This window comes from Arthrobacter sp. UYEF3, assembly GCF_040546245.1.
In the GTDB taxonomy this organism is placed as follows: domain Bacteria; phylum Actinomycetota; class Actinomycetes; order Actinomycetales; family Micrococcaceae; genus Arthrobacter.
In genome coordinates this window covers 1-56,362 of sequence record NZ_JBEPNK010000015.1, presented here as the reverse complement: position 1 = coordinate 56,362, position 56,362 = coordinate 1, and the positions used below count along the sequence as shown (strand labels likewise).

Sequence of the window (56,362 nt, the reverse complement as noted above, 5' to 3'; positions counted from 1 at the left end):
GATCCGCAGGCCACGCTGACCCGGACCGGGGCGGGCCCGACGGGCGGCATCCCGTTTGCCCAGTGGCACGCGGAGCACAGTGACGTCTCGCTGGCCACCTTCGCCGAGGCCGCCGCCGGGAGCGAATTGATTGTCAACGCCACCAACGGCGACGGGTCCCTGGCCGCGCTAAGGGCCGCCGGCGCCGCCAACCTGGCTGGCAAGGTCATCATGGACCTCGCCAACCCGCTGGACTTCTCCCAGGGTTTCCCGCCGTCGCTGAATCCGGTGAACACGGACAGCCTCGGCGAGCAGATCCAGCGGGCCTTCCCGGGCGCGCGGGTGGTCAAGACGCTCAACACCATGAACGCCCGTCTCATGGTGGACCCCGGCAGTGTGGCCGGCGGTGACCACTCGGTGTTTGTTTCCGGCGACGACGCGGAGGCCAAGACGGTGGTGGCGGGCCTGCTCGCGGATCTGGGCCACCGGGACATCATCGACCTGGGCGGCATCAGCACGGCGCGCGGAACGGAGATGCTGTTGCCGATCTGGCTACGGCTCATGGGCGCCTTCGGCAACGCGGACTTCAACTTCAAGATCGCCCGCTGACGCCCGCAACCGACCGGCGGTCGTTGTTGCTGGGACGCTCAAAACGTCACCAACTGAGAGCCGCCCGGGGCCGCCGCTGTGACGGGAACCGGACACTATCCGGGACGGGTTCCCGCCCACCCCGTGAGCCGGGTAACATCCCTTGGGTACAAGTAACCCGGCTCACAGTATCCAGCGCAGTGTACGAGCCAAGTCGAACCCTCGAAAGATCGTTTCCATGGCTGACACTGCATTGACGTCCGACGCAGATCTCGCGTCCGAACTGCGCGCCGACGTCCGCCGGGTGTCCACCCTCCTCGGCGAATCCCTGGTCCGGCAGCACGGCCCGGAACTCCTGGCCCTCGTGGAGCAGGTGCGCCTGCTGACCAAGGAATCGAAGGAGGCCGCCCGGGGCGGTGCCGACGCCACCGGGCCCTGGAGCTCGTACGACGTCGTCGCCCAGGTCCGCGAACTCCTCGGCTCACTGCCGCTTGAGCAGGCGACCGAGTTGGTCCGGGCGTTTGCGTTCTACTTCCACCTGGCCAACGCCGCCGAGCAGGTCCACCGGGTCCGCGGGCTGCGGAACCGGCAGGAAAAGGACGGCTGGCTGGCCCGGGCCGTCGAGGAGATCGCGGAGCAGGCCGGGCCGGCCGTACTCCAGGAGGTGGTGGACGGGCTCGACGTCCGCCCGGTCTTCACCGCGCACCCCACCGAGGCTTCCCGCCGTTCGGTCCTGGACAAGATCCGCCGGCTCTCCGACGTGTTGGCTGAACCCACCCGGGAGGGCACCGCGGCCCGTCGTCGCCAGGACCGGCAGCTGGCCGAGGTAATCGACCAGATGTGGCAGACGGACGAGCTCCGCCAAGTCCGGCCCACCCCCGTGGATGAGGCCCGGAACGCGATCTATTACCTCACCGGCATCCTCAGTGACGCCATGCCGGAGATGCTCTCGGACCTGTCCGATCTCCTCGGCGAGCACGGCGTTACCCTGCCGGACACAAAGGCGCCGATCCGCTTCGGCTCCTGGATTGGCGGTGACCGGGACGGCAACCCCAATGTCACGGCCGCCGTCACCCGGGAAATCCTCCAGATCCAGAACCAGCACGCCGTCCGGATCAGCATCGGCCTGATCGACGGGCTGATCTCCATCCTGTCCAATTCGACGGCGCTGGCCCCGGCCGACCAGGCGCTGCTGGACTCGATCGACGTCGACCTGGAGAACCTGCCCGGACTGGACTCCCGGGTCCTGGAGCTCAACGCGCAGGAGCCCTACCGGCTTAAGCTCACGTGCATCAAGGCCAAGCTGCTCAATACCGGCCGCCGGGTCGGGGCCGGATCCGCCCACGAGCGTGGCCGCGACTACGCCGCCACCGCGGAGCTCCTCGCCGAGCTGGGCCTGTTGGAGAATTCGCTGCGGCACCACCAGGCCGACCTCGCTGCCGACGGCGCCCTGGCCCGGGCCCGGCGGGCGATCGCCTCCTTCGGGCTGCATCTGGCGACGCTGGACATCCGCGAACATGCCGATCGCCACCACGACGCCGTCGGCCAGTTGATGGACCGCCTGGGCGGACCGGGCGTGCGGTACGTCGAGCTGAGCCGCGCCGAGCGGCTTGAGGTGCTGGGCGCTGAGCTCGCGTCCCGCCGGCCGCTCTCGGGCCACCCGATCAAGCTCGACGGCGTCGCGGACGGTACCTATGACGTGTTCCGTGAGATCCGCCGGGCGCTGCGCAGCTACGGCCCGGACGTGATCGAGACGTACATCGTCTCCATGACCCGCGGCGCTGACGACGTGCTCGCCGCCGCCGTGCTGGCGCGCGAGGCCGGGCTGGTGAGCCTCTATGGCGCGGCGCCCTATGCCAGGATCGGCTTCGCCCCGCTGCTGGAGACGGTGGAGGAGCTGCGCGCCTCGGCCGAGATCGTGGATGCGCTGCTCTCGGATTCGTCCTACCGCGAGCTGGTCCGGCTGCGCGGCGACGTGCAGGAAATCATGCTCGGCTACTCTGACTCCAACAAGGAATCCGGGGTGATGACGAGCCAGTGGGAAATCTACAAGACGCAGCGCAAACTGCGCGACGTCGCCGCCAGGCACGGGGTCCGGCTGCGGCTCTTCCACGGCCGCGGCGGCTCCGTGGGCCGCGGCGGCGGCCCGACCTACGACGCGATCATGGCCCAGCCCAACGGCGTGCTCGAAGGCGAAATCAAGTTCACCGAACAGGGCGAAGTTATTTCGGACAAGTACTCGCTGCCCGAACTGGCCCGCGAGAACCTGGAGCTTTCGCTCGCGGCGGTGCTGCAGGGCTCGGCGCTGCACCGTACCCCGCGCACCTCCGAGGACCAGCGGGTGCGGTACGACCATGTCATGGAGACCCTTTCCGACGCCGCGTTCGACCGGTACCGGACCCTGATTGAAGCTCCGGACCTGCCGGCCTACTTCCTGGCCTCCACCCCGGTGGAGCAGCTCGGTTCCCTGAACATTGGTTCCCGCCCGTCCAAACGCCCGGACTCGGGAGCTGGCCTCGAGGGCCTGCGTGCCATCCCGTGGGTATTCGGCTGGACCCAGTCACGCCAGATCGTTCCGGGCTGGTTCGGCGTCGGCTCCGGACTCAAGGCAGCCCGTGAGGCCGGCCACTCGGCCCAGCTCAAGGAAATGATGGCGGGCTGGCCCTTCTTCCGTTCCGTCCTCTCTAACGTGGAAATGACGCTGGCCAAGACGGATATGGACATCGCCGGCTACTATGTCTCGACCCTGGTCCCGGCCGAGCTGCACCACCTGTTCAACGCCATCCGCGCCGAGTATGAGCTGACGGTTACCGAGGTCCAGAACCTCACGGGCGAGGACCTGCTGCTCGACGCGCAGCCTACACTCAAGCGCTCGCTGGAGATCCGCGACCAGTACCTGGACCCGATCAGCTACCTGCAGGTGGAACTGCTGCGCCGCGTCCGCGCGGAGGCCGCCGCGGGGGAGGGCATGCCCGACGCCGAGATCAACGAACGCCTCCAGCGCGCCATGCTGATCACCGTCAACGGCGTCGCCGCCGGGCTGCGCAACACCGGCTAGATCGCTCCGCGCCCTACCGCGCCGTCCCGGGCGTCCCCGTACGGCACCACGATGGTGCGGCGCGGCGTACCGTCGTCGGAATAGGGGAGTGTACGGACCGGGACGTCGTAAAGTGCGGTGAGTTCCGGGTCCGTGAGCAGCTCCCCGGCCGGCCCGGTGCGTGCGCCGTCCCGGCCCAGCAGGACCGCACGATCGGCGAGGGACAGGGCGTGGTCCGGGTGGTGGGTGCTCAGCAGCAGGGCCATGCCGTCGGCCAGGAGTCCGCGCAGCAGCGACAGGACGCGCACCTGGTTCTTGAGGTCAAGGCCTGTGGCGGGTTCGTCCAGTACCAGCACCGGGCAGCCGGTGGCGATGGCGCGGGCGATCAGGACCAGTTGTTGCTCGCCGCCGCTCAGGGTCGGAAAGCGGCGGTTCCACAACCTGTCGACACCTACCTTCTCCATCGCCGCCCTGGCCGCGGCCCGGTCCGCGGCGCCCGGCGTCCGGAAGATCCCCACCTGCCGGGCCCGCCCCATCAGCACCATGTCCAGGGCGCTGTAGCCGAACACGCTGCCGCGCGCCTGCGGCACGTACCCCACGCCGTCGGCCCGGCGGACCGTCCCCTCCGCCGGCTCCAGCAGGCCGGCCGCGCAACGGACCAGCGTGGTCTTGCCGCTGCCGTTGGGGCCCAGCACCGCGGTGGCCGTGCCCGGGAGCACCTGGAAGGTGACATCCCGGAACACCCACCCCTGCCGGGCGTAGCCGAAGCCCACGCCGTCCAGCTCAAGCACTTTCCCAGATCCTTTCCCGGTTCCGGCGCAGGAGCAGGAAGAAAACCGGGGCGCCGATCAGGGCGGTGAGCACTCCCAGCGGGATTTCGCCCGCGGTCACCGTGCGCGCCACGGTATCCACCAGCACAATGTAGGCGCCGCCCAGGAGGAAAGACACGGGCAGGAGCACGCGGTGGTCCGGGCCAACCCACATCCGGGCCAGGTGCGGCACCACGAGGCCCACCCAGCTGACCGCGCCGCTGACCGCCACGGCGCCGGCCACGATGAGTGCCACCGCGAGCAGCACCACCCAGCGCAACGGCCGCGGTCTGAGGCCCAACGCCGCCGCGTCCTCGTCGCCCAGGGACAGCACGTTGAGCCGCCAGCGCAGCAGCAGGAGCACGACGGCGCCGCCCAGCACGGGGAGAAGCGCGACGGCGACTTTCGCGTACGTCGCCGTCGCCACGCTTCCGAGCAGCCAGAACACGATGGCCGGCAACGTGGTGTTAGGATCCGCGATGTACGTCACCAGGGCCACCAGGGCCGAGAAGAACGAACCCGTGACCACCCCGCCCAGCACGATCATGAGCATCGGGGTTCCGCCGCGGCCCGAGGTGATCAGGAACAGCAGCGCCAGGGCCGCGAGGCCAAAAGTAAACGAACCGGCCACCAGCAGGAAGGTGCCCAGCCCCAGCAGCAGGGCAAGGGCGCCGCCCAGGGACGCCCCGGCGGATACGCCGATGATTTCGGGGCTGACCAGCGGGTTTCGGAAGGTGGCCTGGAGAGCGGCGCCGCCGATCGCCAGGCCGCCGCCCACCAGCAGGGCCAGCAGGATCCGCGGCATCCGCACCAGCAGGATCACATTCTGCTCCGTCTGGCTCGCCTGGACGGGGAAAGGCACAACCTGGCCGGCGAGGATCTGGACGACGTGGCCGAGCGGCACGTAGAACCGGCCCACCGCAAGCGCCGCCAGTGCGACGACGGATAGGAGCACGGCGGCGATAACGACGGGTCCAAGGACCGCCGGTCCGCGCACCCGCCCCGGGTTGCCGCGCTGGCGGGGTTTCCGGGGAGCCTGCGGGCGGCGGTTCAGTTTTGCTGAGCCGGCTTCATCCAGCATTGAATTGTTGGTAGTCGGCGGAGCCGCTGTTCGCAGAGGTCCAGAGGATCTTGCCCAGCTCTTCTGCCGTGGGCTCGTGGTTGTAGAGGAACCGGAAGTAGTCGTTGACTTTGCCGCGCAGCCCGGACCGGGCGGCAGGGAACGCGATGTCCGAAAGCCAGTGCCACATCAGCGGTGACTCCTGGCCCGGGGGATCCCAGCGGTACCCTCCGAGCGGGACCTTGTAGACGCGCCGCGAGCGCACGGCGGAGATGTTCCGCCAGACGGGGTCGGAGTAGATGTCCTGCGGCACCGCCTGGTCGAAGTTGCCGAGCAGGATGATCTCGGGGTCCCACCTGAGCACCTGCTCCACGTCCAGGCCAACCATGCCGACGCCCGGCAGCGGGTCCTTGCCGGTGGCCGGATTCGTGCCGCCCACCAACTTGATGTACGTGTCGTTGTAGGTGTTGGCCGCGGCGGCCTTCAGTCCGCCCGTGAACCTATTGAAGTAGAGAATGCTGGGTCCCGCGGAGCTGCGGCCGGCGGCCAGGGATTTGACCTCCGCGAACTCTTTATCGCTATGTGCCTTGATCTCGGTGGCCCGCTCAGGCTTTCCGAGCATGGCGGCGAACATCGCGACCCAGGCGTCCACGTCCTCCTGCTTGCCGGTGTTTTTCAGGCCGAGCACCGTCAGTCCGGCATTTTCCAGGGGTTCCACCAGTTGGGAGTCCGACCACTGGATCACGACGTCGGGGTTCAGCGCCCGCACGCTCTCCACATTGGGGGTGAAGTCCTGCGTCGCAACGTCGTGAGGTAGTTCCAATGCGCGCGGGAACATGGATCCCATGACGCCGTCCCGCATCGCGACCCACGACGCGTTGTGCATGGCGCGCAAGTGGTCGGCACCGCCGTCGACGGCGACCAGCAGCGAGGCCGCGGGCATGGGGATGGTCACCACGCTGGTGACCGGTTTGGCGAAGGTGACCGTCTTGCCCCGCTGGTCCGTGACGCTGATGTTTGCTGAAGCTGTGCCGGAGCTACCGGGGGGCGAGGCGGGCTGCGGGCCGGACGCTCCGCAGCCTGCGAGGAAGGCGGCGGAGCCACCCGCCACAAAAACCTGGAGCACGGCGCGGCGGTTCAGATCGTCGACTCGCATGGATTGACTCCCTGTGCGTAGGTTCTTCACAGGATCCGCCCGACGGCCACGGCTGTCAACGGCCGGAGGGCCCGGGCCCTTGTCGGGGCACGGGGCCGGTGCTACGTTCAAAGAACCTTTTGCAGAAGGTGGCCAGGTGATGGTTGTCGACGGTGCCCAGCTGTTTGTCCGGTATGCCTACCCGCCCAATTCCCGGGGAAGTTGCGGGCCCCCGGACAGTGATGCGCTGCTGCACTACGGCCAGTCCGGCGTGACCGACCAGGGGCTCCGCGAGCTGGCCAAGGGCTTCGCGGGCGCGTGGCCGTACCTGGAGTTGATTGCAGGGTCCAACGGCATAGTCGATCCGCTCGCCGCCCGCGTGGTGGAGGCGTACTGGGTGGGCAACAGCCTGCTGGACTCGGTGGGGATCACCAACATCGGCAATTCCATGGAGGACCGGTTCCGGGCCCGCACCGGCCGCCAGTTCCCGCATCTGGCCGAGGGTGTCCTGGCCGGCGGGGTTCCGCACCACAGCTTCCATGTCTTGGAGATCTACCCCTGGCTGGGCCTGCTCCGCGACGACCGCCGCCACGCCACGGCCCTGAGCGTCCTGGACCGCTGCAGGATCCGGTGGGGCACGGTGCTGGCGATCACCGGAGACGAGGCGGTGGTGCGTTCCCGGCCGCTGGTGTGGGACGGCGTAGCGCTGGCGGTGGGCGAACCCGTGGTGGAAACAGCCAGGTACGCCGTGAACGGAACGGGTTTTGTGGCCGGGCTGGCGGTCGCCGATGTGGTGTCGCTGCACTGGGACTGGGTGTGCGACCGGCTCTCCCCGGGTCAGCTGCAACGGCTGAAACACTTCACCGCGCGCCATCTGCGCATCGCCAACAACGGCGTCGAACACCGCGGCGCGGCGATCGCGCTCGAACATTAGGGCGCCGGACGCTTCTGCGGCTGGGCCGCGGCTTTGTCCGGGTCCTCCGGAGGTTTCATGCCTGCTTGACCACGTCCCCGCCGAGCCGCGTGGTGCTCTCACCGATCTGTTGGTGGCGGCAGTTGCTGGTGCTAGCCGGCGTCGCCGTCAAGGTCCCTGGGGCGGCCCATCAGTTCGAGTCCGTCCATGGCCCGGCCTGCGCCCTCGGAATCGACCCGTTCGAGGGCAAACCCCATGTGGATGAGGACCCATGTTCCTGGCTCCAGCGGTCCCTCGTCCAGCAGGCCGATGTTGATTTTCCGCTGCACGCCGGCCACATCCACCAGGGCGAGCTGGTTGCCGTAGCCCTCCAGCAGACCGATAACCTGGCCGGGTATTCCTAGGCACATGGTGCGCCCTCCGTCTTCTGGTCCGTAACGAGGTCCACGACGGCGGTCATCGCGCGTGGTACGGCCGCCGCCACGGCTCCGGTCAGGCCGACCCCTTCGCTTAAGTCCGCGGGCACGCAACCCACCACATACGTCCGGGGCAGCTCACCCCCGAGGGTGCGGAGGCGCCCCAGCACGGCCACCGGATCCATGCCGTGCGGGTCCAGGGCCGCTGCGCCGTCCAGGTCCTCCCGGCCCACCCGCAGCACCCTGAGGCTGCCGGGGGCGGCGGACCCATTAGGGCCGGGTGGCACGGTGTCCACCAGCACCAGGAGGTCCACGCCGGCCAGTAGATCGTAGGCCAGGTGCATGCCCCGGATTCCGTAGTCGACGGCCAGCATGCCAGGAACCGCGCGGTCCGCGTCCCCGGCCAGGCGGCGCGCCACTTCCGGGCCGAAGCCGTCGTCGCGCAGGAAAAAGTTGCCCACGCCGGCCACCAAGATGCGGGGGACGTGCTGCGCAGCGCCGTGGTCCGCCGGCCTGTCGGCGGTATTTGGCCGGTTCTCCGGCGTCACATCTGCCGCACTTTCAGGTAGCGCTGGATGTCCGGTACCGACCGGATCCCCAGATAGACGGCGCCGAACGCCAGCGCCAGCAGCACCCCGACCGTGGCCATTCCGATCATCCTCATGGCGGGTTTCCCCTTTCATCATCGAGCGGTTCGAGTTCCTCGGGAGCGTAGTAGAAGGACCGGCCGTAGCCCTCGTGGAGATCCGCGGCGGGGTCGTTTTCGAGCACCAAGCCAACGTGGGTGCTGCCGTCGACGTCGAAATGCACGCTTGTGACGCGTCCGGTCTGCCCGGCAAAGAAGAGGTCCTGGGCGTCAGCGCGGCGGCTCGGGTTCACCCTGACCCGGCTGCCGCGGGCCACCGGAACGCCATTGATGAGGACGGCGTCCAGATGCGGCTGGACCAGGGCTTCCGATTCCGGTGTCCACCAGGCGGCCGGTTCGTTACCGGTGCCGGCGAGATTGGCGCGGGAGTCCGGAAGGTCCCCGGCGTGGGGGTCGCGCAGGATTCCGTGCAGCTGCCGGAGCTCCTCCGGTGACATGGCCTCGCACTGGTCGATGATGGCCGCCGCACGCGGATCCGTTGCCCGGGCCTCGGCCTTTTCCTCGTCCGTCAGCGTCAGCACGCGCAGGGTGAGGATCTCGTCGATTTCCGTCGAGTCGTACAGGGCCACTGAACTTTCCGGGGCCACGGCAGGGTGGTCGTACAGGATGATCGGGGACACCAGCAGCACGTCTGTCTGGCCCTCGGGGCCGGCCAGCACAGGCCAGCAGCGGTGCTGGGCGCAGGACGCGGCCGCGTCACGGGCCCGGTCCGGCGGGTCCAGCAGTGAAAGGAAGTCTGCGCCCTGCAGGTCCAGGAGCAGGTGGGCGCCGATGAAGGATCCGGCGATGGCGTCCTGGCGGGCCGGTGGTTCCGGGGCCGGTGGGGCCGTGTTCGCCACCGAGATTCTGAGCCGCAGCAGGCCGCCGTCGACCGCGGCGGCGCTGAGCGTGACTTCGCCGTGCAACGCGCGACGGCGGCGAACCAGCCGTCCGGCGGCCCGGCCGTCGTCGTCGCTCAGCTCCTCCACTGTCTCGCCGGCGGGGATGTCCACCGGCAGCACGAGCGCACGGTCCGCGGTCTGCAAGTGAGCCAGCGGAAACGGCCCCAGGGCTATTTCCTGCTCCACCGCCTCATCCCAGCTCAGCCAGCGGCCGGCGCCGACCGTCAGCTCCCCCACCGGCCTGAAGGTGCCCGCGGCGTCCGCCTGTTCCGCTGTGCGTGACTGCAGCTGCAGGAAGCGCAGATGCACGTCCAGCCCGGCGGCGGGTCCCGCAGCCACTAGACAGTCGGCGAACATTGCGGCTTCCTCCCCGGCGCCGGCCTCCGCTGCGCCGGGCGGACCCAGAATCCCGAATTGCCAGCGGGCCTGGTTCTTCTGCGAGGACGCACGGTATGGGTAGAGGAGATAGCCCTCGTAGAGGACGGCATCCGCCACCGCCCGGGCAAGGCTCATGCTCATGCTCATGGCAGCCGCTCCCCGCCCACACCGGATGCTGCTGCGGCCAGCAGGGATTTGACGGCAGCCTCCCACGAGGTCAGGCCGCGCGCCGATTTGTAGTGTGACAGGGCCGCCAGGACGTTCCGGTCCAGACGGATCCAGCCCGCGTTGGGGAAGTACACGTCCATCAGCCGTTGCCAGACGGACACCGGAAGCCGGTAGGGGGCCTCGAGATCCCAAGGCACCTGTTGCACACCGAAGCCGGTCTGGCCCTTGGTGAAGACGGTTCCGGAGAACAGGAACTCAAGCGGGATCTCCCCGTCCCGCAGCGCATTCAGGTACTTGGCGGCGGCCACGTCAAAGTCAAAGGTGCACGGCAGCGGCAGGTCCACCTCGGTGCTGCCGGCGAAGCCCTGCACCATGGTGCTGCACTGCATCCAGAGGAACGACTTGAGTGTGGTGGGCCAGCGTCCGCGCTCGCCGAAGAGGTCCAGGAGCCCCGGCTCCTCCCCGGCGGCGTAGCCGCGGCGTTGCGGCAGGATCCGCACCTGGCAGCGCAAGGCGATGGCGTGGATCGCCGTGCCCGTGGCTTCGGTCAGGCGCAGCCGGGCGGTCAGTTGCGGGGCCGCAGCGTACGGCTCCGGCTGGACGTCGACGACGGCGAAGCTCAGCTCGGTCATTGCGGCCCACCCGCCACCGTCTCGTGGTTTTCGTGCCGCGCCGGTTTGCTGCGGCGGCGGACGTTCTCAAAGAAGGCGGTGAGCTGGTCGCGGGCCTCCTGGCCGCCGTCGAATCCCCGCCAGACGCGGCGAAGCTGGCCCACGAGTTCGTAGCAGGCGTCCACCGGTACGAGGTGGCAGTCTGCCTGTGTACGGTCCTTCCCTGGGCCGCGGATCAGCAAGGCCTCCGTGTCCGGGGCCGCCACCGCCAGGGCCGCATTGCGGGCCAGCACGGCGCCCCAGGCGTCCAGCGGAAGCTCGGATTCGGTGGCGCCCGCCGGACCCGGGTAGAACGCGACCGTCCGGTCCAGTGTGGAGCTGCGGAAGAAGAAGGCAAGGCCCACCGGAATTTCCAGTTCGTCCCACTGGCCCGGACCCAGTTCGAAGTCCGGAAAGGAAAAGTACCGCTCCGGCACGGAACGGTAGCGGAGATGGGCGGTGCTGTCCGTGAAGAGGAGGTAGCAGGGCCGGCAGCTGCACATCATGGCGTGGCTCGCGACGTCCACCACGTGCTGGTGGACGCCGGGGATGGACTCGCCGCACATTTCGCAGCGCTCACCGGGGGGCGGGGCGGCCGGCTGCGCTGCGATCCGCCGGAGCAGGGCTACGGGCAGGGCGCCGGAGCCTGGCGTTCGTCCTGCTGCAGGGGCTGGCCCGGGCGTCATCCGAGCCGGCCTGTCAGCTCACGCGCCGCCATCTCAAGCGTCCTGGCTGGACACGGCCGGCACGGCCACAGACATCACGCCGGCCCGTACCAGGAGGGGCAGCGGATCAAGGTGCAGGGTCCTGTCTTCCAGGCATGAACCGGCTTGGCGCACATCGAAATGCGCACGGCACCCGGGGCAGCGCAGCAGGCCGCCGCCCGCCGGTCCCGCGAGCGCACGCTGGAGTGTGGCGCCGGCCAGGGACCCCGTACAGCGCGGGCAGTGATCCCGGTACGCGTACAGGTCCTGCCCGGTCCGGCAGGCAAGCACCGGGTATCCGCCCACCAGGAAACCGGCCACCTCGCCCTGTTCCAGGCCGGCGATCTCCGGCACGGCCTGCCACGAGCCTGGGGCATGCTCCTGCCAGTGTCCCGCCTGGCCGGCGCCCGTGCCGCTTTCACCGCCGCCTGCACCGCCGCTTGCACCGCCGCCTGCACCGCCGCTGTCCGGATGGTTCAGCCGGACGAGCAGGGCGTCCACCGGGATCAAGGCCGGTGTGGCTGGATGCGATTCCTCCTCGGCGACTTCGATGGCGGTCACCTCCGGCGCCGCTGACTGGATGGCCTCCTCGACGGCGAATTTTAGCGTGACGGATGACGACGGGCAGCCCTGGCAGGTGCCGAGCAGTTTCAACCGCACGACGCCCTCGGGGCTGACGTCCAACAGCTCCACGTTGCCGCCGTGCGAGCCGAGGTAGGGCCGCACGCTGTCCAGCGCGGCGGCCACCCGGGTTTCCAGGTCCTGGGGGTGCAGCCCGTGGATCACCAGCAGGCTGGTAACCAGTTCGTCTGCGGTCAGCGCATCCAGCGTTGCCCGGTCGAGCTGACCGCGGTCATCCAGAATTGCCAGGATCCGGGCCAAACCGGAGCCGTACAGGTCCGTCACCTGGCGGACCAGTTCCTCCGCACGCCCGCGGGCCACCGCACCGCCGGCTCCGAGGGCGTCGAGGAGGCTTTCGATCCGGTCGCCGGCCTGCCGCGGCAGGTCCTCGCCAGGCATGGCTCCTACTCGCCGGTCAGGGACTGGGTAGGGGAGTGCAGCTTCTCGAGGGTCTGGCCGTTGCCCAGGTACATATGGACGCCGCACGGCAGGCACGGGTCAAAGCTGCGGACGGTGCGCATGATGTCGATGCCCTTGAAGTTCTCGCGGGTGTTCTCCTCGAAGATGGGCTGTCCCTGCACTGCGTCCTCATACGGGCCTGCGGTCCCGGACGAATCCGTGGGGCTCGCGTTCCAGGGGGTTGGCGGATAGGGATGGTAGTTGGCGATCTTGCCGTCGCGGATCACCATGTGGTGGGACAGGACGCCCCGCACCGCCTCGGTGAAGCCGCAACTGATGGCTTCGTCCGGAACTTCGAAGGATTCCCAGGTCTTGGTGCGGCCGGCCCGGATCTCCTCCAGGGCCTTTTCCGCGAAGTGCAGCGCCGCGGCCGCAGCGTAGGCCTGGAAGTAAGTCCGGGCCCGGTTGCGTTCGAGGGTGTTGCTCCACTGCGGAATGTTCCATTCGAAGGTGACGGGGCCCTTCAGCGCGGTCTTGGGCAGGTTGATCTGGACGCTCCGGCCGGTGGATTTGATGTAGCCGATGTCCACCAGTCCGGCGAGCGCCGTTGCCCAGAGGCGGGCCAGCGGGCCGCCGCCGGTGTCCAGCGCCAGATTGTCCTGGCCGTCAAACCAGCGCGGCGACATGACCCAGCTGTACTTTTCCGCGAGGTCCCGTTTTTGCGGCCGCGGATTGGTGTGCTGGTTCCAGGGATGCCGGCGGTCCACGGGATTGCCCACCGGATCATGGGTAACGAACATCTCCTGGTCTTCCCAGTCCTCGTAGTAGGAGGAGCCGAGCATGATCCGGATGCCCAGGTTGATCCTCACCAGATCGGTGGTGACCAGTTTGCCGTCCACCACCACCCCCGGCGTGACGAACATCTTCCGGCCCCACTCGGTCATATCCTTGTATTCGAAGTTGCAGTAGTCGGGATCCTGGAGCGAGCCCCAGCAGCCCAGCAGCGTGCGCCGCAACCCCACCTGCTCGTAACCGGGAAGCGCCTCGTAGAAGAAGTCGAAAAGGTCGTCATGCATCGGGACGACCTTTTTCATGAACTCCACGTAACGCATGAGGCGGGTGATGTAGTCGGTCATCAGCTGGATGGTGGCGACCGTGCCAACCCCGCCCGGGTAGAGCGTGGACGGGTGCACGTGCCGCCCCTCCATGAGGCAGAACATTTCGCGGGTTGCCCGGCTGACCTGCAGCGCCTCCCGGTAAAATTCGCCGGTGAAAGGATTCAGCGAGCGCATGATGTCGGCGATGGTCCGGTAGCCGTGCTCGCCCTCGTGCGGCGCCCGGGTGTTTTCCGCCTTGGCCAGGACGCCGGGGTTGGTCTCGGAGACCATCCTTTCGCAGTAGTCCACACCTACCAGGTTTTCCTGGAAGATGTTGTGGTCGAACATGTACTCGGCCGCTTCGCCCAGGTTCACTATCCACTCACCCAGGTTCGGCGGCTTCACACCGTAGGCCATGTTCTGCGCATAGCAGGAACAAGTGGCGTGGTTGTCGCCGCAGATCCCGCAGATGCGGCTGGTGATGAAGTGGGCGTCCCGGGGGTCCTTGCCCTTCATAAAGATGGAGTAGCCGCGGAAGATCGAGGACGTGCTCTTGCACTCCACCACCTGCTTGTTGGCGAAATCTATCTTGGTGTAGATGCCCAGGCTGCCGACGATCCGCGTGATCGGGTCCCACGCCATCTCCACCAGGTTGTCGTTGCCCGTTCCGCTTCCGGACGGCATTGGAATCGTTGAGGTCATCTGCTTCACCTGTCTGGAAGTTGGGCTTACCAGGTGCGCCGGGCACCGGTGAGGAGCTCAGTGCCGGGCCGGCGCCACTTGGGCTCCTGGTCCAGGGTGTGGGTGGTAATTCCACGCAATGCCCTGATGGCTGCGCCGTACGGGCGGATGGTGCTAGTTGAAAGCTTGCCGCCCGGCGGTTCATCCATGAAGGGCATGAACTTGTCCGGGAACCCCGGCATGGTGCAGCCGATGCAGATGCCGCCGACGTTCGGGCAACCGCCGATGCCGTTCATCCAGCCGCGCTTGGGCACGTTGCACTTGACCACCGGGCCCCAGCATCCGAGTTTGACGATGCATTTCGGGGACCCGTACTCGGTAGCGAAGTCACCCTGTTCGTAGTATCCGGCGCGGTCACATCCCTCGTGGACGGTCTTGCCGAAAAGCCAGGTGGGCCGAAGGGCATCGTCCAGCGGAATCATTGGAGCCTGGCCGGTGGCCTGATAGAGCAGGTAGGTCATTGTTTCGGAGAGGTTGTCCGGCTGGATGGGGCAGCCCGGGACGCACACGATGGGGATCCCCGCCTTCGATTTCCAGTCGTAGCCGAGGTAATCCGGCACTCCCATCGCCCCCGTGGGGTTTCCAGCCATTGCGTGGATGCCGCCGTAGGTGGCGCAAGTCCCGGCGGCAATGATGGCGGTGGCTTTGGGAGCCAGACGATCCAGCCATTCGCTGGTGGTGATGGGCTGGCCGGTCTCGAGGTCGTTCCCGAACCCGCACCAGTAGCCGCCGGGGTCATGGAGTTTCTCGTTCGGGATGGACCCCTCCACCACCAGGACGAACGGCTCAAGTTCGCCGCGGTCCGCCTTGCGGAACCACTCGAGGAAATCGTCGGCCCCTTCTTGCGGGCCGCACTCAAAGTCGATCAGTGGCCAATGCATGGCAATGCGCGGCAGGCCGGGCAACGCGCCGAGGGCGATTTCCTCGACACTGGGCTGGGTGGCCGCGGTCAGGGCCACGGAATCGCCGTCGCAACTGAGCCCCGCGTTGATCCACAAGACGTGGATGAGGGCTTCTTCGGCCTTCAGAGAAGTTTCAGTAGGCATCATTGCCTCTTTCGGAGGCCCTTACGGGCTCAGTGTGTCCGTCAAAGATTCAGTCAAAGTGGATGACCGGGAACTGGTTCCGTCGAGCCAGTCGTACCAGCCGGTGAGGCCATCGCCGGTGGTGGCCGACAGGACCAGGAAATCGGTGCGCGGATTGATCTGCCGGGCCCTTTGCTGGAACCGGGCGACGTCGAACTCAACGTAGGGGAGCAGGTCCGACTTGTTGATCACCACCAGATCCGCTGCCCTGAACATGTGCGGGTATTTCTGCGGTTTATCATCACCTTCCGTTACGGAAACGACGACTACTTTGGCCGCTTCGCCAAGGTCAAACAGCGCCGGGCAGACCAGGTTGCCCACGTTTTCGATGAACACCGTGGATCCGGTCTCCGGGTCGAGCGCGTCCAGCCCGCGCCTGAGCATGTCCGCATCCAGATGGCACCCCGCTCCGGTGTTGATCTGGATGGCGGGCCGTCCCACTGCGCGGATGCGCTCGGCGTCGAGGGAGGTCTCCTGGTCGCCCTCGATGACGGCGGCCCGTAGCCGTTCGCCCAGGTCCGCGAGGGTGCGGACCAGGAGCGTGGTCTTGCCCGCGCCGGGGGAACTCATGACGTTCAGCGCACGGATTCCCCGGCCTTCCAGCCATCCCCGGTTCCTCGCCGCGAGCAGTTCGTTCTTCTGAAGCAGGCTCTGCTCGAGCGGAATGGTTTCACGATGGTGCTCGTGCTCGTGCTCGTGCGGGTGGTCGTGGGGATGGTCGTGGTCGTGACGATGCGGGTGCTCCGGGGGCAGGGCGCTTGTTGGGTCCTGAAGCATGGAGACCCTGATGTTCGTCTCGTCACCGCATCCGCACGTTGTACACACGGGCTAGGCCACCTCCACCGACATCAGCATGAGTTCGCGGCCACTGAGAACTTCGACGTCGGCGCTCCCGCAGGGGCACAACAGGATCAGATCGGTGAGCTCGAATTCGTCGCGGCAACTTCTGCAGCGGGCCACGCCCCGCGGTTCATCGATCAGCAGCCGCGCACCTGCCAGCGGGGTGCCCGCCGAGGCGACGTCAAAACAGAAGCGCATGGCATCCGGAAGGACACCCGAAAGCGGTCCCACCCGCACGTTGACCGCCGTGACTTTCCGCTCGCCGATTCGGTCGAGGACGGTTTCGATGAGGCTCTGGGTAATGGAGAGTTCGTGCATGGCGGCACCCCTTTCTGCCAAGATAGGCGTGAGCCGGATAAAAAACAACCACCCGATGTGACCCGGGCGTATACTGCGGCTAACGCGGCCAAGCCAACACGGCAGTCGGACCGCAAGTGGAACCCGAGGCTGGATCATGGAGCAACCGGAGGTTACGCGCCCGGGCCGGATCCGCGGCGCGCGCAGTGCCCTTTCGGACCGGGAGTGGGCCTCGGTCGGTGGGATGGCCGTGTGCGTTGCTTCGCTTCACGTCCTTGGCTGGGGCGTCCTGGCGGCGGTGGCGGACCCGCGCAACCTGCCCGTCGGTTCGGTGGGCGTTTTCGGGGTCGGTCTGGGGGTGGCCGCGTACACGCTGGGTCTGCGTCACGCGTTCGATGCCGACCACATTGCCGCGATCGACAACATCACGCGCAAACTTCGCGCCGAGGGCAAACGCAGCATGTCCGTGGGTTTTTGGTTCTCGTTGGGCCACTCCAGCATCGTGTTCGGCCTCTGCGCGCTGCTGGCGGCCGGCGTCCGCAGCCTGGCAGACCGGGCGGTGGACGGGGCATCGGAACTCCATTCTTTCTTAGGTCTTGTGGGCACGATCGTCTCCGGACTTTTCTTGGTGTGCATTGGCGTCCTGAACCTGATTGTCCTGCGGGGCATCGTCACGTCCGTTGTGCGAATGCGGAAAAGTGAAGGCGGCGGCGAGGACTTGGCCGCGCAGGCGCCGCCGCAGGGTCTGATGTACCGGATGTTCGGACGGGTGACCCGCCTGGTGACCCGCCCCTGGCACGTGTACGGCGTGGGATTGCTGTTCGGCCTGGGCTTTGACACCGCCACCGAGGTCAGCCTCCTGATATTGGCAGGGGGTGCAGCGGCATCCGCACTGCCCTGGTACGCAATCATGACGCTGCCGATTATCTTCGCCGCGGGGATGAGCCTGCTCGATTCCCTGGACGGTTGCCTGATGAACTTCGCTTACGGCTGGGCTGTTTCCCGGCCCGTCCGCCGGATTTACTACAACATTGTCATCACCGGGCTGTCGGTGGCCGTCGCGCTCGGGATCGGCTCGGTGGAGCTGATCTCCATCCTCGTGGAACGCGCCGGGATCAGCACAGGCCCGTTGTCCGCCGTCGGCCGTATTGACCTGGGTTCCGTGGGCTACACAATCGTCGGCCTGTTCCTCGGCACCTGGGTGCTGGCTCTGGGGGTGTGGAAGTTCGGTCGCATCGAGGAACGGTGGTCGGTCCGGACCGGCAACCCGGATGCAGGCAGCGGAAGTTGAGCAGGGCGGCCGGCGGCAGCTGATGCATTTAGGCTTGAGCCTATGCCGTCGTTCCAGACCAGACTCAAGATCACCGGGCTGAAGCCGGGCAACCAGCCGGAAGCCGTGATGGCCGCTGCCGTGGAGGCCCTCGAGACGCGTCACCATGTGGAGTCCAACCAGTTGGAGCTCGCCGGCGGCGTGCCGCAACTGAACTTGCGCTTCCTGGTGGACGCCACCGCCTACTCTGCCGAGAACAACCAGGCGCTGACGTCTGCCGCCATGATGCGCGACGCCGTCGAACGCGTCGCGGTGACCGGGAACCTGACCGTGCTGCGCCGCAACGGCGGCCGCTGGGCGCCCATTTAGAAGTCCAGTTCCTCGTCCGGATCGTCCACGGGGGAGGGGCTGCCGCGGCGGCGGGTGACGATGACGCCGACGACGGCGCCGATCGCCAGGCCGAGGACGACGCCGATCAACGAGCTCGCCCAGAACGGCAGCCGGGTGGCCGAGCCCGTGACGTACCCCAGGCCCACGGACCAGGCCGCCCACAGTGCGCCGCCCAGGGCTGCGCAGAAGCTAAACCCGCGGGTGGACACGTTGGCGATCCCTGCCGCGGCCGTGGCGGCCAGCCGGCCGCCGGGGATGAAGCGGATCCCGATGATGGCACCGTAGGTGGAGGACCGGCCGGCCTTGGCGATGGCCAGGTGCACCCCGCTGTGGAATCTCCGGCCCCAGCTCCACCGGTCCAGCACATGGCTGAGGCGTCGCTTGAACAGCTGGAAGACCATGAGGTCGCCGAGCCAGGACGCCAGGGCGGCGAGGACGGCCACCAGGAACACGTTGGCGCGGCCGTCGGCCGACAGCGCGCCGCCGGTGATGACCAGCATTTCGGAGGGGACCGGGGGGAAGATGGCGTCGGCGATGACCGCAGGGACGATCCAGAAGTAGATCGCGGATCCCCAGGTGTCCGCATTGGCCAGGTCCATGGGCACAAGTTACCCCATCTGAGGCGATGCCGGCCGCCGGGCCGGCACGCGCTACGCTAACGGGCTACGGAAAGCTCAAGCCTGCTGCGGTACTCCACCGGCTGGCCTGAGATGGGGTCCACGAAGCGGATGCCGCGGGCCAGGAGCTGGAGCGGCTTGGCATAGTCGTCCGGCGCCTTGTCCAGCAGCTCGGGATAAAACGCGTCGTTCACAATCCCGAGACCCAGCGAGGCCATGTGCACGCGGAGCTGGTGTGTCTTCCCGGAATGCGGCTCCAGCCGGTACAACGCGCGGCGGGGCGCGGCGCCGTCAGCCGCGCAGCCCAAGGTGCGCAGCCGCTCGATCCGGGTCTCGGCGTTCGGTTCGCCCTCAATGACCTCGGCGAGCAGGTAGCTGCGGGACTTGGTCATCCGGTTCCGCACCACCACGGGGAAGTCGACGGCGGGGTACCCCGGGGCGGGCTCCGCCGCGGACACGCACTCGTACTCCTTCCGGACCTGGCGTTTCTCGAAAAGCACCTGGTACTTGCCGCGCGTCGCGGGGTTCGTGGAAAGGAGCAAGATGCCGGCCGTCATGCGGTCCAGCCGGTGCATCGGGATCAGGTCCGGCAACCGGAGCTGATTCCGGAGCCGCACCAGGGCCGATTCCTGGATATAGGTGCCGCCGGGGGTGGTGGGCAGGAAGTGCGGTTTGTCGACCACCAGGAGGTGCTCGTCCTGGTGCAGGATATTCAGTTCCACCGGGAGCCGAATCTCCGGCGGCAGCGAGCGGTAGTACCAGATGAAGGTGTGGCGCTGCAGCGGGGTGGTGCGGTCCAGCGGGATGCCGGCCTCGCCCACGATCTCGCCGGCGTCGAAGCGGTCCTCGATGCCCTGCGGGTCGATGTGGCCCCAGCGGTGCATCATGTAGTCCATCGCGGTGTCCCATGGCCCCTCGTCCGGAAGCCGGAGGCGGGTGGCGTTCACGCCGTCGCGCACGGGCAGGGGGGATTGCATCACCGCCCCATTCTACTTGGCGGCCCCGATGCCCGCCCGCGAGGCCGCCCCGAGCAAGGCCGCCCCGAGCGAGGCTGCCCCGCGTCCACGTCCCGCCCGCCGTTTCGACGGTTCCGTGCCCGGTCGAGGATTCCAAGCGTCGAATCGGCAGGGAACCGTCGAAACGGCCCGAAACGAAACGAAACGGCACGGCCCGGGTGCGGAGCGGCCGATCAGGCGATGGCAGCGGCAGGCTGGGCCGGAAGGCTCCGGCGCAGCTGCGGAGCGCCGTCCAGCCGCGCTTGTGCCGCGCGCAGGGCGAGGACCGCGGTCTCGAGCTGCTCCGGCGGCAGGGTGAACGGCAGTCGCAGGTACTGCTCGAAGGCGCCGCCGACGCCGAACCGGGGCCCCGCGGCGAGCCGGATGCCGAAATCGGGGGCGAGCACCGCAAGGGCGGTGCTGACCGGGGCCGGAAGCCGGCACCAGACGGACAGGCCGCCGGCGGGCCGTTCCGGCTCCCAGCCCGGGAGGTGACCGTGGACCAAATCCAGCAGGGTGCTCCGGTTCTCGCGGAGCGTTGCGAGCCGCGCGGGGAGCGGCTCTGCCAGGTCGTTGACGAGGTGCACCGCGGCGAGCTGCTCCACCACCGGACCGCCGAGGTCCAGGGTGCTGCGGGCCGCAGCGAATCGCTGGATCAGAGGCTCGCTGGCCCGGATCCAGCCGGTCCGCAGCCCCGCCCAGTGCGACTTGCTGAGCGACCCGATCGACACGACGGCGCCGCTGAACGCGGCCAGCGGAGTGGAACAGGCGCCGTCGAGGTCCAGCTCCCGCAACGTCTCGTCCACCACCAACACGGTGCCCGCCGCCGCGGCCGCCGCTACCAGGCGGCGCCGCTGTGAATCCGGCATCAACCGGCCGGTCGGGTTATGGAAGTCCGGCACCACGTACGCCATCGCGGGCCGCTGCTGTAACAGCACCGACTCCATGGCCGCGAGATCCCAACCGCCAGGACCGCCGACGTCAAGATCCCAGCCCGCCGCACCGCCGCGGGGTGCCGCGGGCATGGCCACCGTCACCGGCCGGCAGCCTGCGGCCCGGATGGCGTCGAGCGCGTTCGGGTAGCTCGGATGCTCCACGAGCACCTTGCCTGGCCGGCCGGCGAGGGTCCGCAATACGATGGTCAGGGCGTGCTGCGCGCCGGAGGTGACCAGGATCTGCCCCGCGTTGGTCGGCACCCCGGCTGCGGTGTAGCGGGCCGCGATCGCCGCCCGAAGCGCCCCCACGCCGAGGGCGTCGTAGCCGAAACCGGGCAGCAGCGCCGGCAACTCCGTCAGCGCGGCGGCAAACGCCCGGTGTACCACTTCGCCGCTCGCGGGCAGCGAGGCATAAGCCAGGTCGAGGATCCCGTCCGGAACCGCCAGCCCGGGAGCCCCGCTGAGCCGCGGGCCGTCGTCGGTCCCGCCGGCATGGGCTAGGCCGCGGCTGGGGATGCGGCTGCGGCTCCTGCTGCCCTGGCCCCCGCTCAGGAAGTCCTGTTCGCGGAGCAGGGCGTAGGCGGCGGTTACGGTGGTGCGGCTGATGTTAAGGGCCACGGCCAGCGACCGCTCGCTGGGCAGCGCGACATCGAGGGCGAGGCGGCCGTCGAGGATAAGCAGGCGCACGACGTCGGCCAATTCGCGGTAGGCGGGCGCCGTGCCGACGTTCCAGGCGCCAAGCAGGCGGGTTAGCGAGCTGGGATTCAGGGACCCGGGCATAAAGCCAGTATTTCAAACTGGCTATGGATTGCAAGGCCAGTTTTCGGGGAAGATGAGGTCATGATGACGCGCAGACTCCTCCAGCTGCTAATCGGCCTTGCCCTGTACGGGCTGTCGCTGGCCATGTTCATCCGCGCCAGTCTCGGGACCGCGCCGTGGGATGTCCTTCATCAGGGTCTGGCGGGCAGGACCGGGCTAAGCCTTGGCACAGTGCTGATCGGGGTCAGCTTCCTGGTGCTCCTGCTCTGGATTCCGCTGCGGCAGTGGCCCGGGATCGGCACCCTCTGCAACGCCGTGCTCGTGGGAGTGTTTGCCGACGTCGGACTGGCGCTGATCCCGCAGTTCTCGCACCTGGGCAGCCAGATCGCACTCCTGGTCGCAGCTGTCCTACTCAACGCGGTGGCCTCGGCCTTATACATCGGCGCCCGCCTCGGACCCGGGGCGCGGGACGGGCTGATGACCGGGCTGGCACTGCGCACCGGGTGGACGGTACGGCGGGCGCGGACCGGGATCGAGGTGGTGGTGCTGGCGGCCGGCTGGCTGCTGGGCGGCTCGGTGGGCGTCGGGACCGTGCTCTACGCACTGGCGATCGGCCCGCTGGTGCAGCTCCTGCTGCCGCGGTTCACCGTGCCGGAGCCGAAGCGGCCCGAGTCCCCGGCGGTAGCAGCCGATCCGTCCATCGCCGCATCCTAGGACTCTGACCCGCGCTGCAGGCTCCGCGCCGCATCCTGGATCCGGAGATCTACCTCCCGGATGGTGGCTGGCATTTCGGACAGTAGTAGATGTCCCGCTCCTCGGCGCCGGTGTCCTTGGCAAGGACCCCCCGGCGGATGGGGGTGCCGCATTTGAGGCAGGGCTGGTGCTCGCGCCGGTAAACCCAGTACGCCGGCCGCCCCGCGGTCCTGCCCACCGGGAGCCCGCGCGCGTTCAGCACCGTGATCCGGCGGCCCGGACCGAGGTTGGCGGTCAGCAGGACCTTCGCGTCGGTGATCATCGCCGCCAGGTCGGGAACCGCCGAAACCGGCGACGCGGGGTGGACGCCGGACAGGAAGCACGCCTCGCAGCGGTAGATATTGCCGATGCCGGCCAGGTTGCGCTGGTCCAGCAGGGCGACGCCGATCGGCACCCCGGGCGCCGCGAGCAGGCGGCGTTCGGCTTCGGCCGTGTCCCAGTCCGGGCCGAGCAGGTCCGGGCCGAGGTGGCCCACTACGGCGCGCTCCTCGGCGGTAGGGATCACTTCCAGCAACCCCAGGGAGAACCCGACGGCGTCCGCGGATGCCGTACGCAGCACGCAGCGGGCTGTGAAGCCGGGCTTGCGCCAGCGCCCGCCCGGCGGATAGACCTGCCAGGTCCCCTCCATCTTCAAGTGCGAGTGGATGGTCAGCCTGTCCTTCGGCGCCGGGCCCGCCAACCGCATTAACAGGTGCTTGCCGCGGGGAACCACCTCCTGGACGGTCCAGCCGCCCAGTTTGAGGGTGGCGAAGCGGGGCACCCGGAAGTCCGAGGCGAGCAACTCTTGGCCGGCCAGCGCGGCGTGCAGTTGCGCGGCGGCGCGGAAGACGGAATCGCCCTCAGGCACGGATCCTCAATCCTTTCGGCGTGGAGTAGGCGCCTGCGTGGGCCAGGGCTGCGGCGACCGGCGTGTCCAGGATGCCGTGGCCGTTGACCTTTTCCATGATCAGCTTGTCGACCGCGCCGCGCGCCACCACACCCACCAGGGCGGCGCCGGCAGCGGCCAGGATCCCGGCGTCGGTGCTGAACGCCAGCAGAGTCTTGCCGCCGCGTTCCACATACAGGATGAGCGCGCCGTCGACCAACACCACGAGGGCGCCCGCTTTCCGGCCGGGGCGGTGGCCGGTGCCGGCCTCCACGTCCAGGGCCGGCCACGCCAGCGCGGCGCCGTAGGGGTTGGCCGGGTCGGTCGCGGCGAGGGCCAGGGCGACGGGCTCAGGCTGGTGCACCTGGGCGTCCTCGACGTAGGACCGCAGCCGGTCCACCGTGGCGGGCACCGCGAACTGGGCCGCGCCGAGGTGTTCGATGAAATAGCCGCGCCGGCAGCGTCCGGCCTCCTCGAGCCGGGCCAGCACCTTGTACATGAGGCCGAAGCCGCCCAGGATGTTTTCCGCCATGACCGACCCCCGGGTGACCACGCCGTACCGGTCCAACAGGAGCTCCGCCGTGGCGCGGGCGTGGATGGTGGGATCGAGTTCGGCGGCGGGCAGCGCGGACCACCGCCCCGCGGCCAGCGGAGGCGTGGGAGCGGTGCCGGTCCCGGAGCCGTAGCGGCCGCCGGTGAGCCCGGGCGATCCGAGCAGCCCGGTTCCGTGGGCGCGGCCCAACCGGCTGAGCCGGGGCGCACGGGCCCGCGGCGCGCGGCCGACTTGCCGGTGCGCCGTGTGGCCGCCGGCAATGAGGGCCCGGACCGGGGCGAAGGTGTCGCCGGTGACCCGGCCCGCCCAGGCCAGGTCCCAGAGCGCGGACACGACGTCCCGGTCGCTGAGCACCGAGTCCATGCCGCCGGCGATCTCGGTCAGTTGCCGGAAGAAGTAGCCGCCGCCGTTGTTCTGCAGATGGTCCAGGAGCCGCTGCTGCGCGTCGCCGGGCACGAAGTCCAGGTCGGGGTTTAGCGTCAGCTCGGCGGAGTCGGCGAGGTGCAGGCTCACCCAGCCGTCGTTGCCGGGCAGCGAGCCGGCCCCGGACCAGAGGACCTCGCCGGCGGCCATCAGCTCGTCGAGCATCGCCGGCTGGTAGTTGGACACGCGGCCGGCCAGCACCAGCGGTTCCCAGGCCGATGCCGGGATCGGTAAGCCGGAAAGCTGGTCAACGGCGGTTATGATGCCGTCCAGCCCGCGCAGCGCCGACTGCCCGCGGCCGCCGGGGGTGCGCACGTTCTGCCAGGCCGGCAGGAACCGCCCGTACGCGGAACCGTCTACGGGCTCGACCTCGGCGCGCAGCGCGGCCAGCGAACGACGGCGCAGCTTGCGGAGCACCTCGGCGTCGCACCATTCGCTGGAACCGGCCAGAGGCGGAAGGAGAGGGGGCGTAGCCGTCGCGCCATCGGCTTCGCCCGCTGCTGTTGACGCATCCTCCGGCGGGGCAACGTGGGGCCGGAACTCGCCCTCGACGGCGCGACCGTCCGCGGCCAACCGCTTCAACGCCGTGCCGACGACGGCGACGCCGAGTCCCAGCCGGGCGGCGGCCTCGGCGGCGGTGAAGGGCCCATGGGTCCGGGCGTAGCGCGAGACCAGGTCGCCCAGCGGGTCCGCGACGGGTTCGATGAACGCCAGCGGCACGCCCATCGGCAGCGGGACGCCGAGGGCGTCGCGCAACCTGGCGGCGTCCTCCACCGCGGCGAAGCGCTCGACGCCGCCGATGTTGACCTTGATCGCCCGGTTGGCCCGCTGCAACAGGGCCAGGTGGGCCGTGGCCTCGCCGGGATCGGCGCTGAGGGCAACGGCTTCGACCGGCGGGGTTTCGGTCTGGAGCCGGGCGCCGACTTCGTCCGGGGTGAGCGGGCCCAATAGCCGGAGCAGGTCGGCCACCCCCTCGAGCCCGCGCATTTTCCGGTCCGGCGCGAGGCGCTGCAGTTCACGTTCGGTGGCCTCGATGACCTTCGCGTCGAGCAGTTCGCGCAGCTCCACCCGGCCCAGCAGCTCGTTGAGCAGGGTCGAGTCCAGCGCCAGCGCGGCGGCCCGGCGTTCGGCCAGCGGCGAATCACCTTCGTAAAGGAACTGCGCGACGTAGCCGAACAGCAGGGACTTGGCAAAGGGTGAGGGCTGCTGCGTGGTGGTCTGCAGGATCCGCAGCTCGCGCCGCTCGATCGAGGCGGCGATGTCCTTCAGTGCCGGAAGATCGTAGACATCCTGCAGGCACTCGCGCACGGTTTCGAGCACGATCGGGAACGTCGGATACTTCCGGGCGACGTCCAGCAACTGGGCCGAGCGCTGACGCTGCTGCCACAGCGGTTGGCGTTTCCCGGGGGTCTGCCGGGGCAGGAGCAGGGCCCGGGCGGCGCACTCCCGGAAGCGGGAGGCGAACAGTGCGCTGCCGCCGACCTCCGCGGTCACAATCTGTTCGAGCTCCGCGGGCTCAAACAGGAACAGCTCGGCTCCGGGCGGCTCGTCCTCCATCATTGGCACGCGCAGCACAATGCCGTCGTCGGCGGCCATCGCGGAGCCGTCCATCCCGTACCGCTGGTGCAGCCGCTGGCCGACGGCCAGAGCCCACGGCGCGTGCACCGGCATGCCGAAGGGGCTGTGCAGCACCACCCGCCAGTCACCGAGCTCGTCATGGAACCGTTCCACCACGAGCGTCGTGTCGCTGGGAACCACTTCGGTGGCGAGCTTCTGTTCGGCGAGGTACTGGATCAGGTTGTTGGCGGCGAAATCGTCGAGGCCGCTGGCCTTGCAGCGCTCGGCGGCCGGTCCGACGTCGGACGCCGAGAGTTCGCGCATGAACGCGCCGAGTGCGCGGCCCAGGTCCACCGGACGGCCCAGCGAGTCGCCCTTCCAGAACGGGAGCTTGCCGGGCTGGCCGAACGCGGGGGACACCAGGACGCGGTCGTGTGTGATGTCCTCGATCTTCCAGCTGGTAGCGCCGAGGGCGAAGACGTCGCCGACACGGGATTCGTACACCATTTCCTCGTCGAGTTCGCCGACCCGTCGGCCGCCCTTGGCGGTCGACGCCCGGCCCGCGGCCTTGCCGTCGCCGTCCCCGGTGCCACCGGACCCGGAACCACCGGATGCGGAACCAGCGGAAGAGCCGGTGCCCTCCACCTCGGTGCCGATGATGAACACCCCGAACAACCCGCGGTCCGGGATGGTGCCGCCGGAGGTGACGGCCAGCCGCTGTGCGCCGGGGCGCCCCTCGATGGTGCCGGCGTTGCGGTCCCAGATAATCCGGGGCCGCAGTTCGGCGAATTCGTCCGAGGGGTACCGCCCGGCCAGCAGGTCCAGGGTCGCCTCGAACGCGGAGCGGGGGAGCGAGGCGAAGGGAGCGGAACGGCGTACCGTGGCGAACCATTCCTCCACGTCGATGGCCTCGAGCGCGGTTGCGGCGACGGTCTGCTGGGCGAGGATGTCCAGCGGGTTGGCCGGGACGCTGAGCCGCTCAATCTTGCCGTCCAGCATCCGTTCGACGGTGATCGCCGTGTGCACCAGGTCCGCCCGGTGCTTCGGGAAGAGCACGCCTTGGGAGATCTCCCCGACCTGGTGGCCGGCGCGGCCCACCCGCTGCAGCCCGCTGGCCACCGAGGGCGGCGACTCGACCTGCACCACGAGGTCCACGGCGCCCATGTCGATGCCCAGCTCCAGCGAGGAGGTGGCCACGACGCAGCGCAGCCGGCCGGACTTCAGGTCGTCCTCGATCAGGGCGCGTTGGTCTTTGGAGACGGATCCGTGGTGCGCCCGGGCCAGCAGGGGGTCGGCGCCGGCGGTGCTGCCGGCCTGGGCCATCAGGTGCGCCGGTGCGCCCGTCGTCGCTAAGGCGCCACCGGGGTCGGCAGCCGTGCCGCCGGACTCCTCCCAGCCTCCGCCCTCCGCTACCAGCTGCCGTTCGGCGTAGATCTCGTTGAGCCGGGCGGTGAGCCGTTCGGCCAGCCGGCGGGAGTTCGCGAAGACGATCGTCGACTGGTTGGCCAGCACCAGGTCGACGATTTTCTCCTCGACATGCGGCCAGATGGACGCGTGCGGCTGCAGACCCGAGGCGGGCCCCGAATCGAAGGCCCCCGCAGCGCCCTGAAGATCGGACATATCCTCCACCGGCACGGAAACTGTCAGGTCCCAGGTTTTTTTCGACGGAGGCGCCACGATCTCCACGGGCGCGGACCCGGCCAGGAACTGCGCCACGAGTTCCTTCGGCTCCACCGTGGCCGAGAGCCCGATCCGCTGGGCCGGCTTGGGCAGCAGGGCATCGAGGCGCTCCAGCGAGACGGCCAGGTGCGCGCCACGCTTGGTGCCGGCGACGGCGTGGACCTCGTCCACGATGATCGTGTCCACCTCGTCCAGGGTCTCCCGCGCCTTGGAGGTGAGCATCAGGAACAGGGATTCCGGCGTGGTGATCAGAATGTCCGGCGGGTGGCTCAGCAGCGAACGACGGTCCGCCGCCGTCGTGTCCCCGGAGCGGACGCCCACGCTGATCAACGGAGCGGGCAGGTTCAGGCGCCTGGCGGTCTGGGTGATGCCGATCAGCGGGGCCCGGAGGTTGCGTTCGACGTCGACGCCCAGCGCCTTGAGCGGGGAGATGTACAGGACGCGGGTTTTCCGCTTCGGCGCCTTGCTCCGGACGGCTTTGCCGGATGCGGCAGCCTGGCCGGGCAGCACCTCGGGCTCCGACGGGCCCGAGACCAGGAGCCGGTCCAGGGCCCATAGGAAGGCGGCCAGGGTCTTGCCGGAGCCGGTGGGGGCCACCACGAGGGCGTGCGCACCGGAGGAAATGGCGTTCCAAGCGCCGTTCTGCGCAGGGGTGGGTGCGGAAAAGGCGCCCTGGAACCACTCCCGGGTCGGCCGGCTGAACCGGTCCGTGGCCTGGGCCGCAAGTGTGCCGCCGGCGCGCTCCTGCCCCTTCATTCCTCCATCATGCCTTAAGGCGCCGACAGTTCCTGTCGGTGCCTTAAGGCATGCGGGTTAGACCGCCGCGAAGGCCCCGATGGTCAGCAGATTGATGCCCGGCTGGGTGCAGGCGTCCTTGGGGTCGGCGAGGAACAGCGACGCCGTGTCCTCCGGCGGGTAGACCCGGAAGCCCGCCGCCGCGGTGCGGGCGCAGTCCTGGTAGTTGCCGGCCTGCGTGTAGCGCAGGGTCGCACTTCCGGCCTTACCGGGGGCCAGCAGCACGTCCGCGACCGGCGTGGAATCGTCGCGCGTGGCCGCGGCACCGATCGGATCTCCAGCGGCGCCGGCCGTGAGGGACACCCCGGCGAAACCCTTCAGCAGGCACGGTTCGGCGCCGGTGTTCGTGAGGATCAGCTTCATGTAGACACTGCCGGCCGCTCCGCCGCCGGTCGAGTCGAGGGCGGCGGCGAGGTTGGCGGCCTTGCACAGGACAGGCCCGGCCGCGGCCGCGGACGAGGGGGGAGCGCCGGCTGACGCCGTCTGGGTGGGGCTGGCGGAACCGGACGGGGTCGCCGGGGCCGACGACGGGGCCGACGACGGCGACGACGGCGACGACGGCGACGGCGACGGCGACGTGGGCGACGCGGCGGTCGCGGCGCTCTGGCTGGGACCGCAGCCGCTGAGCAGAAGCGCAGCCGCCGCGGCCGCCGTCACCGAAGTAATTACCAGTCTGTGTTTCATCTGCTGAGGCCTCATGGCTCAACCTTTATGTTCCGCGGTTGGCTTAGTCAACGACGCAACGACGGCGGACCCGGATTGATGCCCGGATTGTAATTTCCGGGCATCAATTGCGGGCTACTTGGCGGGAGCGGACTTGCGGCTTCGGAGCAGCGCGAGGCCGCCCAGGATAAGGCCGCCTACGCCGGCGACCAGGCCCGCCCAGCTGCGGGCCTGGCCGCCGTCGTCGTTCGCCGCGGACGCCTGCGCCGTGCCCGACGCCGTGTCCGCGGCCGTTCCCAAAACAGCGGCCGCGTGGGCGCCGTGTACGTCCGTGCCGGCAACGGCCTCCGTCACCATGACGGACGGCGCCGGGGACTGCAGCGAATGTGCGTCCTGCCCCGCGGCCGGAATCTGCGACCAGTCGACCTGGCCGGCTTCACACGTCTGCAGGGTCGGGAAGTACAGGGTCTTGCCCGCCGCATCCGGCAGCTTGACCGAAAGCACCAACACATCGCGGAACTCCGGGCTCAGCGGCGCCTTGGCGGTGTAGACGATCTGGCTGGTCCGCTTGGTGATAGCGGAGCCGTCGGCCAGCTTCTTCGGCTCGGGGAACTGCTCCGTGACCTTGGCCGCGGTCCAGTTGGGGTTCACGGTGGGCTGCGCATCGTTGAGCTCAGACGGCAGCGTGATGGTCAGCTTTGTGGTGCTGGATTGCTCGCAGCCGTGCGGGATGGCGAAGGTCAGCAGGGCGGACGAGTTGGCGGAGGTTTTGTCCGGCGACACACCGACGTGCGCGGAGGCACCGCTGAGGCCGGCAAGCATCAGGGCGGCGGTGCCGGCGGCGACGGCGGCGGCGGACAGGGCGCGGTGGAGGGTGGATTTGTGCTGGGTGATGGTCACAACGAGTGCCTTTCAGGCGTGCACGCGGCTTTGAGGCGGCGCGCGGAAACGGGGGAGACGCGGCAGAGCTGCCCTCCGCTGTGCCCAATGGGCAGTGTTGTCTTGGGCTTCCGGCCGCGGCCGGAAGAAAGGTTAGGAAGGGACGACGGCGGCGGGCGGCCCGCGGCGGCAATCGCGCCGGAGGTTGCGCCAGGGCAGCGGCAAGGGAGCGGCGGACCTCGGCAGGAGCACACGCGCACGGACAGGACGCGGCGGCGCCGCGGCCGGGAGCTGGACCAGCGGGCGAAGCCACGCGGCGAGCTGCCAGAGCGCGTCCTCGCCCCCGGCCAAGAGCACGGCACACACGAGCGTTGCCAGCGCGTGGCCGGCAAACATCGCCACCCCGAGGGCGGAATCCAGCTCGTGCAGCCGGAGATGGTCCGCCGGGACGGCAATCGGGATCAGGCCCGTGTGGTGCGCCGGAGCGGCTACTCCGCCGGTAGGGCTCACGGTCACGCCGAAAGCGGAGAACGCCTCGTGCAGCACCACTTGCCCGGCTCCGAGCAGCCCGGTCATCGCGGCAAGGTTCAGTTTCAGCCGGGTGGCCGCGGTGGAAACCAGGCCGGAGAGGGCCAGGAACGCGAGCAGGATGGCGGGGGCGGGAAGCCGGCCGCCGGCCACAACATGGGCGGCCGCCGCCAGGGTCACGATCGTCGTGGCGACCATGGCCGAACGGAGCGAATGGAAAGGATTCCGGGCGTGGCCGGTGCGCACGGAACACTCCTTTCGGCAGCGGCGGTGATCGTGGGGCCCGCCGGCCGTGGACGGCGGCGGGCTGTCCCCCGATTATACCGGGGCCTTCCCGTCCCCCCCGCGGAAACGACGTCGCCGGGGTCCTAGCTCATCTTGTGGCGCAGGAATTGATTTACCCGGCGGAAAAACTCCTGGGGATCCGCTGCGGGCCCTTGGGGCAGTTCGCGGGCCGGATCATCCAGCGGAGCAAGACCTTGGTTCACTGCTGCCTTGGACGCCCGCAGGGACGCCTGCGACATTGCGCTCCACCGCCCGGTCAGCTCTGCCACTTCCCCGGGGGCGCCTCCGGCGGGCACAACCGTGCTCACCAGCCCGATCGTCAGGGCCTCCGTGGCGGTGAGCAGCCTTCCGCCGTAGAGAAGATCCTTGCTCCGGGACGGACCGATACGCAACGACAAACGGTTGGCGAAGGTCGGCGGAATGAGCATGCCCAGCCGGGCGATGGGCATGCCGATCTGCGCCGATGCATCGAGGACCTGAAGATCACACGCCAGGGCCAGCTGGCAGCCGGCACCCGCGGCGATGCCCTGGACCAGGGCCACCGTGGGAGCGGGGATGGCCTCGACGGCCTGCAATGCCCCCTCGATAGCAGCAAAGGCGTCGGAAACATCAGCGCCTGTGGCGTCCTGCCACTCCCGCAGGTCTGAGCCCGAGCAGAAGGTGTCCCCGTTGCCGCGGATGATGACCGCCCGGACTGACGGATCCGCCGCCAGGTCGCGTGCCGAGATTTCAAGCGCACGCCATTGGAGGGAGCTGAGCGCATTGAAGCGTTCACCGCTGCCCACCTCCAGGACGGCGACCCGTCCGGTTGCGGTTGCGGGCGGAAGGTCAAGTCTTTGCTCCGCGGCGGTCGTCACTGGACCGCCCCGTTCATGTGCAACGCCCGGATCCGGTCCGCATTGAATCCCAGCTCGCCGAGTATTTCGTCCGTTTCCTGGCCCAGCATTGGCGGGGCCGTCCGGACGGACGGTGGCGTCCTCGTCAGCCGGACGGGGCAGCCCACCACTTTCATGGGGCCCGCGGTCGGGTGCACGAGCTCGGAGACCATATTCCGGGCAAGGACCTGCGGATCACGCAAGGCCTGGTCCACGGTCTGGATCGGCCCCACCGGGACGCCCGCCGCATCCAGGACAGCCACCCATTCGGCGGTGGTCCGGGTGCGCATGACCTGCTCCAGAAGCGGAATCAGCGTTTCCCGCCAGGCCACCCGGGACGGGTTGCTGGCAAAGCGTTCGTCCTCGGCCAGGTCCTGGCGGCCGATGGCGGCGGCGTACTTTCGCCAGAGGCTGTCATTTCCGACTGCCACCATGACGAATCCGTCCGCGGTGGGGAAGGCCTGGTAAGGGGCGATGGTCGGGTGGGCCGATCCGTAGCGCTTGGGGATTTCCCCGCTGGCAAAGTAGCCGCTCGACACGTATGTCAGCCACGAAACTGAGCCGTCCAGCAGGCTGATGTCGACCCACTGGCCGGCCCCGGTCCGCTGTTTCTCGTGAAGGGCCGCGAGGATGCCGATCGTGGCCCACATGCCGGCCACCAGATCGGCGCTGCTCACGCCCACCCTCACCGGAGGGCCGTCCGCTTCGCCGGTGACACTCATGATGCCGCTGCGGGCCTGGGCGATGGCGTCGTACCCGGCCCGCTCGGCGTCGGGGCCGGTCTGGCCGTAGCCGCTGATCGAGGCGTAGACGAGTCCGGGGTTCTCCCGCGCCAGGTCTTCGTACCCCACTCCTAGCCGGGCGGCCGTTCCCGGCCTGAAGTTCTCGACGACGACGTCAGCCCGGCGCGCGAGGTCCTGGACGATCTGCAGGCCCTCCGCCGTCTTGAGGTCCACTGCGAGGCTGCGCTTGTTCCGGTTGACCGACAGGAAGTACGCGGCCTCATCGCCCTGGAACGGTGGCCCCCACTGCCGGGTGTCGTCACCGGTCCCGGGCTGTTCAACCTTGATGACATCGGCACCGAGATCGGCAAGGGTCATGGTAGCGAAGGGGCCGGAGAGGATGCGCGTAAGGTCCAGTACCAGCAGATCACCCAGCGCTGTGCCGGGACCGGCCGCGCTGGCGGACACATCAGTTGCACATAAGTTGCCGGCTTGGAACGAGTCATCGATCACTTCTGTGCTGTGAAAGGTCATGCCATCTCCGCCACGGGCGCCGACGTGGTGTCAGCGAGCGACTTGGAGAGTTTCGGAAGGAAGATCAACGCGAGCATGCTGACGGCACAGCAGATGATGATGTACACGGAGATCGCAGTGGAGTTTCCGGTGGCCTGCAGCAGGGCAGCCGCGATGAGCGGGGCAGGGCCGCCGGCGATGACGCTGGCCAGCTGATAGCCCATGCCTGCCCCGGTATAGCGGATATCGGCGTCGAAACTCTCAGCGATCAGGGCTGCCTGTGGCCCGTACTGAATATCGTGGAGCATCAGGCTGAGGATGATGGCGAGCCCCACGAGCAGCGCGTTGCCGGTGTTGAGCAGGCCGAAGTAGGGGAAGGCGAAGGCGGCGGTCAGGACAATGCCGATGCCGTAGACGCGGCGTCGGCCGAACCTGTCCGAGAGCGTGCCGAAAAGCGGGATGCTGATCAGGCCCAACGCGGCGGCGATGAGGGTGTCGTCCAGGATCGAGTTGCTGTTGAGCTTGAGCTGTTTGACTGCGTAGGTGAGGACGAAGGTGATGAAGAGGTAGAACGGCGCCTGCTCCGAGGTACGGACCAGGGCTGTCAGCAGGACCTGCTTGGGCTGGCGCTTGAAGACCTCGATCAGGGGGTTCTTGACCACCTTGTTGGCCTTGCGGACAGCCTCGAATTCCGGGCTTTCGACGACGCGCATCCGGACGAAGAGGCCAACACCGATCAGCAGGATGCTGAGGATGAACGGGATCCGCCAGCCATAGGCGGCGAAACCTTCGGTGCCGGTCATGCCGGAGGTGATGCGGACGACACCGGTGGAGAGGACCAGCCCGAGCGGCACTCCCATCTGCGGCCAGCTGGCGGAGAGTCCGCGGCGCTTCTGCTGGCCCCACTCCATGCTCAGCAGGACCGAGCCGCCCCACTCGCCGCCGACGCCGATCCCCTGGATGATGCGCAGCAGCACGAGAAGGATCGGCGCTGCGATGCCGATGCTTTGGTAGGTCGGCAAAAATCCGATCAGCACGGTACCGAAAGCCATCAGGAACAGCGTCGCCATAAGGGTCGTCTTGCGGCCGATCCGGTCACCGAAATGCCCGAAGATGGCCGCCCCGACAGGGCGGGCTACGAAGCCGACGAACTGGGTGGCGAACGCCGCCAGGACGCCAGCGAAGGCGTTCTGGCCGGGAAAGAACAGCTGCGGGAACACCAGCGCCGCGGCCGTGCCATAGAGGAAAAAGTCGTACCACTCGATCGTGGTACCGACGACGCTTGCGATCGTGGCACGCCGTACGGCCTGCGCGCGGGTTACTTCCTGGACTTTCATCATCACTCCATTGTTATGACGGGGGTGGGCGTGCTGCCCGGGTTGGATTCGTTTATTGCCGGTTAAGCCGTGTCGACGGCCGCCATCAGGCCGGAAAGCAGCCGTCCGGCCCCGGGGATGGCCGGCTCGTGGCCGAGGGCCCGGAGGATTTCGTAGGTTGTGGCCGTGGCCGCCGTGACGACGGGGACCCCGAGCGCATCTTCCACTTCCTGGACGGCTGCCAGGGAGGGCATCTGAACGCAGGCCGAAAGCACCAGCGCGTCAATACCGGTCCGGTCCAGGCGTTCGGCTATGGAAGGCAGCTGGGCCGCATCCAAGCGGCCGACCTCCAGGTTATCCGCCACTTCAAGGCTGATCACGTCCTGCACCTCGATCCCCGCGCCTTCGATGTAGTCGGCGACCATTTTGGTCAGTTCGGGCAGATACGGGGTGACCATGGCAACTTTGCGTGCACCCATTGCCTGCAGGGTCCGGACCAGCGCGCCGGCGCTGCTCGTGACGGGAGCGGGATGCCCGTTCCCGGCGGCCGCCGCGGCGATAACCTCCTCGGAGCCTTCATGCGCTCCCGGCCCCTGGGCCATCACCGCCACCAGGCACGCATAGGCAATGATGTCCACGTCGGCATCAGAGACCGCAGCGGCGCACTCACCCGCTTGAGAGATCATGGCCGCCAGTTCTTCAGGGGTCACGCTTTTCAAGGCCGCCCTGGCGGAGTGGAATGTGTAGGCGTGCCCGGTCGCTTCGGACTGCCGGCGGAACATCTCCGGAAGCTCGGTTTCCATCGTCGTATTGGAGCTGGGAACGATCAGTCCGATCCTTGACCTGTCCTTCCCGTTTCGGGCTGTCTGGTAGGCGCCGTGGGGTTCAAACGCTGTCATTGTCACTTCCATATCTGGCTAGATCCGTGTCCACCTGCCGTAGCCGACGCCATCTAACCCACATTGTGGTTTCGAAACCCATAGTGCGGGTTTATTCTTGATGTGTCAACGCTCACGTCATTTGAGCGGGGCCGTGGCTGGTTAGGATGGACACTCGATGAGGAAAGCGGTGGCAGGTGGCAGGCGGCAGTGCGGTAGCTAAAGAACAAGGCTCCAGGTCAACGCCGATCCTCGTGTTGCGCAAGGTCAGCGAAATCCTTAACTGCTTCTCCATCGAGTCGCCTGAGCCGACGCTCCAGCAGATCGCCCGCACCACCGGATTGCCTGCCAGCACGTGCCAGCGGCTGGTCCAGAACATGGTGCACGAAGGATTCCTGGACCGTGACGGGGACCGCTACCGGATCGGCCTCAGGTTGGTTCAATGGGCAGCGTCCGGCACGCTGGGCCTGGATGTGGTGCGGCTGGTCCGGCCCGTCCTTCACGAGCTCCGGGACGCCACGGGGGAAACCGCCTGCCTGTACATGCGCGACGGCGCGTTTCGCACAGTGGTGGCCGTGGCGGAAACGCGGCACGTGGTCATGCGCCCGTTCCTGGTGGGTCAGGTCATGCCGATCCACGCCGGCGCGCCGGGGAAGATCTTCCTCGCGTTCGATCCCGGGGCCCGGGAGTCCCTGCTCGGGACCGACCTCACCCGATTCACGCCGTCCACTCCGGTCAGCTGGGCACGGCTGGACGAGCAGGCGGAGCTGGCCAAACAACAAGGATTTTTCGCCGCTTTCGGTGAACGAAACAGCGACGTCGGGTCGATCAGCGCGCCCGTGTTCCGGTACGACGGCGAGCTCGCAGCGGTCCTGGGTCTGGGTTTCCCGATCCAGCGGGTCAGCAGCGACGAAGTCCCGCGGCTCGGCCCGATGGTCGCCGCAGCCGGCAAGGCGGCCAGTGCCGCCCTCGGGTACCGGGACCCGGAGCAGAAGTAAGAAGCAGCCGGGTTAAAAGGCAAAGGCCCCCGCTTCCCTCTAAATAAAGGGAAGCAGGGGCCTCGCTGCTTGCGATGCTGCGGGACGGGCGCGAACCTGTCCCGCAGCACCGGTTCCTTCGAAGGTCAGTCCGCCGTCGGGCCGGCTGCTGCCGACAGGCGCAGCCACGTATCCACCACCGTGTCAGGGTTCAGCGAGACGGAATCGATGCCCTCGCCCACCAGCCACTCGGCGAAGTCCGCGTGGTCACTGGGACCCTGGCCGCAGATGCCCACGTACTTGCCCCGCGCCTTGCAGGCCTTGATGGCCATGCTCAGGAGCTTCTTGACGGCGGGGTCACGTTCGTCGAAGCCGCCAGAGACAATCGCGGAGTCGCGGTCCAGGCCCAGGGCCAGCTGGGTCATGTCGTTCGAGCCGATGGAGAATCCGTCGAAGTAGTCCAGGAATTCGTCGGCGAGCAGGGCGTTGGAGGGAATCTCGCACATCATGATCACCTCGAGGTTGTTCTCGCCGCGGGTGAGGCCGTTCTCCGCCAGCAGTTCGATGACGCCGCGGGCCTCGTCCAGGGTGCGCACGAACGGAATCATGAGCTTGACGTTGGTCAGCCCCATCTCGTTGCGCACGAAGGACAGGGCTTCGCACTCGAGGTCGAAGCAGTCCCGGAAGGACGGCTCGAGGTAGCGGGAAGCGCCGCGGAAGCCGAGCATCGGGTTCTCTTCGTGCGGCTCGTAGGCCGGACCGCCGATCAGGTTGGCGTATTCATTGGACTTAAAGTCGGACATCCGCACAATCACCGGCTCCGGGGCAAACGCCGCGGCGATCGTGGCCACGCCCTCGGCCAGACGCTTGATGTAGTAATCGCGCGGGCTGTCGTAGGCGGCAATCCGCTCGCGGATTTCCGCGGCCACGTCCGCGGGCTGCTCGTCCAGGTTCAGGAGTGCCTTGGGGTGGATGCCGATCTGGCGGTTGATGATGAACTCCAGCCGGGCCAGGCCCACGCCGTGGTTGGGCAGCTGGGCGAAGGTGAAGGCCTGCTCGGGGGTGCCGACGTTCATCATGACCTTGACCGGGGCCTCGGGCAGCTGGGCGATCTCGGTTTCCTCGATGCTGAAGTCCAGGAGCCCCTCGTAGATGAACCCGGTCTCGCCGTCGGCGCAGGAGACGGTGACCTCGAGGCCGTCGCGCAGCGCGTCGGTGGCGGCGCCGGTGCCGACGACGGCGGGGATCCCCAGTTCGCGGGCGATGATCGCCGCGTGGCAGGTACGTCCGCCGCGGTTGGTCACGATCGCGGATGCACGCTTCATGATCGGTTCCCAGTCCGGGTCGGTCATGTCGGCGACGAGGACATCGCCGGTTTCGAAGGAGGCCATCTGGTCAATGGAGCTGAGGATGCGGACGCGGCCGGCGCCGATGCGCTGCCCGATCGCGCGGCCCTCGGCAAGCGTCCGCCCTGTCCCGTTGAGGCGGAAGCGGCTCAGGCTGCCGGCGGCCCGGCGGGACTGCACAGTTTCGGGGCGTGCCTGCAAGATGTACAGGCCGCCGTCGATCCCGTCCTTGCCCCACTCGATGTCCATCGGGCGTCCGTAGTGCGCCTCGATGGCGAGGGCGTGACGGGCGAGTTGCTCGACGTCGTCGTCGTCAAGGCTGAAGCGGTTCCGCAGCGACGCCTCCACCGGAACGAAGTCAATGGTGCGGCCGATTTCACGGCTTGACGTGTAGGTCATCTGGAGCGCCTTCTCGCCCAGGCCGCGCTTGAGGATCGACGGGCGGCCGGCCAGCAGCGCCGGCTTGTAGACGTAGAACTCGTCCGGGTTGACGGCGCCCTGGACGACGGCCTCGCCGAGGCCGTAGGAGGAGGTGACGAAGACGGCGTCGTTGAATCCGGACTCGGTGTCCATGGTGAACATGACGCCGGAGGACCCGATGTCGGACCGCACCATCCGCTGCACGCCCGCGGAGAGTGCCACCTCGGCGTGCTCAAATTTGTGGTGCACCCGGTAGGCAATGGCGCGGTCGTTGTAGAGGGACGCGAACACATCCTTGATGGCCAGCAGGATGTTGTCGATGCCGCGGACGTTCAGGAAGGTTTCCTGCTGCCCGGCGAAGGAGGCGTCCGGCAGGTCCTCGGCCGTGGCGCTGGAACGGACGGCCCAGGAGAGATCCTCGGAGCCGCCGTGCTTGTCCACGAGTTGCCGGTAGGAATCACGGACCTGCGCCTCGAACGCCGGCAGGAACGGCATCTGGCGGATCAGGGTCCGGATCTCCTGGCCGGCCGCGGCCAGGGCTGTGACGTCGTCAGTGTCCAGGCCGATCAGGCGGTCGGCAATCTTCTGGTCCAGGCCGGACTCGGCCAGGAATGCACGGTAGGCGTCCGCCGTCGTGGCGAATCCGTCCGGCACCTGCACGCCGGCGGAGGTCAGGTTCTGCACCATCTCACCGAGGGAGGCATTCTTGCCGCCCACCCGGTCCAGGTCCTTAAGTCCGAGTTCCGAGAACCACAGGATGTCTGTTGTCATAGTTACTGCTCCTTCGCAGATGGTGGCATGCGGCGGCGCCGCCACGCGCACGGCGTTCGCCGGTTGGTGGGCGCAATTCCTGTTCACCTTCTCAGGTCTTCGCCGGTGTTTCCATATGACGTGCGTCGCACTCCACTTGTGAAATTTTTCTCTAATGTTTGAGCTTCATCTGTTGGAGGATGGTGGCGGCCATTTCCTCCACCGACACACTGGCCGAGTTCAGGTATGGAATCCCATGTGAGACGTATAAGCGCTCGGCGCTGCGCAGCTCGAAACCGCACTGACGCAGCGACGCGTAGGGCGAGCCGCGGCGACGCTCGGTGCGGACCTGGCTCAGGCGCAGGGGATTGGTGGTGAGGCCGAAACATTTCGAAACGAACGGCCGCAGCGGCCTGGGCAGTCCTTCGCGTTCAAAGTCCTCGTCCACCAGCGGGAAATTGGCGGCGAAGATACCGTGCTGCAGTGCCAGGTACATTGTGGTGGGTGTCTTGCCGCAGCGGGACGGGGCCACCAGGATGACCTGCGCCTTTTCGAGCGCGCGCAGGCTTGCGCCGTCGTCGTGCTCCATGGCGTATTCGACGGCGGCCATCCGGGACTGGTAGCGGGCGGCGTTGCCCAGTCCGTGGGCCCGGCCCGGTTCTCCGCTGGCTTGGGCTTCCAGGGCTAGCTCCAGCTGCCCGACGTGGGTCCCGATGAGGTCCACGATGATGCCCCGGCACGTGGCCAGGGTCTGGCGGATGTCAGTGCCCACTGCGGTGGAAAAGACGATCGGCCGCAGGCCGTGCGCGGCCATCGCGTCGATGGTCTTCACGACGGTGCGGGCCTGGTCGACGCTGGTGATGAAGGGGATGGTGATGCGGTCGAAGTCGTTCGCGGGGAACTGCGTCAGCAAGGTGTTGCCGAGCGTTTCCGCGGTGATGCCCGTGCTGTCCGAGAGGAAGTAGACCGGGCGGGGAGCGTCATTGGTCATGAACGCATTGTGCACCACTGTGGGTCGAGTGTTCTTCCATGACTCACCTGCCGAACGCCCGACGCCGGTCCGGCTTCGGGGAGTAGGCTGTGACCCACATCACCAAAGGAGGCCGGATGAGCTATAAATATCGAACTGTCAGGGTCCGCGGTACGGATCAGATCGGCACCATTGCCCGCAGGCATGGGAGTGCCCCCGAAATCTACGAGACGTCCAAGGACCCGAGTACCTCTGTGGTTCCCGTGTTCTTTCCGGAAACCGGTGAGATCCGCTTCTTCGACCGGTCGGTGCTGGAGGACGTTGTGAGCCCGGCCGGCTAGCGGTCGCGCCGCGCGTCCACGGTTCAACCTGCCGGCTTATCCGGCTTGTATCTCTTAAGTACCCCCTGTTGAGGGTGGGTGGCTATCAGTTTACGGTGGCCTTGGGGGAGGCCGGGGTGGTTCCGGTTTTCGGCTGGGCATCATGACGGTTCTCCCCGGGTGAGCGGGCAGTATGTGCGCCCGGATCGTACCGTCCTTGCCTGCCGTGTTATTGATCCTGATGACTGATGACTGGTGCCGGAAGTGCCGGTGCCAGGGCGTTCCCCGGGACACAGTGACCCGCCGGCTGCGCCATGAACCCTTCGGGTGACGCCCCACCACGCTGCTGGTGAACATCCGCCGCTACCGCTGCAGCGGGTACGGGCCCGTGTGGCGGCAGGACACTTCCAAGGCTGCCGAGCCGCGGGCGACCCCCCAGAGTGTCGAACTGTGGGCGAGGTGAACATGCCGAATATCTGGTCCGCCGCGAGCGTCAAGCTTTACGGCGGTGGCGTGGCCGAAGAACGCTTCCTCCGGGCACACTCGGACCTGATCGGGGACTACAGCTACACCAACGGAATGCATCTTCGAAGTCTCCAACCTCGCGAATTCACCGTCACCGAAGAGAGCGCAACCGACGCAGCCGGAGTGAAAACCGTCCTGAGCATCGTGAGCCCGGTCCTTGAGAGCGCTCTCGCGTTACTCGCGGGACGCTGACGCCCGCCGCTGATTTGGTATTTCTGGGCTAACGGTTGAAGTATACGTATGCATGTCTGATACTTGCCGGATGAACAATACCCTTGCCGGCCCTCGTGCGGAGTTCGCTGCGGCCCATCAGATCATCGACGACGACGGTACCTTGGCGATGGATGAGGTGCGCCGCGCGCTGCGCTTGCCTTCTTTCAGCGATACCGGGGAGGGTATCGAGGCGGCCGCAGAGCATTTTGCCGCGCTGTTGGGACGTGTGTGCCCTGACGCTGCAATCGTCCCCACCGCCGGGTACCCCGTGGTGCTGGGGACGGTCCGGTCGCCCCGGCCGTCGGCTCCGACCCTGATCGTGTACGGCTTGTATGACGTTACCCCGACTATGGCGCATGAGTGGACGGTGAACCCGCTGGCAGCTGAGATTGTCGATGCCCGCGACCTCGGACTGTTGCCTCATCTCGGCCCTGTCGTGGCCGGCCGGGGAGCAAACAACCACAAGGGCCCCGTGATCGCCGCGATTCTCGCGGTCGAAGCCATGCAACGGGCCGGCGTGGAGTTGCCGGTAAACCTGATCTTCGTAATCGAGGGTGAAGAGGAGATCGGAAGCCCGAGCCTCCCGGGATTCGTGGAGGAACACCGGGAGCTGCTGCTGAGCGCGGACGGCATCTGGCTGCCCTGCATGCAGCAGAACTCCGCAGGCGTCATGACGATCCGCCGGGGCTTCAAGGGGTGTGTCTTCGCACAAATCACCTGCCGTGGCGGGCACTGGGGCGGCCCCGCCGATGGGCGGCACATCTGGGCCGGGAACTCGGCATGGATTGATGCGCCCATGATGCAGCTGGTCCGCGCCCTTGCCACCATGTACGACGACGAGCAACGTGTCACCATCGATGGGGTAAGAGCTGTCGCCGATGCCGCCTCGCTGCAGTTCGCTGACGACATCGCTCGGGTGTCTGCGGGTTTTCGCGACAACCCTGAATGGTCCGCAAACATGCTCGGCAATCTGCATGTTGAACGGGCGCTAGCCGGAAAGGACATCGCGGACCATGTGGAAAATTACATGACCGGTGTCAACATGAACATCCAGGGCATGGTCGGCGGCTACCAGGGTCCGACGTTCTATACGTCCTTGCCGGGCGAGGCAAGCGCCCGGGTCGATTTCCGGTTTCCCCCCGGGATGACGCCGACGGAATTTGTGGAAGCCTTGCGCGGGCATCTGGACCGGCGCGGATTCGGCCACGTGGAGATTCAGATTCCGCGCGGTTATGCCGGGGCGCCGTCCATGCCCGATGACTGCGACGTGCTGTTGGATGCGGGGATCGTCACGGCCGCACGCTACGGCGTGGAGACAGCGGTGTGGCCGATCGCGAACAACTGCTGCCCGGCCTCGCTCTTCACCGCTTTGGGCAAGCAGATTCCCTTCAGCGTGGCCGGGCTCGGCCACGGGGATCGGGCACATGCCGCGGATGAGTATTTCACTGTCGGCTCGGTGGAGAAACTCATGCATTTCACCGTCGACTATCTTGGCGATTTTGCCAACACCGTGGCGCGGACCCCCGCAGCGGGCCGGAACTGACCGAACACAGGGGATAGGGGTGTCCCGGTGGAAACCGGGCCACCCCTATCCGTGCTTAGGACCCGGCGGCCCAGTCAGCCAGGCAACTATCGATAGCGGACTGCGCATTCAGGACGACCATCGCTGCTCCCTGATCCCACGCGGTACGGGCCTGGGAGGCGGTGGAGACGATGGCCATTACGGGTCGTCCTTCCGAGGCCGCGGCCGCCCAGACCTGCAGACGGGCTTCGTCCGCCCGGGCCGCGTCGTAGCCCAGGGCCGCAGCTAGGTCCGAAGGCCCCACGAAGATGACGTCAATGCCGGGGTGTTGCACGATTGCGCCGGCGTTGGACACACCCTCGGCGTCCTCGATCATGGCCACAACCATGGTGGCGGCAGCCGCCTTCGCGGCGTGCTCCTCAGCTGTGGCCTTCCCCCAGCTTCCCGCTGCCGTGTAGGTGGCGAACCCCCGGTCTCCCAATGGCGGGTAGTGAGCCATACGGACAGCGGCCGATGCCTCGGTGGCAGTGCGGACGTGCGGCACGATGACGCCTTCGGCGCCGGCATCGAGGACCCGCAGGGCCAGGGCGGTCTCGCCTTCGCCGATTCGAACCAGTGTGGGCAGCCCCGCCGCCCGCCCGGCGGTAATGTGCTCGGCGATGTCCCTCTGGTCCGCGATCCCATGTTCGGTGTCGAGGAAGATGAAGTCGAACCCGTTGGTCCCGGCCATGTCGATCAGCATGGGTGCCGGGACGCGGACCAGCAGTCCGCGCAGTCGGTCACCGTCGGTGAGCCGTGATTTGAGCGGCTTCGGTGCCGGCGGGGGGCTCATCGGGCCGCCATGCCCGCTGAGAGGTCGATGTCTGCTGCGGTCAGTCCCCGCATCTGCAGCATCGCAACGACCGCCTGGCCGACTTCCTCTTCCTCGACCATGCGGCCCAGGGCCGCCCGGGAGACGAAGGCCGCTTCTGACTGGTCGTAGGAGGTCCCCGAGCGTTCGGCCTCCATCCGGAAGTTGCGTTCCATTCGCGGTCCACGGACGGGACCGGGGGAGAGACTGTTGACGCGGATGTCATACGGGCCGGCTTCGGCGGCCAGGGTTGTGGTCAGTCCTATCACGGCCATCTTCGAGGCACAGTACGAGGTACGCCCCACCAAGGGCCGTTTCCCGCTCACTGATGCGATGTTGATGATGTCGCCGCTGCGGGCGTTCATCATGGCTGGAAGAAAAGCCCTGCAGATCAGGTACACACCGCGCACGTTGGTGGCGAAGACCTCGTCCCAGTCGCCCGGATCGATGCCGACCAGGTCCGACACCGGTCCCGGGATTCCGGCATTGTTGACCAGAATGGACACGGATTCGTCCCTGAGTGCCAGTGCCAGCCGCTCGACCGAGGCCGGATCAGCGACGTCGCAGCTTTCAAGTCTGCATTGGTCCTGGGCCAGCCCGAGCTCATCGCGGGTCTGCGCGAGTTTATCCAGGTTCCGGCCGACCATGATGACCCGGGCTCCGGCTTCGATCAGGTGGCCGGTGATAGCCTTGCCGAGGCCGTTGCCGGCGCCGGTTACCAGCGCGGTGCGCCCTGTCAGCGGGAGGGTCATGGGTTCGTCGCCGCGGCAGGCTGGGAGGACCAGGGCAGGTCCGCGCCGCTGTACTTGCTCGCGCGGACGTCGCCCGAGCGGGCGTGGCCTTCGAAGGATTCGACGCGGCTGGCCCGGCCGCAGATCTCGCCCAGCAGCGCCGAAGTTGCCGTGTCTGTCACTTCCTGGTGGGTGACAGTCTTTAGGTATTTTCCGACCCAGAGGCCGCCGGTGTAGCGGGCTGAGCCCTTGGTGGGAAGGACGTGGTTGGTGCCGATGACCTTATCGCCATAAGAGACACAGGTCCCTTCGCCGAGGAACAGCGCACCGTACTCGCGCATCTTATCCAGGGCTTCGCGGGGCTCCTGTGTCAGGACCTCGACGTGTTCGGAGGCGAAGGTGTCCGCCAGGGCGTAGGCCTCGTCAAGTGAGTCGACGACGTGGACCTGGCCATGGTCCCGCCAGGCCGGCCCGGCGTAATCCTTGGTGGGCATGCCCGGCAGGATCTGTTCAATGTGGTCCAGGACCTGGGTCCCCAGTGCGGCGCTGGTGGTAATGAGCACGGCCGGGGAGTCAGGACCGTGTTCGGCCTGGCTGAGCAGATCGACAGCGACAATGAACGGGTCCGCGTACTCGTCGGCGATGATCAGGATTTCGGTGGGTCCGGCGAAGAGATCAATGCCTACTTCGCCGAAGAGTTGACGTTTGGCTTCTGCCACGAAGGCGTTGCCCGGTCCGGCAATGAGATTCACTTTGGGAATGTCGGCCGTTCCCACGGCGAGGGCCGTTACGGCCTGCACTCCGCCGAGCAGGTAGATCTCGTCGGCGCCGGCCATGTGGGCCGCGGCGATGGTTGCTGCAGGAATTTCACCGCGGATGGGCGGGGTGCAGGCGGCCACCCGCGGCACGCCGGCGACTTTGGCGGTGATGATGGTCATGTGGGCTGATGCGGTCAGGGGGTAGCGGCCGCCGGGGATGTAGGCTCCGGCGGAGGATACGGGAAGGTGTCGATGGCCCAGCCGGACGCCGGGGAGCGTTTCGATTTCGATGTCCGTCATGGAGTCGCGCTGGGCCTGGGCGAAGCGGCGGACCTGATCCTGGACGAAGGTGATGTCTTCGATCACCTGCCGGGGCAGAGTGGCAATGATCTCCGCGATCTGTTCCGGGCTAAGCCGGAAGGATTCCGGGCTCCATCCATCGAATTTCTCCGAGTATTCCCGGACTGCGGCGTCGCCACGGTTGCGGATGTCGTCAATAATGGTCTCGACGGTGGCCCGGACTTCCGGTTTGCTGCTGCCGGTGTGGCCGGACGGGATGGCTGACTTCAGAACGTGGGGCATGTTTTTCTCCGGGAAGGTTGATGGTCAGACGGCGGTGGCTGGCTGGGGCAAGGCGATGCCCTGATGGGCGAGGGCGAGTTCGTCGTAGGCCAGCCACTGTGCAGTGACACGCCCGTCGACGAGATGGTGGTGGCTGATGAGGCTGAACTCGACCGGGCCCTGCGGGCCGGTCCCGGCGATCCGCCACTGGGTGGCAACACGCAGCGGCAGCGTGTCCGAGGCTTGCAGCGAGTACTGGTCATCGATCTCTGCCGCAAGGGGCCCGAGGGCGGCCCGCAACCCGTTGGCCCACTCGGTCATGGCACCGGCTCCGTCTCGCTGGATGTCCGGGGCGAAGGCGGTCGCGCAGTCGGCGGCGTAAAACCCGGATTCAATCCAGCCGTCCAGAGCGCCGGTGAACGCCTGCCGGACCAGGTCTCCCTCTGCCGTGCGGGTGAAGTCAAAGGCCGGGCGTGCCACCCGGGGAGTTTGGGGGTAGCGGGTGGCCTCCAGGGCGTCTTCGAGGGTGTAGCCGAGCTGACGGGCCTGGGCGAGAGGGTTGGCGCCCAGCCATTCCTCGATGATGACCTCGCCGCGGACGATGCAGTTGGCGATGGCCGTAAACGTTACCGGCCGGCCGGTGGCAGGGCCGTAGGTGGTGCCGCCCGTGTCGGTCCCTGTCCACGTCCAGCGCATGGAGGTCCGGTATCCTTCCTCTTCTGAACCGGTCCAGATCGTGTCATCGATGGTGCCGTGGAAGTCCGGGTAGGTGCGAAGCCGCGCATGGGTGTTGGCGATGACGGTTTCGTCGCCCACCAGGTCGCCCGCGTCGAGGTGGATTGCCGTGCTCGGCGCGTAGTACCTGCGGATGAGCTCTAGATTACGGTGCGGGAGGTTCCAGATGTCGTAGGTGATGCGTTTGATGTAGTCGACGGGGCCGTCGAACCCGAATGCTCGGAGGCCGGGCGAATGGGGCGTCATATAGATTTCCTTAAATTCCAGAGGTTGATGATGTTGGCTGTGGATGCCGGATCTTCAAGGGTCATGAGGTGGCCGGCGCCGGCCAGGACTTCCAAGTCGGCATTGGGCAGGGACGCGGCGATGTCTTGGTGCATTTCCGGGCTGCACAGCTGGTCTTCGGATCCGGCGAGGACCAGGGTCCGTGCATTGACCCTGGCCAGTTCCGGGCGAAGGTCGCGGCGGCTTCGTTGGATGCCGAGCTGGTCCGCGAAGTCGTCCCGGCCGACGTCGTTGGCCATGGCGGCCCCCACCCCCGGCAGCGGACCGGTGCTGCGGTCCGGAGCGAACAGCGCCGGCGCGGTCTCAGCCGCGATGTCGTGCAGGGCTCCGGCCCGGTTGCGCCGGGCCATGGCATCCCAGGCCTGGAGCTGTTCGGGTCTGGGGCCCCGGGGGTTGGTCGAAATCAGTATCGCGCTGTCAAAGAGGCCCGGATCTTTCACGGCGGCTGCCATCGCGATGATGGCACCCAGTGAAAGTCCGATGATCCCCACCGGTCCGGGCTGGTCCTTGGCAAGCGCCATGATATGTCCTGAGGCCTCGTCCAGCGTGGTGCCCCGGATCGGGACGTCCCGCGTCGTGCCGCCCAGACTAAGGTAGGGGTCCATGGCGGTAAATATTCCTGCCGTGCACAGCATGCCCGGAACCCGGATCCAGGTTCGGACCTGTTCATCCGTCCGGTGCGGGGCCATGTCCTCAGCTCAGTCGTCGATGGTCGAGTAGCGTACAACGTTCCACGAGGCGACATATCCTGCAGCGTCGGCGGCATGCCCCTTGTCTTCGGCATGGCGGAGAGTTTCCGATGGCCATTCCAGGCGGACCCGTCCGTCCCCGCTGTTCACGACCAGCATCTGGGCCTCATCATCCAGTGCGGTGAAGGTCCGCCACGCGCCTGCCGGCACGGATACCGTGTCGTAGGGATTGAGTACTGTCGCCACCTTGTGGTCGCCGTCGTTCAGCGTCACCAGCCATGAGCCGTGGTAACCCATCAGTACCTGGCTGTGATCATGGCGGTGCTGGAGCATGCCTTCGTCCTTGACGGCGCGCAACCATGCGAGGTTGAAGTTGTGGGGATAGTGGATCGGCGGGACCTGGTCCCGGTCCTCGGTCATGCCGTAGCCGATGACCGTGGCGAGTTCGGCCCCTCCACCGGGCAGTTCGCTGCACATGAACGGCCGGCCACTCCAGTCCAGGTCCCGCTGACGGACCACGCGCTGCTGCATCTGCTCGGCAGACCAGGTGCGAAGCCGGTCGATCTCGGCCCGTGGCAGCGGCGGAACGACCTCGACATGATCCGGAATTGTGTCACCGGCGACGGTGTCGATCAGCTGATTGTCAACGGTCAGGAACAAGCCATGCTTTTCCGCTTCCTTCAGCACCGAAGGTCCCCAGATGATGCCTCCGGTGTTGTCGAACCCGAGCGCGGTGAACAGCCAGCCACGTGATCCGCCCACGTTGGTGAACCCGCGGAAGATCCAGGTGGGAACGCTGACGATGTCTCCTTCTTCACAGAGGAATTCCCCGTCGCCGCCATCTGCACCCCAACGCATATTCCAGGTGCCGCTCCAGTTCAGGAATACTTCGGCGGTGAAGTGAAGGTGGAGGTTGTTCACCACACCGTCCGGCATCGCGGCAGCGCCGATGTTAAACCCGTGGGGCTCGCGAAGGTTCACGACCTGCTGGGCGCTCTGCGTTACCCCGGGCCCGATGATCGAGTAGTTCTCCTTCGTATCGCTGCCGGGCGTACGGCAATCGATAAACGCCTGGTTGCAACTGACGTAGTCGCTGCGGCGGATAGTTCTGCGCCTAAGCTCGGTTTCATCAACGAACGCGGCTCCGGATTCAAGCTTCACATTATTTCCCATGGCTCATGTATACGTATGTATTGAATGCATGTCAAGGGGTCGCACCACCAGCAAGTGAGGCCTAGATCTGCGTCGAGGAAGAGTGCGTGCCGCGGGGCATGGCCTGCACCGGGTGAATGTGGCGCACCGGCTCATCCGGCAATATCCCCAGCAACCTGTCGACGAGCAGGTTCGCAGCGTCCTCCGCCATATGCGGCAGCGGGAGCGCGACAGTGCTGAGGTTGCAAATGGGCCAGCCGGACATTGGAACGTCATCAATGCCCACAATGGACACGTCCGCTGGCACACGGAGGCCGAGATCCCGGGCCGCGTTCAGGGCACCGATGGCAACGGAATCGCTGATGCAGATGACCGCCCGGGGCGGCTGCTCGAGCGACATCAATTTGCGCATGCCGGCGTCGCCGGACCCGTGGCCGAACCATCCGCGGACAACGCGCGCCGAACGCAGGGGAATATCCGCATCAGCCAATGCTTCCCGGATTCCGGTCTCGCGATCGACGCTGGTGGACGCCTCAACGGGCCCGGCGAGAAGACCGATTTCCCGGTGCCCGGCGGAGATGAGCATCCGGGCGGCAGTCCGGCCGGCCTCCACATTGTCCGCCACCACGCTGTCTGAATCGACCATTCCGCCGACCCTGTTCAGCATGACCATCGGAATTCCCCTCCCGTGCAGCTCAAACGGCAAGGCCGACTCCCGCCGAGTGGTGGTGAGCAGCACGCCATCAACCGAGCGGTCCAGCAGGGGTGAGTATCCCGAGCCGTCCTCCTCGCGTTCGGCGAGCAGGACCATCCCGTAGCCCCGGGCCGCCAGTGCGTCGTGGATCGCCGGCAGGATCAGCGGATAGAGCGGATTCGCAAGATCCGCCACCATGGCCACCCGATGCGTGGCCTGCGTCGAGAGGGAACGGCCCATCTGGCTGGGTACGTAACTCAGGGCCGTGGCGGCCTCCGCGATACGGCGGCGCGTTTCCGCGGTAACCCTGGGATCCCCCCGCAGCGCGCGCGAAACGGTTGGCTGGGAGACCCCGGCAAGGCGGGCTACATCTCGACTCGTGGCAACCATGAGGTGCCTCACTTTCCGTTTCAGGCAGCGCTGGCGGACTGTCCGCCAACCAGCATCTGCCGTCGATCTCTTGACAACATGTTAGCTGTGACACACTCTATTACATACGTATTCATGCCCATTAGGGGCACCAAATCCTGAAGGTGGCGTTTTGAAACCTCCCCGCGTCCTGGGCCGCAGGCCCCTCTTGTTCACCGTTGCCGCCCTCACGATGGCCTCCCTTGCCGCTTGCGGCGCCGGAAGCCAGATCTCCAGTGCATCCGGGGTCAAAGGTACCTGCCTCGCGGCGGAACCCGCCGCCCCTGCGACCGTGAACATCCTGGCCTACGGCGCTCCCGGCATGGACCCCTTCACCAAGGCCATGACCGGGTCCTGCAACGACGTCAAGAAACTCAAGGTCAACCATTCGCCAGTGGACTTCTCGGCCCAGCTGGAAAAGGCTCCCCTTTCGCTCTCCCAACAGGCAGACGGCGCCTCCTACGACATCGTAGAGGTCTACAACACCACACTGGTCGAATACGCCTCCAAGGGATGGCTGGCGCCGTTGGACGAGTGGGTGGCGAAGAACGGTGAAGCCTCGGGGGTCAACGATATCGACCCTGCGCTGTTGGAGAAGATGAAGTATGACGGGCACCTCTACGCCCTGCCTAACCAGCAGAACGTCCACATCCTGATGTACCGCAAGGACATTCTGGACAGCCTGGGCATCCAGGCGCCGAAGACCTATGGCGAACTGTATGAAGCGGCTGACAAGATCAAGGCGGCGGGCAAGTCCCAGACGCCCTTCGTCGCGTCGTTCAATGCGGACAGCGATATCTCCACTGCTTTCAACAACGCGCTGACCAGCCAGGGCGGCTCCTGGGTCAACAGCGACGGACGTCCCACACTGGCCACCCCCGAAGGGGCAGCCGCGATCAATGATTTGCGTAAACTCAAGACCTACATGTCCAACGACGCCTTGACACTGAACAATGCAAAAGCCGTCGCCGCCCTGCAGAACGGGCAGGCCGCCATGGGCATCGTCTACGCCGGGCGGGGCGCCACCCTCATCGATCCGGCCCTGTCGAAGTTCGCCAAGGACTTCGCCTTCGCACCGGCACCGGCGGCGAAGGCAGGAGGCAAGCCCGCCGCCCAGTGGACCCAGGACGGGTTTGCCGTCGCCAAGAATTCCAAGGTTGGGTTCGAGACGCTCGCCGGCGTCATGGCGACCTCTGTCGGTGACGCCGCCATGACCAACGGAGCACCGTTCGCCGTCATTTCCCGGACCAGCAAACTCAACGATCCGGCGTTGCAGGCCAAGGCCCCCTACTGGCAGGCCGCACTTGACACCCTGAAGGCCGGCGCCGAAACCCTGCCGCTGAAACCGTTCATGCCGACCATCCAGCAGAGCACCCGCGCGTTCATCGTCGAGGCAGTCAACGGCACGGGGGATCCGATGGATGCACTCGGCAAAGCAGACGCGGCAGCCAATGCCGCGTTGAAGACCGCCGGGTACCTGAAGTAGCTCTTCCGCGGCGAATCCGCCACAACAGATATTAGGAGGTGGGTCCACTGAGACGACGCGAATTCTTCATCTTCGTCGGCCCCAGTATTTTGGTCATGACCTTGCTCATGGCCGGGCCTTTATTCATCACGGCCTTCGACAGCTTTAGGAAGGTCAGCTACGGCGACCCAGGCGTCTTCGTCGGCTTCACCAACTACACGACCACGTTGGGTGACCAGCGGTTCTGGGCGGCAGCCGGGTTCACGACCCTCTACACCACCGCGATGACCGTAGGAAAAATTGCCGGGGGGTACGTCGTCGGGCTCATGCTCAACGCCGTCCACGCCAAGGCACGGGCCTTCTTCCTGGGTCTGCTTCTGGTGCCCTACGTCGTGCCAACAGTTATCGGCGCGCTCGTTTTCTCCTGGCTTTTCAACAGCACGTTCGGGGGCTTCATCAACGTCTTGCTGGCACCCCTGGGTATCGCACCAGACTGGTTCACGGACCCGACCGCAGCAAAGTTCCTACTCATTTTCCATAGCATCTGGCACGAGTCGGCATTCGGCATCCTCGTCCTGGTCGCAGCCTTACAGTCCGTTCCCCGCGACCGGATCGAGGCGGCCGCCATCGACGGGGCCGGCTGGTGGCAGACCCAGTGGCGTATCGTGATGCCCTCCATCCGCGGCTTCATCGGCTTCATCGCGCTGATCTCGATCATGGACGGCTTCCGGGTCTTCGACAGCGTCCGGATGATCACCCCGGCCGCCTCGACCGTGGGTACGGAGTCCCTCATGACCTACGTCTACAACGTCGCGCTCGGCGAAACGCAGCAACTCGGACTTGCCAGCGCCATCAACGTCATCACGATCATCATCATCCTGATCTTCCTTGTACCCTTCATACGCCAGACCTGGCGGGAGATGAAATCCGCGTGAGCACACACACCGACCTCAGCGTCCGTAGCCCTGTTCCCCCTCAGGAGCCCAAGCCCGGACCCAGCGCCCAGGAACGACCCCTCCGGCGCAAGCGAGGTGCCACGAGCAACACCACCATCGGACGCCGACCCCGGTGGCGGACGATCCTCGCCTACACCGGGCTCTCGATTGCCTCGTTTGTGGCCGTGTTTCCGTTCTTCTGGGCACTCCTGACCTCCATCAAGCCCTACACGGACGCGTTCGTTTCGCCACCGGTCTGGAGCTTCGCCCCCCAGATCACGGCTTATGAACAGCTGTGGTACGCCACTGAATTCGCGTCGTTCGGCATGAACACCATCGTGGTCGGCGTGGTGACGGTCATCATTTCACTGGTCGTGGGCGCACCTGCGGCCTATGCACTGTCCCGTTTTGACTCGCGGATCTCGCTGTGGCTGCTCGTGCTCGCCCTCGTATTCCGTTCACTGCCGCGCTTCGTCGTTGTCCTGCCCTTCTACTCCATCGCACAGGCCCTCAACATCTACGACACCCAGCTGATGCTGATCATCGCACTGGTTGCAGTGAACCAGCCATTCACGATTTGGCTACTGCGGAACTTCTTCACCGAGCTGCCCAGGGAACTGGAAGAAGCGGCCCAGATCGACGGCTGCAGCCGCTTCGGGGCGTTCCGTCGCGTCATCATGCCCCTCGCCGGCCCCGGGCTGGTCACCGCTGGCATCTTCACCTTTCTGCTGGCCATCCAGGAATACCTGATTCCCGTTGTACTGACGCAACAGCATGCGACCACCCTGTCCGTGTTCATCGCATCCTTCGGGATCGCCGAAGACACTGCCCTCTACCAGCTCATCGCTGCCGCCAGCATTCTGATGGCCCTCCCGATCATCGCTCTGGCCTTCCTAGCCCAGCGGTTCCTCGTCAGCGGACTCACCGGCGGGGCCATCAAAGGTTAGGCCCATGAGTCTGCCCGATGCCTCGGCGTGGAGCGCCGGTCCAAACGTCACCATGCACACCCTGACCCGGAACAGCCGGGCAGGGTCCAGCTTCCAGGCGGGCCGTTCCCGACAGCGGCTCCGCGATGTTGAACGAACGGGACCATGAATACACCAGCCCTGCTGCAAATCACCCCAAACTACGCCGAGACCCTCGAAGCCGGACATGTCCTTACCCTCGACTGCGCAGAGGCGCCTGGCATAGTCCACGCAGTCTCAGGCTTTCTCCTTGCCCACGGATGCGACGTGCGCGACATCAAGCAATTTGGAGACAGAGACGAAAGGCACTTCTTCATGCGCGTGCAGGTGTCGTCATCCTCACCGGCATGTCAAAGCAAGGACCTCCGAAAGGACTTCGCGCCGCTGGCAAACGATTGGAGCATGAATTGGCAGATCGAAGCACTCGGACGGCGGCGTAGGGTACTGATCATGGTCTCCGGCTACGGCCACTGTCTGAACGACCTACTGTTCCGGGCCCGAACTGATGACCTGCCAATTGAGATCGTCGCCGTCGTCTCCAACCACCGGGACCACGAAGCGCTCGTTGACTGGCACCGTATCCCGTTTTTTCACCTCCCGGTAACACCTGAGACCAAGGCCACAGCCGAGGCAGATCTCCTGCAGATCGTTGACGATCTCAACGTGGAACTCATCGTCCTCGCCCGCTACATGCAAGTCCTCAGCGAAGAACTTTCGACAAAGCTCCCCGGGCGGATTATCAACATCCACCACTCGTTCTTACCGAGCTTCAAGGGTGCCAAACCGTACCACCAGGCACACCAGCGCGGTGTGAAGACTGTGGGCGCGACAGCCCACTACGTGACCGCCGAACTCGACGAGGGCCCCATCATTGCCCAACAGGTCATCGACGTCGACCACACCTACACGGCGGCCGATCTGGCCGCCGTCGGCCGTGATGCGGAATGTGCTGCCCTGCGCGATGCCGTCCGCTGGCACTGCGAGAACAGGGTGGTCCTCCTAGGGAACCGGACTGTCATCCTCAAATAGCCATGGCCAGTTAGCACGCGCATGGAGCTGATAGGGATTCGAGCAAGATCCGAGGACGCGCCCGGCCCCCAAACCCCTTCGGCAACTAGTGGCGCGTGTCTAAAGTGATTATAGGGTTGGTTTTTGGGAGAATGGGGCATGGCTCATCCTCCTGCCCCGGCCCTGGTCATTCGCGATGGTGACTTTGATGTTTTGTCCCGCTGGTCCCGGTCATCGTCGATGCGGGCGGGGTTGGCTCAACGGGCAGGAATCGTTTTGATGGCTGCTGACGGTGCGCCCAATACTCGGATAGCGGCGGCGGTCGGTGTTTCGGTGCCGACGGTGCTTGCGCGGCGCGGAAAGTACCAAGCGAGGGGCTTGGCCGGGTTGGAGGACGAGCAGCGTTCGGGCCGGCCGCGCGAGATCGACCGGATGAAGATCATCGCGGCAACCCTGGCCCCGCCGCCGGAATCGCTCGGGGTCACGCATTGGTCTTCACGGCTGCTGGCCAGGCATCTGAAGACGGATTTCTCCACTGTGGCCAAGACGTGGCGCGAGTACGGCGTGAAGCCGTGGAAGGCGGAGACGTTCAAGTTCTCCACGGACCCGGAGCTGGAAGCGAAGGTCGTTGATGTGGTCGGGCTCTACCTTGCCCCGCCTGAGAACGCTGTCGTGCTGTGCGTTGATGAGAAGTCGCAAATTCAGGCGATGGACCGCACGGCACCGTTGTTGCCGATGCAGATCGGCGTTCCGGAGAAGCAAACCTACGACTATGTCCGCCACGGCACCACGACGTTGTTCGCGGCTCTGGAGATCGCGACCGGGAAACTCACCGGCACGTGCAAACCGGCCCACACACACAAGGAATTCCTGAGCTTCCTCAAGCACGTTGCCTGTACGTACCCGGGCGTTGAACTGCACCTTGTGATGGACAACTACTAATGCCGACATCGGCATTAGTAGTTTTATGGTGACTTCGGGATTATGCCGACCCTGCTGGGTTCCTGCCCGGAGTTGCGGGGTGTGGGGTCCCGTCTGGTCGGCATAATCGGGTCGGGTCAAAGGCCTGCCAGGAACTGCAGGAGCTCGCCGTCCGGGTGGTAGCGGCCTGGAACCTGCCGGCCATCGATGGTGAGTTGAGCAAGGGCCTTTTCTTTGGCCCTCATGTCTGAATGCAAATAGATCTGCGTGGTTTCCGTCGACTGGTGCCCGAGCCACATCGCAATGACATTGATGTCGATGCCCGCTTGGAGCAGCTGCATGGCACAGGTATGCCGCAGGACATGCGGTGTCAGGGTTTTGCCTTCCAATTTTGGGCAGGCTTTGATCGCTGTCGCCTGGTGGTGGCGAAGGATTTTGGCCACGGCGTCTCGGCTCAGCCGGTGCGCAGAGACAGTCCCAAAGAGAACCTGGTCAGCGCGCAGATCATTTGCCTGCACCCATCGGGCCAACACGTCCCTGGTCGGCCGTGCCAGCGGTGTGCGCCTGGTCTTGCGGCCCTTGCCAACGCACTGAACGTAGGCCCCGGTGCGTTCAAGGTGCACGTCGGAGACGAGGAGCCCGGTGAGTTCCGAAACGCGCAGCCCCGTATAGATGGCGGTGTGCAGGAGCGCATGGTCCCTTTGCCCGTGCCAGCAGGACTGATCGGGAGCATCAAGGAGCGCCTGGATTTCAGGATCCGTCAGGTAGGAAACAACGTGCCTGGTGCCGCGTTTGGGACCAATCGAGAGTACCTGGTTGATCAGCGCCTGGTCCTGGGGGTCCCGATATGAGGCGTAACGATAGAACGAACGGATCGCAGCCAGCCGCGTGTTGCGGGTGCTCGTTGAATTGCCTCGTTCCGCTTCCAGATACGCAAGGAACCCTCCGATGGCCTCGGCGTTGCAGATCGCGAAGGTCAATTCGTCCGGGCGATGGCCGTGAGCGTCGCTCATATAGTGCAGCAGCAGACTCATGGTGTCCCGGTACGAGGCGACAGTGTGGGCGCTGGCCTGGCGCTCATTGATCAGTTTGTTGATAAAGAATCCTTGCAACAGCTCCGCGAAGACGCTCACGATTCCCACCTCTTCTCCACGGCGGAAGAGAGTCGGTCTTCCGCAAGGCCCATCAATTCCGTCGTGCCCGTCAAATACCAGTAGGTGGCCTGTGGGTCGACGTGACCCAGATACGTGCTCAGCAACGGCATGCTCACCGACACATCCCGGCCTTGTGCATACCACCGCAGGAGGGTTTGCGTGGCAAAGGCATGTCTGAGGTCGTGCAGCCGCGGCCGCGCCCGGCCCACCGGGGCAATGCCCGCCGCCTCCAGAAAGTCACCCATGTAGAGGGTCACTCCGTGGTCTCGGAGCCGGTGCTTGAGCGTGTCGAGGAACACCGCTGCCGTTGGCCCATCCTTGCCCAGAAACTCAGCCCGGTGCAGAAGATAGGAACTCAGTGCTGCGACCGTGGTGGGGTGGAGTGGCAGATCGCGTGATTTGTTGAACTTCGCGTCGTGGATCCTAATGATTCCCGTGGCAAGGTCCAGATCCTCAAGGTTCAACCGGTGCACCTCGCCGGTGCGCATTCCGGTCACCGCGAGCAGGCCGATAAAGGTTGCCAGCGTCAACCCCCGGAAGGGTGGTTGCATCTTTCCGGCGGCGTCCATCAACGCCCGAATCTCAGCGTCAGAATATATGTAGGGCAGGGCCCGGCGGCTGGGGCAGGGCAGGATGTCCGCCGGCGGAACTTCATGACGGTCATCGCAGCTGTGTGCGTATCGGGCAAAGATTCTCACGATCATCAGCCTCCTGCCCCACGTGTATCGATCAGTGCTCCGCGGCGCGTTCATGGCCCACTGCACGGCAAGATCGGTGGTCAATACGGTGGCGTGGTTGGCGGCCATGAACTTCAGGAAGCTGTGCAGTTCCTTGGAGAACGTCACCAACTTGAAGCCAAGCTGGCGCCGCAACTGCAAGTACTCGTCCCCCAAGGACAGGAGATCCATTTCGCAGTCCATGACGGCTACCTGAGCTCCGGCCATGGCCGGGCAAGTTCGGCCAGCCGGTGGTGATCAACCTTGGCGTAGATGGCGGTAGCCAACACGCTCTCATGCCTGAGTACCTGCCCGATCTGGGACAGTCCAGACCCGGATTCCAGGAGGCCGATGGCCAGGGTATGGCGCAGCCGGTGCGCACCAACCTGGCCGATTCCCGCCCGGCCACTGGCCCGGCTCATCACCGCACCAACAACGTCGGAGCTGATCGGCCGGTACGGCCTGCGCACGGTGACGAACACTTCACGGTAGGGGCATTGCGGGGTTACGTCCCGTGGAGTGGTGTAGATCTCCGCAGTTGCGCGTTGCTCCGGCGACGTAGTGAGCCATCGTGCGATGGTCAGTGAGTACCGATCA

The 56,362-nt window shown here is 66.9% G+C and carries 53 protein-coding genes and 2 pseudogenes (1 of these 55 cut by a window edge); 17 read left to right on the top strand and 38 right to left on the bottom strand.

Annotated features, from left to right (window positions below; translation table 11 throughout):
* On the top strand, positions 1-588 hold the 3' portion of the coding sequence (locus ABIB14_RS11955; protein ID WP_354236094.1) for an NADPH-dependent F420 reductase. Its footprint begins 93 nt before the window's first position; 588 of the gene's 681 nt are visible here — the last part of the coding sequence; its start codon lies beyond the left edge, outside the window; the stop codon is at positions 586-588.
* Between the two features lie 217 nt (positions 589-805).
* A complete protein-coding gene (gene ppc, locus ABIB14_RS11950; RefSeq protein ID WP_354236093.1) occupies positions 806-3,625 on the top strand; it encodes a phosphoenolpyruvate carboxylase in 2,820 nt (939 codons plus the stop codon).
* On the opposite strand, the gene ABIB14_RS11945 is transcribed toward ppc, so the two are convergent.
* The 3 genes from ABIB14_RS11945 to ABIB14_RS11935 are packed head-to-tail and all read right to left on the bottom strand — an operon-like array spanning position 3,622 to position 6,629.
* Complete coding sequence (locus ABIB14_RS11945; RefSeq protein WP_354236092.1) at positions 3,622-4,395, bottom strand: ABC transporter ATP-binding protein; 774 nt, start codon at positions 4,393-4,395, stop codon at positions 3,622-3,624. The genes ppc and ABIB14_RS11945 overlap by 4 nt on opposite strands.
* The gene (locus ABIB14_RS11940; protein WP_354236091.1) at positions 4,388-5,494 is read right to left on the bottom strand and encodes a FecCD family ABC transporter permease; all 1,107 of its coding nucleotides are present in this window, start codon (positions 5,492-5,494) and stop codon (positions 4,388-4,390) included. Before ABIB14_RS11940 ends, ABIB14_RS11945 begins: the two co-directional genes overlap by 8 nt.
* A complete protein-coding gene (locus ABIB14_RS11935) occupies positions 5,484-6,629 on the bottom strand; it encodes an ABC transporter substrate-binding protein (RefSeq protein WP_354236090.1) in 1,146 nt (381 codons plus the stop codon). The genes ABIB14_RS11940 and ABIB14_RS11935 overlap by 11 nt, the downstream gene beginning before the upstream one ends.
* A gap of 139 nt (positions 6,630-6,768) precedes the next feature.
* Between ABIB14_RS11935 and ABIB14_RS11930 the strand changes: the two genes are divergently transcribed.
* Positions 6,769-7,542 carry a DUF6390 family protein gene (locus tag ABIB14_RS11930; RefSeq protein WP_354236133.1) on the top strand — a complete coding sequence of 258 codons (774 nt, stop codon included), beginning with the start codon at positions 6,769-6,771 and terminating at the stop codon, positions 7,540-7,542.
* 131 nt (positions 7,543-7,673) lie between these two features.
* Here the strand turns inward: ABIB14_RS11930 and ABIB14_RS11925 are convergent, their stop codons facing one another.
* The 11 genes from ABIB14_RS11925 to ABIB14_RS11880 all read right to left on the bottom strand — a co-directional run bounded on the left by ABIB14_RS11925 (position 7,674) and on the right by ABIB14_RS11880 (position 16,465).
* Positions 7,674-7,931: a HypC/HybG/HupF family hydrogenase formation chaperone gene (locus tag ABIB14_RS11925; RefSeq protein ID WP_354236089.1), complete on the bottom strand. Its 258-nt coding sequence runs from the start codon at positions 7,929-7,931 to the stop codon at positions 7,674-7,676.
* Positions 7,922-8,398 carry a hydrogenase maturation protease gene (locus tag ABIB14_RS11920; protein ID WP_354236088.1) on the bottom strand — a complete coding sequence of 159 codons (477 nt, stop codon included), beginning with the start codon at positions 8,396-8,398 and terminating at the stop codon, positions 7,922-7,924. Before ABIB14_RS11920 ends, ABIB14_RS11925 begins: the two co-directional genes overlap by 10 nt.
* A gap of 83 nt (positions 8,399-8,481) precedes the next feature.
* The gene (locus tag ABIB14_RS18765) at positions 8,482-8,601 is read right to left on the bottom strand and encodes a DUF6893 family small protein (protein WP_502909655.1); all 120 of its coding nucleotides are present in this window, start codon (positions 8,599-8,601) and stop codon (positions 8,482-8,484) included.
* The gene (locus tag ABIB14_RS11915; protein ID WP_354236087.1) at positions 8,598-9,989 is read right to left on the bottom strand and encodes a hypothetical protein; all 1,392 of its coding nucleotides are present in this window, start codon (positions 9,987-9,989) and stop codon (positions 8,598-8,600) included. The genes ABIB14_RS18765 and ABIB14_RS11915 overlap by 4 nt, the downstream gene beginning before the upstream one ends.
* Positions 9,986-10,642, bottom strand: a complete 657-nt coding sequence (locus ABIB14_RS11910) for a DUF6084 family protein (RefSeq protein ID WP_354236086.1) — start codon at positions 10,640-10,642, stop codon at positions 9,986-9,988. The genes ABIB14_RS11915 and ABIB14_RS11910 overlap by 4 nt, the downstream gene beginning before the upstream one ends.
* Positions 10,639-11,346, bottom strand: a complete 708-nt coding sequence (locus ABIB14_RS11905) for a DUF5947 family protein (protein ID WP_354236085.1) — start codon at positions 11,344-11,346, stop codon at positions 10,639-10,641. Before ABIB14_RS11905 ends, ABIB14_RS11910 begins: the two co-directional genes overlap by 4 nt.
* 33 nt (positions 11,347-11,379) lie before the next feature.
* Positions 11,380-12,384: a NifU family protein gene (locus ABIB14_RS11900; RefSeq protein ID WP_354236084.1), complete on the bottom strand. Its 1,005-nt coding sequence runs from the start codon at positions 12,382-12,384 to the stop codon at positions 11,380-11,382.
* A gap of 5 nt (positions 12,385-12,389) precedes the next feature.
* On the bottom strand, positions 12,390-14,183 hold the full coding sequence (locus ABIB14_RS11895; protein ID WP_354236083.1) for a nickel-dependent hydrogenase large subunit: 1,794 nt from the start codon (positions 14,181-14,183) through the stop codon (positions 12,390-12,392).
* A gap of 26 nt (positions 14,184-14,209) precedes the next feature.
* A complete protein-coding gene (locus ABIB14_RS11890; RefSeq protein ID WP_354236082.1) occupies positions 14,210-15,268 on the bottom strand; it encodes an NADH-quinone oxidoreductase subunit B family protein in 1,059 nt (352 codons plus the stop codon).
* Positions 15,269-15,289: 21 nt separating this feature from the next.
* Positions 15,290-16,132 carry a hydrogenase nickel incorporation protein HypB gene (gene hypB / locus ABIB14_RS11885; protein WP_502909654.1) on the bottom strand — a complete coding sequence of 281 codons (843 nt, stop codon included), beginning with the start codon at positions 16,130-16,132 and terminating at the stop codon, positions 15,290-15,292.
* 3 nt (positions 16,133-16,135) lie between these two features.
* The gene (locus ABIB14_RS11880; protein ID WP_354236080.1) at positions 16,136-16,465 is read right to left on the bottom strand and encodes a hydrogenase maturation nickel metallochaperone HypA/HybF; all 330 of its coding nucleotides are present in this window, start codon (positions 16,463-16,465) and stop codon (positions 16,136-16,138) included.
* A gap of 136 nt (positions 16,466-16,601) precedes the next feature.
* On the opposite strand from ABIB14_RS11880, the gene nicT reads away from it, so the two are divergent.
* The gene (gene nicT / locus ABIB14_RS11875) at positions 16,602-17,735 is read left to right on the top strand and encodes a Nickel transporter NicT (protein ID WP_354236079.1); all 1,134 of its coding nucleotides are present in this window, start codon (positions 16,602-16,604) and stop codon (positions 17,733-17,735) included.
* 42 nt (positions 17,736-17,777) lie between these two features.
* Positions 17,778-18,083, top strand: a complete 306-nt coding sequence (locus ABIB14_RS11870) for a hypothetical protein (RefSeq protein ID WP_354236078.1) — start codon at positions 17,778-17,780, stop codon at positions 18,081-18,083.
* Here ABIB14_RS11870 and ABIB14_RS11865 read toward each other — a convergent pair.
* The 3 genes from ABIB14_RS11865 to yczR form a co-directional block, all read right to left on the bottom strand.
* Positions 18,080-18,703: a DedA family protein gene (locus ABIB14_RS11865; protein ID WP_354236077.1), complete on the bottom strand. Its 624-nt coding sequence runs from the start codon at positions 18,701-18,703 to the stop codon at positions 18,080-18,082. The genes ABIB14_RS11870 and ABIB14_RS11865 overlap by 4 nt on opposite strands.
* A 56-nt stretch (positions 18,704-18,759) precedes the next feature.
* Positions 18,760-19,698, bottom strand: a complete 939-nt coding sequence (locus ABIB14_RS11860; RefSeq protein ID WP_354236132.1) for an RluA family pseudouridine synthase — start codon at positions 19,696-19,698, stop codon at positions 18,760-18,762.
* A 212-nt stretch (positions 19,699-19,910) separates the two neighbouring features.
* Positions 19,911-21,431 carry a MocR-like transcription factor YczR gene (gene yczR, locus ABIB14_RS11855; RefSeq protein WP_354236076.1) on the bottom strand — a complete coding sequence of 507 codons (1,521 nt, stop codon included), beginning with the start codon at positions 21,429-21,431 and terminating at the stop codon, positions 19,911-19,913.
* A 60-nt stretch (positions 21,432-21,491) separates the two neighbouring features.
* Between yczR and yczE the strand changes: the two genes are divergently transcribed.
* On the top strand, positions 21,492-22,124 hold the full coding sequence (yczE, locus tag ABIB14_RS11850) for a membrane protein YczE (RefSeq protein ID WP_354236075.1): 633 nt from the start codon (positions 21,492-21,494) through the stop codon (positions 22,122-22,124).
* 49 nt (positions 22,125-22,173) lie between these two features.
* Here yczE and ABIB14_RS11845 read toward each other — a convergent pair whose 3' ends face one another.
* The 3 genes from ABIB14_RS11845 to ABIB14_RS11835 are packed head-to-tail and all read right to left on the bottom strand — an operon-like array spanning position 22,174 to position 28,468.
* The gene (locus tag ABIB14_RS11845) at positions 22,174-23,010 is read right to left on the bottom strand and encodes a DNA-formamidopyrimidine glycosylase family protein (protein ID WP_354236074.1); all 837 of its coding nucleotides are present in this window, start codon (positions 23,008-23,010) and stop codon (positions 22,174-22,176) included.
* Entirely contained in the window at positions 23,003-27,997 is a 4,995-nt protein-coding gene (locus ABIB14_RS11840) for a DNA glycosylase AlkZ-like family protein (protein WP_354236073.1), read from the bottom strand. The genes ABIB14_RS11845 and ABIB14_RS11840 overlap by 8 nt, the downstream gene beginning before the upstream one ends.
* Positions 27,998-28,054: 57 nt before the next feature.
* Entirely contained in the window at positions 28,055-28,468 is a 414-nt protein-coding gene (locus ABIB14_RS11835; RefSeq protein ID WP_354236131.1) for a DUF4232 domain-containing protein, read from the bottom strand.
* Between ABIB14_RS11835 and ABIB14_RS11830 the strand changes: the two genes are divergently transcribed.
* On the top strand, positions 28,461-28,727 hold the full coding sequence (locus ABIB14_RS11830; protein WP_354236134.1) for a hypothetical protein: 267 nt from the start codon (positions 28,461-28,463) through the stop codon (positions 28,725-28,727). The two genes, ABIB14_RS11835 and ABIB14_RS11830, sit on opposite strands and share 8 nt — an antisense overlap.
* A gap of 107 nt (positions 28,728-28,834) precedes the next feature.
* Here ABIB14_RS11830 and ABIB14_RS11825 read toward each other — a convergent pair whose 3' ends face one another.
* The 6 genes from ABIB14_RS11825 to ABIB14_RS11800 form a co-directional block, all read right to left on the bottom strand.
* Entirely contained in the window at positions 28,835-29,521 is a 687-nt protein-coding gene (locus ABIB14_RS11825; RefSeq protein WP_354236130.1) for a YcnI family copper-binding membrane protein, read from the bottom strand.
* Between the two features lie 210 nt (positions 29,522-29,731).
* The gene (locus tag ABIB14_RS11820; RefSeq protein ID WP_354236072.1) at positions 29,732-30,352 is read right to left on the bottom strand and encodes a hypothetical protein; all 621 of its coding nucleotides are present in this window, start codon (positions 30,350-30,352) and stop codon (positions 29,732-29,734) included.
* Between the two features lie 122 nt (positions 30,353-30,474).
* Complete coding sequence (locus tag ABIB14_RS11815; RefSeq protein ID WP_354236071.1) at positions 30,475-31,248, bottom strand: enoyl-CoA hydratase/isomerase family protein; 774 nt, start codon at positions 31,246-31,248, stop codon at positions 30,475-30,477.
* A complete protein-coding gene (locus ABIB14_RS11810) occupies positions 31,245-32,522 on the bottom strand; it encodes a CaiB/BaiF CoA transferase family protein (RefSeq protein ID WP_354236070.1) in 1,278 nt (425 codons plus the stop codon). Before ABIB14_RS11810 ends, ABIB14_RS11815 begins: the two co-directional genes overlap by 4 nt.
* Complete coding sequence (locus ABIB14_RS11805) at positions 32,519-33,841, bottom strand: MFS transporter (protein WP_354236069.1); 1,323 nt, start codon at positions 33,839-33,841, stop codon at positions 32,519-32,521. Before ABIB14_RS11805 ends, ABIB14_RS11810 begins: the two co-directional genes overlap by 4 nt.
* Positions 33,842-33,900: 59 nt before the next feature.
* Positions 33,901-34,716, bottom strand: coding sequence for a maleate cis-trans isomerase family protein (locus tag ABIB14_RS11800; RefSeq protein WP_354236068.1), 816 nt, complete (start codon positions 34,714-34,716; stop codon positions 33,901-33,903).
* 176 nt (positions 34,717-34,892) lie between these two features.
* Between ABIB14_RS11800 and ABIB14_RS11795 the strand changes: the two genes are divergently transcribed.
* A complete protein-coding gene (locus ABIB14_RS11795; protein WP_354236067.1) occupies positions 34,893-35,693 on the top strand; it encodes an IclR family transcriptional regulator in 801 nt (266 codons plus the stop codon).
* 125 nt (positions 35,694-35,818) lie between these two features.
* Here ABIB14_RS11795 and ppsA read toward each other — a convergent pair whose 3' ends face one another.
* Both ppsA and ABIB14_RS11785 read right to left on the bottom strand, forming a co-directional pair.
* The gene (ppsA, locus tag ABIB14_RS11790; RefSeq protein ID WP_354236066.1) at positions 35,819-38,209 is read right to left on the bottom strand and encodes a phosphoenolpyruvate synthase; all 2,391 of its coding nucleotides are present in this window, start codon (positions 38,207-38,209) and stop codon (positions 35,819-35,821) included.
* A gap of 151 nt (positions 38,210-38,360) precedes the next feature.
* Positions 38,361-39,179, bottom strand: a complete 819-nt coding sequence (locus tag ABIB14_RS11785) for a pyruvate, water dikinase regulatory protein (protein ID WP_354236065.1) — start codon at positions 39,177-39,179, stop codon at positions 38,361-38,363.
* Positions 39,180-39,295: 116 nt separating this feature from the next.
* Between ABIB14_RS11785 and ABIB14_RS11780 the strand changes: the two genes are divergently transcribed.
* From ABIB14_RS11780 to ABIB14_RS11765, 4 genes and pseudogenes are all read left to right on the top strand, one after another.
* Positions 39,296-39,499: a hypothetical protein gene (locus tag ABIB14_RS11780; RefSeq protein WP_354236064.1), complete on the top strand. Its 204-nt coding sequence runs from the start codon at positions 39,296-39,298 to the stop codon at positions 39,497-39,499.
* An 84-nt stretch (positions 39,500-39,583) separates the two neighbouring features.
* Positions 39,584-39,908: pseudogene (locus ABIB14_RS11775) on the top strand (hypothetical protein); the annotation flags it as partial.
* Positions 39,909-39,943: 35 nt separating this feature from the next.
* Positions 39,944-40,195 carry a DEAD/DEAH box helicase family protein gene (locus tag ABIB14_RS11770; RefSeq protein ID WP_354236063.1) on the top strand — a complete coding sequence of 84 codons (252 nt, stop codon included), beginning with the start codon at positions 39,944-39,946 and terminating at the stop codon, positions 40,193-40,195.
* 70 nt (positions 40,196-40,265) lie between these two features.
* A complete protein-coding gene (locus tag ABIB14_RS11765) occupies positions 40,266-41,759 on the top strand; it encodes a M20/M25/M40 family metallo-hydrolase (protein WP_354236062.1) in 1,494 nt (497 codons plus the stop codon).
* 55 nt (positions 41,760-41,814) lie between these two features.
* Here the strand turns inward: ABIB14_RS11765 and ABIB14_RS11760 are convergent, their stop codons facing one another.
* The 7 genes from ABIB14_RS11760 to ABIB14_RS11730 form a co-directional block, all read right to left on the bottom strand.
* A complete protein-coding gene (locus tag ABIB14_RS11760; RefSeq protein ID WP_354236061.1) occupies positions 41,815-42,570 on the bottom strand; it encodes an HpcH/HpaI aldolase family protein in 756 nt (251 codons plus the stop codon).
* Positions 42,567-43,340, bottom strand: a complete 774-nt coding sequence (locus ABIB14_RS11755; protein WP_354236060.1) for an SDR family NAD(P)-dependent oxidoreductase — start codon at positions 43,338-43,340, stop codon at positions 42,567-42,569. The genes ABIB14_RS11760 and ABIB14_RS11755 overlap by 4 nt, the downstream gene beginning before the upstream one ends.
* The gene (gene hisD, locus ABIB14_RS11750) at positions 43,337-44,659 is read right to left on the bottom strand and encodes a histidinol dehydrogenase (RefSeq protein ID WP_354236059.1); all 1,323 of its coding nucleotides are present in this window, start codon (positions 44,657-44,659) and stop codon (positions 43,337-43,339) included. The genes ABIB14_RS11755 and hisD overlap by 4 nt, the downstream gene beginning before the upstream one ends.
* 24 nt (positions 44,660-44,683) lie before the next feature.
* Positions 44,684-45,619: an ester cyclase gene (locus ABIB14_RS11745; protein WP_354236058.1), complete on the bottom strand. Its 936-nt coding sequence runs from the start codon at positions 45,617-45,619 to the stop codon at positions 44,684-44,686.
* Positions 45,616-46,263 (bottom strand): alpha/beta fold hydrolase, encoded by a 648-nt coding sequence (locus tag ABIB14_RS11740; protein WP_354236057.1) that lies wholly within the window; start codon positions 46,261-46,263, stop codon positions 45,616-45,618. The genes ABIB14_RS11745 and ABIB14_RS11740 overlap by 4 nt, the downstream gene beginning before the upstream one ends.
* 93 nt (positions 46,264-46,356) lie before the next feature.
* A complete protein-coding gene (locus ABIB14_RS11735; RefSeq protein ID WP_354236056.1) occupies positions 46,357-47,520 on the bottom strand; it encodes a cupin domain-containing protein in 1,164 nt (387 codons plus the stop codon).
* Between the two features lie 61 nt (positions 47,521-47,581).
* Entirely contained in the window at positions 47,582-48,583 is a 1,002-nt protein-coding gene (locus ABIB14_RS11730; RefSeq protein WP_354236055.1) for a LacI family DNA-binding transcriptional regulator, read from the bottom strand.
* 151 nt (positions 48,584-48,734) lie between these two features.
* Here ABIB14_RS11730 and ABIB14_RS11725 point away from each other — a divergent pair, with 151 nt between their 5' ends.
* The 5 genes and pseudogenes from ABIB14_RS11725 to ABIB14_RS11705 all read left to right on the top strand — a co-directional run.
* Positions 48,735-50,087, top strand: coding sequence for an ABC transporter substrate-binding protein (locus ABIB14_RS11725; RefSeq protein WP_354236054.1), 1,353 nt, complete (start codon positions 48,735-48,737; stop codon positions 50,085-50,087).
* 95 nt (positions 50,088-50,182) lie between these two features.
* Positions 50,183-51,001, top strand: coding sequence for a carbohydrate ABC transporter permease (locus ABIB14_RS11720; protein ID WP_354236053.1), 819 nt, complete (start codon positions 50,183-50,185; stop codon positions 50,999-51,001).
* Positions 50,998-51,948, top strand: a complete 951-nt coding sequence (locus ABIB14_RS11715; protein ID WP_354236052.1) for a carbohydrate ABC transporter permease — start codon at positions 50,998-51,000, stop codon at positions 51,946-51,948. Before ABIB14_RS11720 ends, ABIB14_RS11715 begins: the two co-directional genes overlap by 4 nt.
* Positions 51,949-52,092: 144 nt before the next feature.
* Positions 52,093-52,995, top strand: a complete 903-nt coding sequence (gene purU / locus ABIB14_RS11710) for a formyltetrahydrofolate deformylase (RefSeq protein WP_354236051.1) — start codon at positions 52,093-52,095, stop codon at positions 52,993-52,995.
* A 138-nt stretch (positions 52,996-53,133) separates the two neighbouring features.
* Positions 53,134-53,913 (top strand): annotated as a pseudogene (locus tag ABIB14_RS11705) (IS630 family transposase); the annotation flags it as partial.
* A gap of 119 nt (positions 53,914-54,032) precedes the next feature.
* Here the strand turns inward: ABIB14_RS11705 and ABIB14_RS11700 are convergent.
* The 3 genes from ABIB14_RS11700 to ABIB14_RS11690 form a co-directional block, all read right to left on the bottom strand.
* Entirely contained in the window at positions 54,033-55,028 is a 996-nt protein-coding gene (locus ABIB14_RS11700; protein ID WP_354236050.1) for a tyrosine-type recombinase/integrase, read from the bottom strand.
* Complete coding sequence (locus ABIB14_RS11695) at positions 55,025-55,927, bottom strand: tyrosine-type recombinase/integrase (protein WP_354236049.1); 903 nt, start codon at positions 55,925-55,927, stop codon at positions 55,025-55,027. Before ABIB14_RS11695 ends, ABIB14_RS11700 begins: the two co-directional genes overlap by 4 nt.
* Before the next feature lie 47 nt (positions 55,928-55,974).
* Positions 55,975-56,362 (bottom strand): tyrosine-type recombinase/integrase (locus ABIB14_RS11690; RefSeq protein WP_354236048.1); only part of this gene is annotated, 388 nt, incomplete at its 5' end.

Coding starts and splice junctions, on each gene's coding strand:
- ppc (WP_354236093.1), top strand. CDS start 806: ATGGCTGACACTGCATTGACGTCCGACGCAGATCTCGCGTCCGAACTG.
- ABIB14_RS11940 (WP_354236091.1), bottom strand. CDS start 5,494: ATGCTGGATGAAGCCGGCTCAGCAAAACTGAACCGCCGCCCGCAGGCT.
- ABIB14_RS11935 (WP_354236090.1), bottom strand. CDS start 6,629: ATGCGAGTCGACGATCTGAACCGCCGCGCCGTGCTCCAGGTTTTTGTG.
- ABIB14_RS11930 (WP_354236133.1), top strand. CDS start 6,769: ATGGTTGTCGACGGTGCCCAGCTGTTTGTCCGGTATGCCTACCCGCCC.
- ABIB14_RS11925 (WP_354236089.1), bottom strand. CDS start 7,931: ATGTGCCTAGGAATACCCGGCCAGGTTATCGGTCTGCTGGAGGGCTAC.
- ABIB14_RS18765 (WP_502909655.1), bottom strand. CDS start 8,601: ATGAGGATGATCGGAATGGCCACGGTCGGGGTGCTGCTGGCGCTGGCG.
- ABIB14_RS11915 (WP_354236087.1), bottom strand. CDS start 9,989: ATGAGCATGAGCATGAGCCTTGCCCGGGCGGTGGCGGATGCCGTCCTC.
- ABIB14_RS11910 (WP_354236086.1), bottom strand. CDS start 10,642: ATGACCGAGCTGAGCTTCGCCGTCGTCGACGTCCAGCCGGAGCCGTAC.
- ABIB14_RS11905 (WP_354236085.1), bottom strand. CDS start 11,346: ATGACGCCCGGGCCAGCCCCTGCAGCAGGACGAACGCCAGGCTCCGGC.
- ABIB14_RS11900 (WP_354236084.1), bottom strand. CDS start 12,384: ATGCCTGGCGAGGACCTGCCGCGGCAGGCCGGCGACCGGATCGAAAGC.
- ABIB14_RS11895 (WP_354236083.1), bottom strand. CDS start 14,183: ATGACCTCAACGATTCCAATGCCGTCCGGAAGCGGAACGGGCAACGAC.
- ABIB14_RS11890 (WP_354236082.1), bottom strand. CDS start 15,268: ATGCCTACTGAAACTTCTCTGAAGGCCGAAGAAGCCCTCATCCACGTC.
- ABIB14_RS11880 (WP_354236080.1), bottom strand. CDS start 16,465: ATGCACGAACTCTCCATTACCCAGAGCCTCATCGAAACCGTCCTCGAC.
- nicT (WP_354236079.1), top strand. CDS start 16,602: ATGGAGCAACCGGAGGTTACGCGCCCGGGCCGGATCCGCGGCGCGCGC.
- ABIB14_RS11870 (WP_354236078.1), top strand. CDS start 17,778: ATGCCGTCGTTCCAGACCAGACTCAAGATCACCGGGCTGAAGCCGGGC.
- ABIB14_RS11865 (WP_354236077.1), bottom strand. CDS start 18,703: ATGGACCTGGCCAATGCGGACACCTGGGGATCCGCGATCTACTTCTGG.
- ABIB14_RS11860 (WP_354236132.1), bottom strand. CDS start 19,698: ATGCAATCCCCCCTGCCCGTGCGCGACGGCGTGAACGCCACCCGCCTC.
- yczR (WP_354236076.1), bottom strand. CDS start 21,431: ATGCCCGGGTCCCTGAATCCCAGCTCGCTAACCCGCCTGCTTGGCGCC.
- yczE (WP_354236075.1), top strand. CDS start 21,492: ATGATGACGCGCAGACTCCTCCAGCTGCTAATCGGCCTTGCCCTGTAC.
- ABIB14_RS11840 (WP_354236073.1), bottom strand. CDS start 27,997: ATGAAGGGGCAGGAGCGCGCCGGCGGCACACTTGCGGCCCAGGCCACG.
- ABIB14_RS11825 (WP_354236130.1), bottom strand. CDS start 29,521: ATGCTTGCCGGCCTCAGCGGTGCCTCCGCGCACGTCGGTGTGTCGCCG.
- ABIB14_RS11810 (WP_354236070.1), bottom strand. CDS start 32,522: ATGACCTTTCACAGCACAGAAGTGATCGATGACTCGTTCCAAGCCGGC.
- ABIB14_RS11805 (WP_354236069.1), bottom strand. CDS start 33,841: ATGATGAAAGTCCAGGAAGTAACCCGCGCGCAGGCCGTACGGCGTGCC.
- ABIB14_RS11800 (WP_354236068.1), bottom strand. CDS start 34,716: ATGACAGCGTTTGAACCCCACGGCGCCTACCAGACAGCCCGAAACGGG.
- ppsA (WP_354236066.1), bottom strand. CDS start 38,209: ATGACAACAGACATCCTGTGGTTCTCGGAACTCGGACTTAAGGACCTG.
- ABIB14_RS11785 (WP_354236065.1), bottom strand. CDS start 39,179: ATGACCAATGACGCTCCCCGCCCGGTCTACTTCCTCTCGGACAGCACG.
- ABIB14_RS11780 (WP_354236064.1), top strand. CDS start 39,296: ATGAGCTATAAATATCGAACTGTCAGGGTCCGCGGTACGGATCAGATC.
- ABIB14_RS11770 (WP_354236063.1), top strand. CDS start 39,944: ATGCCGAATATCTGGTCCGCCGCGAGCGTCAAGCTTTACGGCGGTGGC.
- ABIB14_RS11765 (WP_354236062.1), top strand. CDS start 40,266: ATGAACAATACCCTTGCCGGCCCTCGTGCGGAGTTCGCTGCGGCCCAT.
- ABIB14_RS11760 (WP_354236061.1), bottom strand. CDS start 42,570: ATGAGCCCCCCGCCGGCACCGAAGCCGCTCAAATCACGGCTCACCGAC.
- ABIB14_RS11755 (WP_354236060.1), bottom strand. CDS start 43,340: ATGACCCTCCCGCTGACAGGGCGCACCGCGCTGGTAACCGGCGCCGGC.
- hisD (WP_354236059.1), bottom strand. CDS start 44,659: ATGCCCCACGTTCTGAAGTCAGCCATCCCGTCCGGCCACACCGGCAGC.
- ABIB14_RS11745 (WP_354236058.1), bottom strand. CDS start 45,619: ATGACGCCCCATTCGCCCGGCCTCCGAGCATTCGGGTTCGACGGCCCC.
- ABIB14_RS11740 (WP_354236057.1), bottom strand. CDS start 46,263: ATGGACCCCTACCTTAGTCTGGGCGGCACGACGCGGGACGTCCCGATC.
- ABIB14_RS11735 (WP_354236056.1), bottom strand. CDS start 47,520: ATGGGAAATAATGTGAAGCTTGAATCCGGAGCCGCGTTCGTTGATGAA.
- ABIB14_RS11730 (WP_354236055.1), bottom strand. CDS start 48,583: ATGGTTGCCACGAGTCGAGATGTAGCCCGCCTTGCCGGGGTCTCCCAG.
- ABIB14_RS11720 (WP_354236053.1), top strand. CDS start 50,183: ATGACCTTGCTCATGGCCGGGCCTTTATTCATCACGGCCTTCGACAGC.
- purU (WP_354236051.1), top strand. CDS start 52,093: ATGAATACACCAGCCCTGCTGCAAATCACCCCAAACTACGCCGAGACC.